Annotated in this window: 54 protein-coding genes and 1 pseudogene (1 of these 55 only partly in view); 32 read left to right on the top strand and 23 right to left on the bottom strand. The window is 62.9% G+C overall.

Translation table 11 applies throughout. The annotated features are described in order from the left end of the window. Positions 1-167, top strand: the 3' portion of a protein-coding gene (gene trxB, locus NKG95_RS13515) for a thioredoxin-disulfide reductase (RefSeq protein ID WP_023719101.1). The gene continues 808 nt to the left of window position 1, outside the view; the window shows 167 of its 975 coding nt (coding positions 809-975); the start codon falls outside the window, past its left edge; its stop codon occupies positions 165-167. 97 nt (positions 168-264) lie between these two features. After that, a complete protein-coding gene (locus NKG95_RS13510) occupies positions 265-1,161 on the top strand; it encodes a LysR family transcriptional regulator (protein WP_023719100.1) in 897 nt (298 codons plus the stop codon). Between the two features lie 138 nt (positions 1,162-1,299). Here the strand turns inward: NKG95_RS13510 and NKG95_RS13505 are convergent, their stop codons facing one another. The 3 genes from NKG95_RS13505 to NKG95_RS13495 all read right to left on the bottom strand — a co-directional run bounded on the left by NKG95_RS13505 (position 1,300) and on the right by NKG95_RS13495 (position 5,790). Next, positions 1,300-1,797: a methyltransferase family protein gene (locus NKG95_RS13505; RefSeq protein ID WP_352815484.1), complete on the bottom strand. Its 498-nt coding sequence runs from the start codon at positions 1,795-1,797 to the stop codon at positions 1,300-1,302. 909 nt (positions 1,798-2,706) lie between these two features. Next, a complete protein-coding gene (locus tag NKG95_RS13500) occupies positions 2,707-4,758 on the bottom strand; it encodes an elongation factor G (protein ID WP_353041077.1) in 2,052 nt (683 codons plus the stop codon). A gap of 165 nt (positions 4,759-4,923) precedes the next feature. Beyond that, a complete protein-coding gene (locus NKG95_RS13495) occupies positions 4,924-5,790 on the bottom strand; it encodes an alpha/beta fold hydrolase (RefSeq protein WP_353041075.1) in 867 nt (288 codons plus the stop codon). A gap of 144 nt (positions 5,791-5,934) precedes the next feature. Between NKG95_RS13495 and NKG95_RS13490 the strand changes: the two genes are divergently transcribed. Together NKG95_RS13490 and NKG95_RS13485 are read left to right on the top strand one after the other, a co-directional pair. Further along, positions 5,935-6,528 (top strand): methyltransferase family protein, encoded by a 594-nt coding sequence (locus tag NKG95_RS13490; RefSeq protein ID WP_245278596.1) that lies wholly within the window; start codon positions 5,935-5,937, stop codon positions 6,526-6,528. A 44-nt stretch (positions 6,529-6,572) separates the two neighbouring features. Continuing rightward, positions 6,573-6,968, top strand: a complete 396-nt coding sequence (locus NKG95_RS13485; RefSeq protein WP_023719378.1) for a (R)-mandelonitrile lyase — start codon at positions 6,573-6,575, stop codon at positions 6,966-6,968. Between the two features lie 6 nt (positions 6,969-6,974). Here NKG95_RS13485 and NKG95_RS13480 read toward each other — a convergent pair whose 3' ends face one another. Beyond that, positions 6,975-8,177 (bottom strand): pyridoxal phosphate-dependent aminotransferase, encoded by a 1,203-nt coding sequence (locus NKG95_RS13480; RefSeq protein WP_023719377.1) that lies wholly within the window; start codon positions 8,175-8,177, stop codon positions 6,975-6,977. A gap of 215 nt (positions 8,178-8,392) precedes the next feature. Between NKG95_RS13480 and NKG95_RS13475 the strand changes: the two genes are divergently transcribed. The 3 genes from NKG95_RS13475 (at position 8,393) to NKG95_RS13465 (ending at position 11,034) form a co-directional block, all read left to right on the top strand. Continuing rightward, positions 8,393-9,286, top strand: a complete 894-nt coding sequence (locus NKG95_RS13475) for an EAL domain-containing protein (protein WP_023719375.1) — start codon at positions 8,393-8,395, stop codon at positions 9,284-9,286. Beyond that, positions 9,283-10,137 carry an EAL domain-containing protein gene (locus tag NKG95_RS13470; RefSeq protein WP_353041073.1) on the top strand — a complete coding sequence of 285 codons (855 nt, stop codon included), beginning with the start codon at positions 9,283-9,285 and terminating at the stop codon, positions 10,135-10,137. Before NKG95_RS13475 ends, NKG95_RS13470 begins: the two co-directional genes overlap by 4 nt. 288 nt (positions 10,138-10,425) lie before the next feature. Beyond that, positions 10,426-11,034: a glutathione S-transferase family protein gene (locus NKG95_RS13465; RefSeq protein WP_353041071.1), complete on the top strand. Its 609-nt coding sequence runs from the start codon at positions 10,426-10,428 to the stop codon at positions 11,032-11,034. 87 nt (positions 11,035-11,121) lie between these two features. On the opposite strand, the gene NKG95_RS13460 is transcribed toward NKG95_RS13465, so the two are convergent. The 3 genes from NKG95_RS13460 to NKG95_RS13450 form a co-directional block, all read right to left on the bottom strand. Beyond that, the gene (locus NKG95_RS13460) at positions 11,122-11,376 is read right to left on the bottom strand and encodes a type II toxin-antitoxin system RelE family toxin (RefSeq protein WP_023719372.1); all 255 of its coding nucleotides are present in this window, start codon (positions 11,374-11,376) and stop codon (positions 11,122-11,124) included. Beyond that, positions 11,373-11,573, bottom strand: coding sequence for a hypothetical protein (locus NKG95_RS13455; RefSeq protein WP_352495012.1), 201 nt, complete (start codon positions 11,571-11,573; stop codon positions 11,373-11,375). Before NKG95_RS13455 ends, NKG95_RS13460 begins: the two co-directional genes overlap by 4 nt. A 277-nt stretch (positions 11,574-11,850) precedes the next feature. After that, the gene (locus NKG95_RS13450) at positions 11,851-12,063 is read right to left on the bottom strand and encodes a cold-shock protein (RefSeq protein WP_023678332.1); all 213 of its coding nucleotides are present in this window, start codon (positions 12,061-12,063) and stop codon (positions 11,851-11,853) included. Between the two features lie 300 nt (positions 12,064-12,363). Here NKG95_RS13450 and NKG95_RS13445 point away from each other — a divergent pair, with 300 nt between their 5' ends. Continuing rightward, positions 12,364-12,690: a hypothetical protein gene (locus NKG95_RS13445; protein WP_023719370.1), complete on the top strand. Its 327-nt coding sequence runs from the start codon at positions 12,364-12,366 to the stop codon at positions 12,688-12,690. Between the two features lie 47 nt (positions 12,691-12,737). On the opposite strand, the gene NKG95_RS13440 is transcribed toward NKG95_RS13445, so the two are convergent. After that, positions 12,738-13,307 (bottom strand): methylated-DNA--[protein]-cysteine S-methyltransferase, encoded by a 570-nt coding sequence (locus NKG95_RS13440; protein ID WP_353041069.1) that lies wholly within the window; start codon positions 13,305-13,307, stop codon positions 12,738-12,740. A gap of 206 nt (positions 13,308-13,513) precedes the next feature. Here NKG95_RS13440 and NKG95_RS13435 point away from each other — a divergent pair, with 206 nt between their 5' ends. The 6 genes from NKG95_RS13435 (at position 13,514) to NKG95_RS13410 (ending at position 18,146) form a co-directional block, all read left to right on the top strand. Beyond that, a complete protein-coding gene (locus tag NKG95_RS13435; protein ID WP_352918395.1) occupies positions 13,514-14,290 on the top strand; it encodes a transglycosylase SLT domain-containing protein in 777 nt (258 codons plus the stop codon). Next, positions 14,283-14,771, top strand: a complete 489-nt coding sequence (locus tag NKG95_RS13430; RefSeq protein WP_353041067.1) for a GNAT family N-acetyltransferase — start codon at positions 14,283-14,285, stop codon at positions 14,769-14,771. The genes NKG95_RS13435 and NKG95_RS13430 overlap by 8 nt, the downstream gene beginning before the upstream one ends. Positions 14,772-15,124: 353 nt before the next feature. Then, the gene (locus tag NKG95_RS13425; protein ID WP_353041065.1) at positions 15,125-15,868 is read left to right on the top strand and encodes a DUF899 family protein; all 744 of its coding nucleotides are present in this window, start codon (positions 15,125-15,127) and stop codon (positions 15,866-15,868) included. Positions 15,869-15,991: 123 nt separating this feature from the next. Then, complete coding sequence (locus NKG95_RS13420) at positions 15,992-16,375, top strand: DUF6152 family protein (RefSeq protein WP_353041063.1); 384 nt, start codon at positions 15,992-15,994, stop codon at positions 16,373-16,375. Then, entirely contained in the window at positions 16,376-16,840 is a 465-nt protein-coding gene (locus tag NKG95_RS13415; RefSeq protein ID WP_352859263.1) for a DUF6644 family protein, read from the top strand. 151 nt (positions 16,841-16,991) lie between these two features. Next, positions 16,992-18,146 carry a branched-chain amino acid ABC transporter substrate-binding protein gene (locus tag NKG95_RS13410; RefSeq protein ID WP_051409674.1) on the top strand — a complete coding sequence of 385 codons (1,155 nt, stop codon included), beginning with the start codon at positions 16,992-16,994 and terminating at the stop codon, positions 18,144-18,146. A gap of 118 nt (positions 18,147-18,264) precedes the next feature. Here the strand turns inward: NKG95_RS13410 and carB are convergent, their stop codons facing one another. Beyond that, positions 18,265-21,768, bottom strand: coding sequence for a carbamoyl-phosphate synthase large subunit (carB, locus tag NKG95_RS13405; protein ID WP_353041061.1), 3,504 nt, complete (start codon positions 21,766-21,768; stop codon positions 18,265-18,267). Positions 21,769-22,008: 240 nt separating this feature from the next. Beyond that, positions 22,009-22,899, bottom strand: a complete 891-nt coding sequence (locus NKG95_RS13400) for an SH3 domain-containing protein (protein WP_353041059.1) — start codon at positions 22,897-22,899, stop codon at positions 22,009-22,011. A 258-nt stretch (positions 22,900-23,157) separates the two neighbouring features. On the opposite strand from NKG95_RS13400, the gene NKG95_RS13395 reads away from it, so the two are divergent. Then, on the top strand, positions 23,158-25,569 hold the full coding sequence (locus tag NKG95_RS13395; protein WP_353041057.1) for a DNA/RNA non-specific endonuclease: 2,412 nt from the start codon (positions 23,158-23,160) through the stop codon (positions 25,567-25,569). A gap of 116 nt (positions 25,570-25,685) precedes the next feature. Here the strand turns inward: NKG95_RS13395 and NKG95_RS13390 are convergent, their stop codons facing one another. Together NKG95_RS13390 and NKG95_RS13385 are read right to left on the bottom strand one after the other, a co-directional pair. After that, on the bottom strand, positions 25,686-26,432 hold the full coding sequence (locus NKG95_RS13390; RefSeq protein WP_352846739.1) for a metallophosphoesterase family protein: 747 nt from the start codon (positions 26,430-26,432) through the stop codon (positions 25,686-25,688). 88 nt (positions 26,433-26,520) lie between these two features. Further along, complete coding sequence (locus NKG95_RS13385; RefSeq protein ID WP_023719360.1) at positions 26,521-26,877, bottom strand: ArsR/SmtB family transcription factor; 357 nt, start codon at positions 26,875-26,877, stop codon at positions 26,521-26,523. 182 nt (positions 26,878-27,059) lie between these two features. Here NKG95_RS13385 and NKG95_RS13380 point away from each other — a divergent pair, with 182 nt between their 5' ends. After that, complete coding sequence (locus tag NKG95_RS13380) at positions 27,060-28,238, top strand: MFS transporter (protein WP_352791391.1); 1,179 nt, start codon at positions 27,060-27,062, stop codon at positions 28,236-28,238. A gap of 38 nt (positions 28,239-28,276) precedes the next feature. Here the strand turns inward: NKG95_RS13380 and NKG95_RS13375 are convergent, their stop codons facing one another. Continuing rightward, complete coding sequence (locus NKG95_RS13375; RefSeq protein ID WP_352639948.1) at positions 28,277-28,735, bottom strand: MarR family winged helix-turn-helix transcriptional regulator; 459 nt, start codon at positions 28,733-28,735, stop codon at positions 28,277-28,279. 196 nt (positions 28,736-28,931) lie between these two features. Here NKG95_RS13375 and NKG95_RS13370 point away from each other — a divergent pair, with 196 nt between their 5' ends. Then, the gene (locus NKG95_RS13370; RefSeq protein ID WP_353041055.1) at positions 28,932-29,723 is read left to right on the top strand and encodes an SDR family NAD(P)-dependent oxidoreductase; all 792 of its coding nucleotides are present in this window, start codon (positions 28,932-28,934) and stop codon (positions 29,721-29,723) included. Positions 29,724-29,734: 11 nt separating this feature from the next. Here the strand turns inward: NKG95_RS13370 and NKG95_RS13365 are convergent, their stop codons facing one another. Further along, entirely contained in the window at positions 29,735-30,334 is a 600-nt protein-coding gene (locus NKG95_RS13365; protein ID WP_352918408.1) for a LysE family translocator, read from the bottom strand. 53 nt (positions 30,335-30,387) lie between these two features. Here NKG95_RS13365 and NKG95_RS13360 point away from each other — a divergent pair, with 53 nt between their 5' ends. Then, positions 30,388-31,296 (top strand): LysR family transcriptional regulator, encoded by a 909-nt coding sequence (locus NKG95_RS13360; protein WP_353041053.1) that lies wholly within the window; start codon positions 30,388-30,390, stop codon positions 31,294-31,296. Positions 31,297-31,351: 55 nt separating this feature from the next. On the opposite strand, the gene NKG95_RS13355 is transcribed toward NKG95_RS13360, so the two are convergent. Beyond that, positions 31,352-32,005 carry a dihydrofolate reductase family protein gene (locus NKG95_RS13355; RefSeq protein ID WP_352494935.1) on the bottom strand — a complete coding sequence of 218 codons (654 nt, stop codon included), beginning with the start codon at positions 32,003-32,005 and terminating at the stop codon, positions 31,352-31,354. A 151-nt stretch (positions 32,006-32,156) separates the two neighbouring features. Then, positions 32,157-33,524, bottom strand: a complete 1,368-nt coding sequence (locus NKG95_RS13350; protein ID WP_352483177.1) for an Nramp family divalent metal transporter — start codon at positions 33,522-33,524, stop codon at positions 32,157-32,159. A 236-nt stretch (positions 33,525-33,760) separates the two neighbouring features. On the opposite strand from NKG95_RS13350, the gene mntR reads away from it, so the two are divergent. Then, positions 33,761-34,216 carry a manganese-binding transcriptional regulator MntR gene (gene mntR, locus NKG95_RS13345; protein WP_023678308.1) on the top strand — a complete coding sequence of 152 codons (456 nt, stop codon included), beginning with the start codon at positions 33,761-33,763 and terminating at the stop codon, positions 34,214-34,216. A gap of 34 nt (positions 34,217-34,250) precedes the next feature. Here the strand turns inward: mntR and NKG95_RS13340 are convergent, their stop codons facing one another. Next, on the bottom strand, positions 34,251-36,299 hold the full coding sequence (locus NKG95_RS13340; protein ID WP_353041052.1) for a hypothetical protein: 2,049 nt from the start codon (positions 36,297-36,299) through the stop codon (positions 34,251-34,253). A 206-nt stretch (positions 36,300-36,505) separates the two neighbouring features. Between NKG95_RS13340 and ypfJ the strand changes: the two genes are divergently transcribed. From ypfJ to NKG95_RS13325, 3 genes are all read left to right on the top strand, one after another. Then, positions 36,506-37,426, top strand: coding sequence for a KPN_02809 family neutral zinc metallopeptidase (gene ypfJ, locus NKG95_RS13335; protein ID WP_023719351.1), 921 nt, complete (start codon positions 36,506-36,508; stop codon positions 37,424-37,426). Between the two features lie 152 nt (positions 37,427-37,578). After that, a complete protein-coding gene (locus tag NKG95_RS13330; RefSeq protein WP_353041050.1) occupies positions 37,579-38,844 on the top strand; it encodes a TCR/Tet family MFS transporter in 1,266 nt (421 codons plus the stop codon). A gap of 313 nt (positions 38,845-39,157) precedes the next feature. After that, complete coding sequence (locus NKG95_RS13325; protein ID WP_352763224.1) at positions 39,158-40,105, top strand: alpha/beta fold hydrolase; 948 nt, start codon at positions 39,158-39,160, stop codon at positions 40,103-40,105. Here NKG95_RS13325 and NKG95_RS13320 read toward each other — a convergent pair. Both NKG95_RS13320 and carA read right to left on the bottom strand, forming a co-directional pair. Further along, on the bottom strand, positions 40,033-40,629 hold the full coding sequence (locus tag NKG95_RS13320; RefSeq protein WP_353041048.1) for a helix-turn-helix domain-containing protein: 597 nt from the start codon (positions 40,627-40,629) through the stop codon (positions 40,033-40,035). The two genes, NKG95_RS13325 and NKG95_RS13320, sit on opposite strands and share 73 nt — an antisense overlap. A gap of 182 nt (positions 40,630-40,811) precedes the next feature. Further along, positions 40,812-42,026: a glutamine-hydrolyzing carbamoyl-phosphate synthase small subunit gene (gene carA, locus NKG95_RS13315; RefSeq protein ID WP_353041046.1), complete on the bottom strand. Its 1,215-nt coding sequence runs from the start codon at positions 42,024-42,026 to the stop codon at positions 40,812-40,814. A gap of 321 nt (positions 42,027-42,347) precedes the next feature. Here carA and NKG95_RS13310 point away from each other — a divergent pair, with 321 nt between their 5' ends. The 3 genes and pseudogenes from NKG95_RS13310 to NKG95_RS13300 all read left to right on the top strand — a co-directional run bounded on the left by NKG95_RS13310 (position 42,348) and on the right by NKG95_RS13300 (position 44,743). Then, on the top strand, positions 42,348-42,797 hold the full coding sequence (locus tag NKG95_RS13310; protein WP_353021609.1) for a GatB/YqeY domain-containing protein: 450 nt from the start codon (positions 42,348-42,350) through the stop codon (positions 42,795-42,797). A 97-nt stretch (positions 42,798-42,894) separates the two neighbouring features. Continuing rightward, complete coding sequence (locus NKG95_RS13305; protein ID WP_352592386.1) at positions 42,895-43,977, top strand: arginase family protein; 1,083 nt, start codon at positions 42,895-42,897, stop codon at positions 43,975-43,977. A 209-nt stretch (positions 43,978-44,186) separates the two neighbouring features. Further along, positions 44,187-44,743 (top strand): annotated as a pseudogene (locus NKG95_RS13300) (GNAT family N-acetyltransferase). Positions 44,744-44,745: 2 nt separating this feature from the next. On the opposite strand, the gene NKG95_RS13295 reads toward NKG95_RS13300, so the two are convergent. The 3 genes from NKG95_RS13295 to NKG95_RS13285 form a co-directional block, all read right to left on the bottom strand. Further along, the gene (locus NKG95_RS13295) at positions 44,746-45,927 is read right to left on the bottom strand and encodes an MFS transporter (protein ID WP_353041044.1); all 1,182 of its coding nucleotides are present in this window, start codon (positions 45,925-45,927) and stop codon (positions 44,746-44,748) included. A gap of 128 nt (positions 45,928-46,055) precedes the next feature. Then, positions 46,056-46,265 (bottom strand): DUF2061 domain-containing protein, encoded by a 210-nt coding sequence (locus NKG95_RS13290; protein WP_023678301.1) that lies wholly within the window; start codon positions 46,263-46,265, stop codon positions 46,056-46,058. A 123-nt stretch (positions 46,266-46,388) separates the two neighbouring features. Then, positions 46,389-48,053 carry a Na/Pi cotransporter family protein gene (locus NKG95_RS13285; RefSeq protein WP_352859231.1) on the bottom strand — a complete coding sequence of 555 codons (1,665 nt, stop codon included), beginning with the start codon at positions 48,051-48,053 and terminating at the stop codon, positions 46,389-46,391. Between the two features lie 378 nt (positions 48,054-48,431). Here NKG95_RS13285 and NKG95_RS13280 point away from each other — a divergent pair, with 378 nt between their 5' ends. From NKG95_RS13280 to NKG95_RS13260, 5 genes are all read left to right on the top strand, one after another. After that, on the top strand, positions 48,432-48,821 hold the full coding sequence (locus NKG95_RS13280; RefSeq protein ID WP_353041043.1) for an RcnB family protein: 390 nt from the start codon (positions 48,432-48,434) through the stop codon (positions 48,819-48,821). A 158-nt stretch (positions 48,822-48,979) separates the two neighbouring features. Next, entirely contained in the window at positions 48,980-50,956 is a 1,977-nt protein-coding gene (gene dnaG / locus NKG95_RS13275) for a DNA primase (RefSeq protein ID WP_353041042.1), read from the top strand. A 372-nt stretch (positions 50,957-51,328) separates the two neighbouring features. Further along, entirely contained in the window at positions 51,329-53,350 is a 2,022-nt protein-coding gene (rpoD, locus tag NKG95_RS13270; protein ID WP_023719339.1) for an RNA polymerase sigma factor RpoD, read from the top strand. A gap of 205 nt (positions 53,351-53,555) precedes the next feature. After that, positions 53,556-53,849: a GYD domain-containing protein gene (locus NKG95_RS13265; protein ID WP_023719338.1), complete on the top strand. Its 294-nt coding sequence runs from the start codon at positions 53,556-53,558 to the stop codon at positions 53,847-53,849. A 236-nt stretch (positions 53,850-54,085) separates the two neighbouring features. Further along, positions 54,086-54,466: a thiol-disulfide oxidoreductase DCC family protein gene (locus NKG95_RS13260; RefSeq protein ID WP_031194130.1), complete on the top strand. Its 381-nt coding sequence runs from the start codon at positions 54,086-54,088 to the stop codon at positions 54,464-54,466. A gap of 62 nt (positions 54,467-54,528) precedes the next feature. Here NKG95_RS13260 and NKG95_RS13255 read toward each other — a convergent pair whose 3' ends face one another. Next, the gene (locus NKG95_RS13255; RefSeq protein WP_023719336.1) at positions 54,529-54,786 is read right to left on the bottom strand and encodes a DUF2798 domain-containing protein; all 258 of its coding nucleotides are present in this window, start codon (positions 54,784-54,786) and stop codon (positions 54,529-54,531) included. Positions 54,787-55,056: 270 nt separating this feature from the next. Between NKG95_RS13255 and NKG95_RS13250 the strand changes: the two genes are divergently transcribed. Both NKG95_RS13250 and NKG95_RS13245 read left to right on the top strand, forming a co-directional pair. After that, on the top strand, positions 55,057-55,740 hold the full coding sequence (locus NKG95_RS13250) for a PadR family transcriptional regulator (protein WP_023719335.1): 684 nt from the start codon (positions 55,057-55,059) through the stop codon (positions 55,738-55,740). 113 nt (positions 55,741-55,853) lie between these two features. Next, a complete protein-coding gene (locus tag NKG95_RS13245) occupies positions 55,854-56,144 on the top strand; it encodes an HlyU family transcriptional regulator (protein WP_023719334.1) in 291 nt (96 codons plus the stop codon). Positions 56,145-56,286: the final 142 nt, after the last annotated feature.

Raw genomic sequence — 56,286 nt, 5'->3', positions numbered from 1 at the left:
CACCGGATTCGACCCGCACCGACATGCCGGGCGTGTTCGCCGCCGGCGACGTGACCGACGATATCTACCGCCAGGCGGTGACGGCGGCCGGGCTTGGCTGCATGGCCGCGCTCGAGGCGGAAAAATATCTGGCGGGGATCGAGGTTCACCGCGAAGCGGCGGAGTGATTGTTGAATAAGCGGCTGAGAAAAGCCGCGCAAAAGCCTGATTTTTCATTCAGACGCCAAAACAGGCGGACGCCAGAAAACAGGACGAGGGGAAATCATGGCGTTGGATTGGGACAAGCTACGCGTGTTTCACGCCGCAGCAGAAGCGGGGTCGTTCACCCATGCCGCGGAAACACTGCATTTGTCGCAATCGGCGATCTCGCGGCAGGTCAGCGCGCTCGAGCATGACGTCGGCGTGCCGCTGTTCAATCGCCACGCCCGCGGCCTGGTTCTGACCGAACAGGGCGAGATGCTGTTCCGCACGGCGCACGACGTGCTGATGAAGCTCGAAACCATCAAGTCGCGGCTGACCGAGACCAAGGACCGGCCCTCCGGCGTGCTCAGGGTGACGACCACGGTCGGCCTCGGCGCCGGCTGGCTGACCGAGCGCGTGCAGGAATTCATCGAGCTCTATCCCGAGGTCAGCCTGCAGCTTATCCTCGCCAATGAGGAGCTCGACCTCACAATGCGCCAGGCCGATTGCGCCATCCGGCTGCGCCAGCCGCAGCAGCCCGACCTCATCCAGCGCCGCCTGTTCACCGTGCATTTCCATCTCTACGCGGCGCCCTCCTATGTGAACAAATACGGCAAGCCGAATTCGATCGCCGAGCTGAAGGCCCATCGCATCGTCACCTTCGGCGTGCCGGTGCCGGCGCATTTGTCGGAACTGAACTGGCTGGAAACGGTCGGCGATTTCGAAGGCGGGCAAAGGGTGCCGACGCTGCAGATCAATGACATCCTGTCGATCAAACGGGCGGTGCAGGGCGGCGCCGGCATCGCCATGCTGCCGGATTACGTGGTCAGCAAGGATTCCGGGCTGGTGCAGTTGCTGCCCGAGACCGAGGTGCCGTCCTTCGACACCTATTTCGCCTATCCCGACGCGATGAAGAACCAGGCGAAGCTGCATGTCTTCCGCGATTTCATCATCGCCAAGGCGCGCAGCTGGTCGTTTTAGTTTCTAGTGCAGCTCGTCGACTTTTCCGAGCAGCGCCGGCGATTGGCGAAAGCTTCGGTGAAAGCGTCATTCTCCCCGTATAGTGACGGGGAGAAGGGGGCCGTATCGCCGGTTTCGCTAATTGTCGGCGTCCAGAAATTACCCGCGCCAAGGCGTCAGGCGGGGCAGCCAACCGGGCACGGCGCAGCGGTAGGCTTCGTATTCGGCGCCGTAGCGGCGGGCAAGCGTCGGTTCCTCATATAGTTTCACGAAGGAGATCATGGCGGCCGCGGCGATGACTAGATAGGCGGCGACCGCCCAGCTCGAAAACAGCAGTGCCTGGCCGAGGATGATCGACAGCACAGCGACATACATCGGGTTGCGCACATGGCGGTAGATGCCGCCGACCACCAGCCTTTCGGTCGGCGCGACCGGGGCTGGCGTACCCAGGCCCTCCAGGGCAAAACGGGCAAAGGCGTGCAGCAGTATGGCTGTGCCGGCGATAACCAGCAGCCAGCCCACAAGAACGAAACCGGGCAGTCTCGACCAGGGCAGGCGATAGCGGTCGGTCAGCAGCCAAGGCAGCAGTCCGGCGACCACGCCGGGCGCTACAGCAAGGAAGATGACGCTGCCGGCGATCGCCGAAGCGGGCCGCATGGAGGTCTCCTTACCTAGAGCCTGTTCCATCCCGATGAAATCGGGATGGGCTCTATCTTCCTGTTCGACCGGGATCATGCTCTAAGGCGCGCCCTTGAACGGTTTCCTGCAACGCTCCTCAGGTCTTGTTCTTATTCATGCATCACAAACCGCTGCACCCTCGGGTCAAGTCCGAGGCGGGATTTTAGGCAACATGCACCAGCAAGGTCTGGCTGCCGAAAAAACAAACGCGTGCTGCACGATTCCACGTCATCCTGTGTTTTTCGACTTTCGGAGCAAGAATCGCTGCTGATTCGCGGCTGCAGATCGATTTTTGCCTTGCCGCACGCCGCATTTCAGCGATTCAACTGGTCCTATTGCGCTTCGGGACGGATTAGACCACAGCCGGCGCCTTTTTGCATGTGTGTGTTGCAAAATAGATGCTTGTTTCTTGGGCATGAAGAGCACATATATAGATCATCTCCTGAGCGCGTTCTCCTCCCATTAGCGCTCTCGAGTGTTCCCCTCTGGAGGTTAGCCTTAACAGGCACTTCCAATCAAACTCAGCCGGGTCTTCATTGATCCGGCTTTTTTGTTGCCCGAAACCAACACATCGCCAGAAAATTGGCCGGAACGGTCGCGTAACAGTGACATGTAACCTCGGGTAACATGCCGCGGGCGCGCCAAATCGATTAAGCAGAACATAGGACGCGGTGTGGCTCGTCCGGGGGATGGGGGCATCACTCGGACGACCGGGCTCAGGCAGCTACCGCGTCCGAACCTTCTTCCGCCGCCACGCATCGGCGGCAAGCATGCGGCGGACCTGCCGTTTCGCCTCCCACTAACACGGTCCGCAACCAAACGGCGCCCGTATGATCCGGGCGCCGTTTCCTTGTGTGCTTCCTTGTGTTCTGGCCGCAAGCTGCCGTTTCAGGCGGCCTTGCCGTTGGCGTTCAGCGCTTCGTCGGCCAGCCGGCCGGTGAGTTCGGCCATGTGGTCGAAGACGGCCCGGTAGCTGGCGACACCCGCAGTGGCCGAGCGCAGCTCGATGATGAGGTCGCCGATCTCGGCCTGCGGCATGGTCGCCTCGACAACGTCCCATCCCGGCCAATCAGGCCGCGCGTCGTAGCCGAGGATCTGGCCGCGCCGCTGCGGGATCAGCGCGATGATCTTGGACGTCGCATCCGACGGCGTGACGATCTCGACCTTCATCACCGGTTCGAGCAGCACCGGCGAGCACGCGGCCATGCCTTCCTTCATCGCCAGCTTCGCCGCCATCTGGAAGGCCATATCGGAGGAATCGACCGCATGGTAGGAGCCGTCGGAAAGGTTGACGGCAACATCGACGACCGGGAAGCCGAGCGGCCCGGATTTCAGGTAATCGCGCACGCCGGTCTCGACCGACTGGATGTAGGTCTTCGGCACGACGCCGCCGGTGATCGTATCGGTGAACTGGAAGCCTGACCCGCGCGGCAGCGGTTTGATCTCGATCACCACGTCGCCGAACTGGCCGTGGCCACCCGATTGCTTCTTGTGGCGGCCGCGCTGCTGCGTCGCTTTGCGGATCGTCTCGCGGTAGGGCACGGCCGGCACATGGCCTTCGACCGGGATCTGGTTCTTGCCTTCCAGCCGCTCGCGCACGACGCGCAGATGCATCTCGCCATGGCCGGACAGCACGGTTTCGGCCGAATCCTGGTTGTGATGCAGGTTGAGCGAGGGATCTTCCTCGGCCAGGCGCTGGATGGCCGCCGACATCTTGACCTCGTCCTTGCGCTCTTTCGGCCGCAGCGCGAAGGCGAAGACCGGTTGCGGCGGCGCCAGCGTGACCAGCGGCTTGATGCCGCCCTTGGTCGAGCTCAGCGTCTGGCCGGTCCTGACGGCGTCGAGCTTGCCGAGCGCGACCGTGTCGCCGGCCTTGGCCGAAGTCAGCTTGATCTGGTCCTTGCCGAGCATCTTGTAGATGCCGGAGACCTTTGCCGTTTCGCCATTGGAAAGGAACAGCTCGGCGGCGTCGGCGACCTGGCCGGACAGGATGCGCGACACCGATAGCTTGCCGCCATGCGCGGTGTGGACGGTCTTCATCACCTGGACCATGGTGGCGTTGCCATCGGGCGCGCCGAGACGCTGGCGCGTCGCCTCGATGTCGGGTGCGTCGTGACGGATTGTCTTCAACAGGCGCAGCACGCCATTGCCCTTCTCGGCGGTGCCGATCAGCACCGGCGTCACTATGCCGTCGCGCAGGTCGGCGGCAAGATCGTCGAAGATGGCATCCTTTGGCGGTTCGATCTCGTCCAGCAATTGCTCCATCAGCCGGTCGTCATGGTCGGCGAGCGTCTCCAGCATGGAAAAGCGCGCCTCGAGCTCGCGCGCCTTGTCGTCGCTCGGGATCTGCGCGACCTCGCTCTCGGCATATTCGCGGTAGATGTAGGCTCGCTCCAGAGCAAGATCGATCGAGCCGATGACGACGCCGTCCTTGCGCAGCGGGATCTGGCGCAGCAGCAGAGGCACCGAGCTTGCAGGCTGGAGCATCTTCAGCGTGTCGCGCACGCCTGCTATCGCCTTGTCGACCTTGTTCAGGAACAGGATGCGCGGCACGCCGAGATCATCGAGCTTGCGCATGATCAGCTGCAGGGCAGGAATCTTCTTCTCGTCGGCTTCGGCGACGACCACGGCGACGTCGCAGGCGGCCAGCACCGGCTCGGCTTCGAAGGAGAATTCGATGGAACCGGGACAATCGACGAAGGTGAACGGCTCGCCCATGAATTCGGTGGTAGCGAAGGTCGCCTCGACGCTCATCGCATGGGCACGCGCCTCGGGCGAATGATCGGAAACGGTATTTCCCGACGAAACGGGATTTTGGCGGGGAATGGCGCCTGTACGGGCGAGTATGGCTTCGAGAAGTGTCGTCTTACCGCTTGCGAAGGGACCGACTATGGCAATGCATTTCGGTCCCGTGCGTCGTCCTCCGGCGCGAGTACCCATGGCTGACCTCCACTCAGGCGTTTCCCTGTGAGCGGCGGCCGGCCTGTCGGCCGTCGCGGGCGAGGCTTTTTTCAATTTGCCACCTACCCAAAGGGCATCGTCCCACGGGCAGGCCGGGAGGGCAAGGGATTTGAAGTTGAAGGGATTTGAAGTTGACGTTCGGGTTCAGCCGGTGCCGGCTAGGCGCGACGCCAGCGGGGTTGCGTCCACGCGCTGCACTGCCACCGTCTCGGCAAAGCGCGCGAGCAGCGGATTGAACAGGTCCGCACGTTCCCAGAAAGGCGCATGCCCGGCGCCGGGGACGATTTGGCAATGCTCCCACAGCGAGCCGTAGGCGAGCGTCTCAAAATAGCCGAGCCGGACGAACGGATCGTTCTCGCCATTGACGATGGCGACCGGAAATGCGGCTTGCTCGACCACCTGTCGCTGGTCGGCGCCCTTGCCGGTGAGCATGCCGCGCGTCACCGCGGCGCGCAGCCGGCCGTCGGTGCGCAGGATGGTTTTGCGGAAGGACGGGTCGGCGGTGTCGCCGAAGCAGAGCGTTTCGAAGCGCTCGGCATCGCGTTCGGAATACGTCTTTTTGGACGCCAGCAGCATGTCCCAATGCGCATGGAAGCCGCGCAGCATGCCGAAAGGGCCCTTGGATACCGGCGGCGCGCCGGTTAGCATCAGCCCGCCGACGGCGCGGTGGAAACTCGCGAGCTCGATTGCCACGTGCCCGCCAAGCGACCAGCCGAAGACGACGGCGCGGCCGATCCCCAAGGCATCGACGAGTTGAGCCGCCGACTGGGCAAGGCCGGCGATGGTGTAGTCCGTCGCCGGATCGCGGGCGTCAGACGATTCGCCATGGCCGGGCAGGTCGAAAGCAATCAATCGATGGGCAGCGGCCAACGGGCTGTCGAACTGGCGGGCGAATACGGCGCGCGAACTGCCCGAGCCGTGGATCAGGACAAGCGGGATGCCTGGTCCCGACGACTGGCTGAGGCGCAAATCCGCTTGCGGCGTGCGGATCGTGCGGTGGGAAACGGCCATAGCTGGTTGGACCTTCGGATTGTCTCGAGGTCAACATCGCATGCCGAGGTCACCATGTTGTTTAGAACGGTGGTTAAGAAATGATTTCTCGGTTTCTGCCGAGTATGATGCAGCGAATCCACCACAGCTAACCCCGGGACCCTGATGATGGAATCCACACTCGACCTTCTCCTCTCGATCAGCAGCATCGCCACGCTCGGCCAATATGCCTGGTCGATGCGCGCGCATTTCCAGTCATCGAGCATGTCTCAAGGCGCCATGATCATTTCGGCCGTCGTGGTCGGCACGGCGCTGTTCTTTCTTGCACTGCTGTGGATCGAGCGGCAGCCGGTTGCAGCGAAGATCGTCGGGCTCGCCATCGAACTGGCAAGCTCGGCGCTTTTCTGGTGGGCGATCTCGGTCTCACGCAAGGCGCGGCTGCGTTTCGCGTTCGATCCTGACAATCCCGACAGCCTGGTGACCGAAGGCCCTTATCTCCATGTCCGCCATCCGTTCTACACGTCCTACATCATCTTCTGGATCGGATGGGGCATCGCGACCTGGTCGGTGTGGGCGGTGGTGCCGGTCGCCGGCATCGTTACGATCTATGTGATCGCGGCCTTGGACGAAGAGCGAAAATTTTCGCGGACAAGGCTGGCCGATGCCTACAACGCCTACCGCACGCGCACCGGCCTGTTCTGGCCTCGCCTTGCCCGTAGCCGGGCAGGACATGCAGCCGGCATCGGACGAAAGTGGTAGGGTCTAAGTCCGCACACCGAGGAATCAAATCGAGGATTGCGACGATGAAGATCATTGCCTGCGGCAGCGTGCCGACGATCGTTGCGCCGGAGACATATTTCACCGGCCGGGTTTTGCAGACGCCGATCATCGAGAAAGAGGCGCCGGCGCGGCTCAGGGCCACGCTGGTCAGCTTCGAGCCCGGCGCCCGCACCCACTGGCACACGCATCCGCTCGGCCAGACGCTCTATGTCACGTCCGGTGCCGGCCTCGCGCAAAGCTGGGGCGGGCCGATCCAGGAGATCAGGGCCGGCGACGTCGTCTCCTTTGCGGCCGGCGAAAAGCACTGGCACGGCGCCGCGGCCAAATCGGCGATGACCCACATCGCCATGCAGGAGGCGCTCGACGGCTTGCATGTCGACTGGCTGGAGAAGGTCAGCGACGAGCAGTATGGCGGCTGAAACGTCTCAGGCCAGCGAGGCAGTAAAGCGCTGGATGCGCGTGCAGGCCTCTTCGAGCAGTGTCTCCGATGTGGCGTAGGAGATGCGGAAGTTCGGGCCGAGGCCAAAGGCCGAGCCGAAAACAACCGCCACGCCCTCGGCCTCGAGCAGTTCCGAGCAGAAGGTTTCGTCGCTGTCGATCACCTTGCCGCTCTTGGTCTTCTTGCCGATCAGCTGGGCACAGGAGGGATAGACGTAGAAAGCACCCTCCGGCGACGGGCAGGTGATGCCGCGCGCCTGGTTGAGCATCGAGACGACGAGATCGCGCCGGCCCTGGAAGATCGCCTTGTTCTTCGGGATGAAATCCTGCGGCCCGTTCAGCGCTTCGACCGCCGCCCATTGGGCGATGGTGCAGGCGCCGGAGGTCTGCTGGCCCTGGATCATGTCCATCGCCTTGATCAGCGGCACCGGGCCTGCCGCATAGCCGATGCGCCAGCCGGTCATGGCATAGGCCTTCGACACGCCGTTCATGGTCAGCGTGCGCTCATAAAGCTTAGGCTCGACCTCGGCGATCGTCTTGAAGACGAAGTCGCCATAGGTCAGATGCTCGTACATGTCGTCGGTCAGCACCCAGACATGCGGGTGCTTCAACAGCACGTCGGCCAGGCTCTTGAGCTCCGCTTCGGTATAGGCGGCGCCCGAGGGGTTGGACGGCGAGTTCATCAACAGCCATTTGGTGCGCGGCGTGATCGCCTTCTCCAGCACGGCCGCCGTCAGCTTGAAGCCGTTGTCGATCGAGGTCTCGACAAAGGCCGAGGTGCCGCCGCAGATCGCTACCATTTCGGGATAGCTCACCCAATAGGGCCGCGGGATGATCACCTCGTCGCCGGGGTTCAGTGTCGCCATGAAGGCGTTGAACAGGATCTGCTTGCCGCCGGTGCCGACGATGGTCTGCTCCGTTCGGTAGTCGAGATTGTTCTCACGCTTGAACTTTTTCGCGATTGCTTCGCGCAGCGGCACGATGCCGGAGACCGGCGGATATTTCGTCTCGCCGCGGCGGATCGCCTCGATTGCGGCGTTCTTGATGTTGTCGGGGGTGTCGAAGTCCGGTTCGCCGGCGCCCAGCCCGATCACGTCCCGGCCGGCGTTTTTCAGCTCGCGCGCTTTCTGCGTCACCGCGATGGTCGCGGAAGGCTTTACGCGGGAAAGGGCGTCGGCAAGAAAGGCCATGAGAGATATCTCCAGAAAGCACCGGCGCGGCGAAGGCGCCGCGGCGCCTCTCATGTCGCATCATCTGGTCAAGCGCAAGCCCCGGCGCAAGCCCAGCGCAGGCATTGTCGAATGAGCCAACGCGCAATGCTGGCAACAATAAATTCATCAACGATCGGTAAAAGCTTGAACGGCAGGACCGTGGCCGGTCTGCCAGTCTCGTACAGCGAGGAACCGTGACGCGCAGCATCGAGCTTGCCCATATCATCCGCCATGATGACGGCACCGCCAGCGGTGTCTGGGGGCTCTATACGCTGCAAAGCGCTTTCCAGCCGATCTTCGCCTTCAACAAGGGCAAGCTTTCCGTCGTCGCCTTCGAAGGGCTGATCCGGCCGTTCCGCGACGGCGAGCCGCAGCAGCCGATGAGTTTCTTCAACAGCTGTCCGGCGGTCGACCGCCTGCATATCGAGGCGCTGACACGGACGCTGCACCTTCTGAACGCCGGCGCCTGCCTGCCGCGAGACGCCTCCATCTTCATCAATTTCGATCCGTCGGTGTTCACCGATCGCGGCATCGCCGACAAGGCGCTGCGCGACATGCGGCTGGTGCTGCACGAGGCCGACATCGATCCGCGCCGCGTCGTCTGCGAGGTCACCGAGCAGAAATCGGCGTCGCAGGAAACGCTCTACAATTTCGTCGAGGCGCTCAGGGGCAACGGTTTGCGCATTGCCGTCGACGATTACGGCGCCGACGAATCCGACATCAATCGCATCAAGGAACTCAGGCCGGACATCGTCAAGTTCGATGCCGACTGGATCATGACGCTGATGGAATCCGGTGCCGGCTTCGCCTTGCTGACCGCCATGGTGACCAGCTTCGAAGAGCAAGGCATCCGTACGGTGTTCGAGGGCATCGAGACGGGCTGGCAGCTCGAGCTTGCCGAAAAGTCGGGCGCCTCGATGGTGCAGGGCTACGTGCTGGCACGCCCTGAGCTCGCGCCGACCAGCTTCCGCGTCTTCGACACGAGCGGGCAGGCGGCCGCGGTGTCGGCCGATGCGGAGAAGGTGCCTGCGGCGGTTCCGCCATCGCGACGGCCGATGCGGCCCTTTGGCCGCAGGGTGGCATCGTGACCGGGCAAGCCGATATGCGGCGCAAGGTCGGCGAAGCGATCTTTGCCGACGAGGTCGGCATCGAATATGGCGTCTACGGCGCATTCCGGCTGAGGAGCGCCTACCAGCCGGTCTTCGCGCCGCGCGGCAGATTTCTCGCCGCCGTCGCGGTCGAGGGACTGATCGAGCCGCATCGTGCAGGCAGGCCGGTGGCGCCGCAAATGTTCTTCGAAGGCCTGCCGGCAGCGGATCGGCTATTTGTCGAAACCATATGTCGGGTGCTGCATTTGCGCAACTTCCGCAACATCGGCGTCGACGGGCTCGACCTGTTCTTCAACTACAATCCGCTGATCAACGATGACCCCGCACGGGCGCTGGCCGAAATCAGGCTGATGACCAGGCATCTGGCGGATTTCGGCCTGCATCCCGGCATGCTGGTCTGCGAGATCACCGAGCAGGCTGCCGGCGACAAGGTGCTTGTCAGCCTGGCGCGCGAGATGCGGCGCGACGGCGTCCGTATCGCCATCGACGATTTCGGCACCGGGCATTCGACGGAAGAAAGGGTCGCGCTGGTGCAGCCCGACATCGTCAAGATCGACGGCACCTGGTTCGCCGAATTCTGCCGCCATGCCGCCGCCGAGCGGTTTTTCCGGCCGTTGGTTTCGACGCTGCACGACCGTGGCGCCAAGGTGCTGGTCGAAGGCATCGAGAACGCCACGCATCTGCGCGTCGCGCTGGATGGCGGCGTCGACCTGCTGCAGGGCTTTTATCTTGCCCGGCCGGCGCTGGCCGGTACGATGTTCGATGAGGAGCCGCTGTCGAGCGACAGACTGCTTGGCAGGGATAGCAACGTCATCCCTTTGTTCGGCTAGGATATGTCGAGATTCAAGTGATGCCGGCCTGCGAACGGCGGTTTCCTGCGCTTCCGGTGCTCACGTACCCAAAGTACGCTCCGCTCCGGTTCTCGGAACCCACCAGTCTGGTCGCTTCGCGCCCGTCTTCGACTCCGGCTCGGCCTGACTTGAATCTCGATATATCCTGAAATGCATCAGCGGCGCTGATGGTTACGCCAAAACAAATCACTGGATGAAGCCGCCGCTGCCGCGATAGAGGCTGGATCAAGCCCGGAGACGGGTGGTTGCGAGCAAGGGGGAGCACCGATGATACTCTATGGAATGATCGACAGCGGCAATTGCTACAAGCCGCGCCTGTTGATGGCCAAGCTCGGCATCGCTTTCACCAATGTCGAGGTCAGCTCGCATGCCGGCGACACGCGCAAGCCCGACTATGTCGCGAAAAACCCGAACGCCATGGTGCCGCTGCTCGAACTCGACGACGGCCGCCGGCTGGCCGAATCCAATGCCATCCTGCTCTACCTCGCCGAAGGCACGCGGTTCCTGCCGGCGGACAGATACGAACGCGCGCTGGCCTATCAGTGGCTGTTCTTCGAGCAATACAGCCACGAGCCTTATATCGCCGTGCGCAGAGCGCTGCTGACCTTCCCTGAAAGAGCCAAGGACGCGACGCCCGAGCGGCTGGCGCTGACGCTGGAGCACGGCAACAAGGCGCTCGGCGTCATGGACAAGCACCTGGCCGGGAGCAGCTTCTTCGCCGGCAATGCGCTCAGCGTCGCCGACATTGCGCTCTATGCCTATACGCATACGGCCGAGACGGGCGGCTTTCAGCTCGACGCCTATCCGGCGGTCGCTGCCTGGCTGCAACGGGTCGAGGCCGACCCGGGGCATGTGCCGCTGGAGTGGTTGCCTTAGTTCTGTGCTCACGCTTGTCGCCGCTTCGCGGCTCGCTCCGGACGTCGCGCTTGTGGCTTTCGGCCCGTGGCGTGAATGGTCGCGCGGCTATTTCAGCAGGCGATCATATTCGGAATGGGTGCCTATCCAGAACCAGACCACGTCATCGTGGTCGCGAACAGCTACGGCGCGGTAATTGACATCAACCCGCGCCGACCAACAGCGCCCGACCTGTTTGAAAAGCAACGACGGGTGGAACGGCCCAGAATTCAGTTTGGCGAAACGTCTGTTCGCCTTTGCTTTGATCAACGAGGGCAGTTTTGCGTAAGCCTCCCAAAACGAGGGAGTGGCAAAATGCTTCACAGAGGCCGAGTCCGGCCGGCGCGATGATCAGCCAAGGCCTGCTCGGCAAGCCTGTCCAGCCTGCCGGCCTTGGCATCGCCTTCAAACTGCTGGTCCCACATGTCGGCCTGCAGCGCCTCGAACCATGCGGCGAACGCCTTGAGCTCTTCGGGGCTTAGTTCGGCGACGGATTTCTCAATCTGTTCAAGCTTGCTCATGGGTCGATGGTACCATGACCGGGGTAAAAACACCACAAAGTGGTCCCACAGGACCAAGGCGGTGGTTCATCGGAATCCAGACAGCAAAAAGGCGGGACAAAATCCCGCCTTCCCATGCTTGGTAGCCTGATCGGGAGCGTTTTGGCCGGGCCGGCAGCAATCTGCTGCTTCGACTTGTCGGGGTCTTTCGCTCCGGCGCGCTTCTCGCGCGACCGCCAGTACATCCGTGACTTGCCGCGCGCCCCGGGCTATCGCCGGGGGGGCACCATTCGCAAAATCAGGCTGCCTTGCTCAGAGATCCAGCGGACGACTTGCCAGTGCGGCGGTCCTGCTCGATCTCGAAGTTGATCTTCTGGCCTTCGACCAAGGTCGACAGTCCAGCACGCTCGACTGCGGAGATGTGAACGAAAACGTCCGCACCGCCGCTGTCAGGCTGGATGAAGCCGAAACCCTTGGTGGAATTAAACCACTTGACCGTACCTGTTGCCATTTCGATAGTCCTTTACGTTTGCTTTAGTTTGACTGGACCGAAACCCAGCCGGTTTGTATCGAGATTTTGGAGATAGAACGTCAGCAAACGCGAATATCGCGAGGCCCGGATCGATCGGCCGAAATATCAATGGACGGCATATAATATGCTTTCGCGCGAAAAACAAGACGGGGCGGAAAATGGCGCGGCGGCAACGCTGCCCAACGGCCGCCCCAATCGCGTGAGAGCGTCGTCGTTGCGCGCCTGACGCGGGAGGACCGCGCCGGCTTCGGGCGCGACCGGGTTTTGGGGGAGAGGGCCATGAAAATCGTTCTGCTTGCCGCTTGCCTGACGCTGGTGGCCGCCGAGGCGCAGGCGGTCTCGCGCTACGACCCGACCCGCATGAGCTGCGGCAAGGTGCAGGCGACGATCGCGCGCGAGGGTGCGGTTATCCTGCGCTACAGATCGGCGCGCGTGCCGGGGCTGGCGCTCTACGACCGCTATGTGCGGAGCCAGCAATTTTGCGACATCGGCGAGGTCAGGGCGCGGGCCTCGGTGCCGAGTGCCGACACGAATTCCTGCACCGTCTACAAATGCAAGCGGGTGGAGATCGATCGGCGCTTCCGCCGGCGCCTGCTTCCGGATTAGGGGCGGTTGGCGTGCAGGGTGTCGGCCTCACCTGAATATCGACATACCTAAAACCCGAACGACACCTGCGCGGGCGGCGGCGGGCCAACCCGCACGCCTTCCATGGCCAACATCTTTTCCTTGGTGGCCGAGCCGCCGGGCGCGGAAAATCCGCCGATCTTGCCACCGGCGGCAAGGATGCGATGGCAAGGGATGACCAGCGGCACCGGGTTGGCGCCGAGCGCCGCGCCCGTCTCACGCGCGAGCCCGGCATGGCCAGCGCGTTTGGCCAGTTCGCCATAGGTGGTGGTTTCGCCGAAGGCGAGCTTTCGCGCCGCGCCATAAATCGCCAGGCGGAACTCGTCGACGCCGCTGAGATCGACCGGCACGCCGGAGAAATCGATATCCTCGCCGGCGGCATAGGCCTTGATCGAGGCGATCAGCTCCGTAACCCATTGCGGCTCGGGCTTGGCTGCCTGGTCGGCGGCGGCATGGCGCAGCAGCCGGCGCTCCACCGCGTCGCGATTGCGCTGCGGCAGGCAGAGCCGGGTCAGCCCTGCATCGCTCCAGGCTATGCCCATGAAGCCGAGCACGGTTTCGAAGACCGCGTGGCCGGCGGTGGCATGAGATGCATTCATGGCGTGCTCCTTCCGGAATCCTTCGAAGTACAAATCCAGAACAATATCGCATTTCCCGGCCCGGCTCGCCACCCGAAAACCACCGTCTCCCGCGGATTGCCGGGGGAAAGATGCTGGTGTAAGGACTTCTTAACACCCGACGAACCGGACCCGAGCGCCGCTTGCCAGCAAAATTCCTCTTTCCCGTCCTTGCGGCGGTGTTGGCCGTGGCCGCTCTCAGCGGTTGCACCTCGACTTCGCCGGTGACCTCGGCGCCCGCCTTCACGGAAAACTCTGCCAACACCGATGCCGGCTTCACGCTGGCGCTGCCCGACACGGTTTCGGTCCTGCCGGAACCGTCCGGCCTCACCCAGACGGCAGCGCTGCCGGTCGAGCCGGCCGCCGCCTTTGCCGGGCCGCCGCCGCTGGCGGCTTCTGCGCCAGCCGTCATGACGGCCGATGCCCAGCCAGCCATCGCAACGGCCGCTGTCGCCATGCCGGTCACCGAACAGACCGCCGCCATGCCCGGCGTTCAGCCGGTTTCGTACACCGTGCCGCAGAACCCGGCCGCTCTGGCCGCGACCGACCTGGCAGAGGGCCAGTCGAACGCCGGCGGCCGCAGCGAGATCGAGCGGCTGATCGAGAAATATTCCGCGCTTTACCAGGTGCCGGTCGATCTGGTGCGCAGCGTCGTCAACCGCGAGAGCACCTTCAACCCGAAAGCCTACAATCGCGGCCATTGGGGGCTGATGCAGATCAAGCACGCGACGGCGCGCGGCATGGGCTATAACGGGCCGGCGAGCGGCCTGTTCGACGCCGAGACCAATCTGAAATATGCGGTGAAATATCTGCGCGGCGCCTGGCTGGTCTCAGGCGGCAACCCCAAGCGCGCCGACCGGCTCTACCAGAGCGGCTATTATTACGACGCCAAACGCAGGGGGATGCTGGGCGAAACCGGCCTCGGCAGCGACCGCCTGCGCCGCCGCATGCAGCCCGATGCCTGAGCCGCGTCCGCCGGCGCCAAACGAAATAAGACTGCGCAAGGTCCTCGACGACACGCTTCTGGCGCCGCGCTGGCCAGAAGGTTTTTTCATGCGCGGCTTCGAAGCCGCCGATGCGCTTGCTCTGCATGCGCTGTTGACCGCGGTGTTCGACGACGGCGCCGACGGGCCGTTCGACGAATGGTGGCCGCGCATTTCGGGCGACGCCGAATTCGATCCCGCTTTGTGTTTCCTGGTCATCGACCGCAAGGGCCGGCTGGCGGGCGCGGCACTCTGCTGGACGCGGGCTTTCGTCAAGGACCTTGCCGTCCATCCCGAGGCGCGCGGCAAGGGCATTGCCGAGGCGCTAATGCGGCACGCCTTCGCGGTGTTTCAGGCAAGGGGCGCCGCGCATGTCGATCTCAAGACCAACACTGTCGAGAACGCGGCCGCGGTGCGGCTTTATCAGCGGCTGGGAATGGTCGAGGTGGATTGGGCGGGGTGAGCATAGGTTTGCCTCAGCGAAGCTGATCGCCATTTGGCGAAGTCGGCGCTGCCCCTCATCCGGCTGCCGCCACCTTCTCCCCGTATAGTGACGGGTAGAAGGGGCTGGCCGCAACGCCGGCACGCCCTCTGCCACCCCGGAGATTGGCGAAACCGTCGGCGAAGGCACCTTTCTCCCCGTCACTATACGGGGAGAAATGCCCGGCAGGGCAATGAGGGGCGGCGCCAGCGCCCGGAATGGGCAAGAGTGAGCGGCAACGGCGCAGCAAAAAATGTCGGAACCGTCTTTGGCGATGCGTCCTTGGGAGGCAAGGCGCCTCCCGCCACGCGCCGCCCCGGCAGATGGAGATGACGATGATCAGCTTTCCCAATGAATCCCAGGAATATCGCGCCGCCCGCGACAAGCTGCTGCAGAAGGAAATCGAGCTGCGCCGTGCCATGGAGGACGTCGCCGTCGCGCGGCGCACGCTGCCGCCCGGCGGGCTGGTGCCGCAGGATTATGTCTTCGACGGGCTTGGCGCCGACGGCAAGCCGGCCCGTATAAAACTGTCGGAGCTGTTTGCGCCCGGCAAGGACACGCTGATCGTCTATTCGATGATGTTTCCGCGCCATCCGCAGGAGACGCGCGACGTGGCGACCAGCGGCGGCACGGCGAAGCTGCCGAGACAGGACCAGCCGTGCCCATCCTGCACGGCGCTGCTCGACCAGTTCGACGGCGCCATTGGCCATCTCGAGGCTGCCGGCTACAATTTCGCTGTCGTGGCCAAGACCGCGCTTGAAAACCTGCTGACGCTTGGCCGTGACCGCGGCTGGACGAACATGCGGCTGGTCTCCTCGGCCGGCAACAGCTTCAAGCGCGACTATCACGCCGAGGCCGAGGACGGCGCGCAGCTTCCGGTGCTTTCGGTGTTCCACCGCGACGGCGACGGCATCCGCCACTTCTGGAGTTCCGAGCTCGGCTTCGCGCCGCCCGAACCCGGCCAGGACCCGCGCGCCATCGGCACCTGCGAGATCCTGTGGAACCTGATGGATTTCACGCCGGAGGGCAGGGCGGACTGGCACGAGCAGCTGCAGTATGGGGAGAGGTGCTGCCACTGAGTGGCAAGGATATCTCCGATTGGCGTATCGGGAATCGAAATCCTCCCGATACCAAGGGCCTTATGTGATTTGACGTTGCCGCGCCATGACCGACTCTCGAATGCCGAACCGAGGAGACGAGCGATGCAGTCACCTTTAAACGGGGGCGTCACGCTGGCAGCGGCGGTGATTCTTGCCGCCGGCAGCGCAGCCTATGCCCATCACGGCTGGTCGTGGACCCAGGACGAGTTTTTCGAACTCAAAGGCAAGATCACGGCCATCTATATCGGCAACCCGCACGCCACGCTGGACGTCGACGCGGAGGGAGCGGTCTGGCGGGTGGAGATGGCTCCGCCCTCCCGCACGATCGCTGCCGGCTTCACGGAAGGTGTTGCCAAGGTCGGCGACGAGGTGACGGCGATCGGCCATCGCTCGCGCGACGAGAGCGAAAAGCGCATGAAGGCAGTCCGCATCATCGTCGGCGGCAAGACCTATGATGTCTATCCCGACCGCTTGCCGCCGGCCTGAATGGACGGGTTTTTCGCCGGCATCGAGCAACTCGCGCTTGTGCGGGGACTGAAGGCCTCTTTCGTCGCCTACCCAATCGTCAATGCGCTGCACATCATGTCGATCGGCGCGCTGCTGACCAGCGTCTGGCTCATGGACCTCAGGATCCTGGGCGCCTTCCGCTCGCTGCCGCAGCCGGCGTTCGTGGCGCTGCTGCGCCGCACCGCATTGGGCGCGTTCGGCGGTGCGCTGGTCACGGGGTCGCTGCTGTTTTCAGTCAGGGCGAGCGAATATGTGGCGATGCCGGTTTTCCTCGCCAAGATGGCGCTCATCCTGCTTGCCGGCGCCAATTTCCTCGTCTTCATGCGCCGCGCAAAAGGCGGTGACGAGCCGGCTGGTGGGGCCACGACCGTGCTGGCTGTGCTTTCGCTGATGCTGTGGACGTCCGTGCTGTTTGCGGGGCGGTTTATTGGGTTTCTCGGCTAGTCCAACTGATCGGGGTGGGACAAGCAGGCGGCTGAGCTGTTTTTATTTACGCGCTGGGATCATATGGTGCCTAGAGAAAAGCGGCAGTTTCTGCTTGTGTTTCAAGTGAATTCCTCCTCAGATCTCGCCCGGGGATACGGAGGGTGAGTCATTGAGCAAATTGCCGAAGAGATTTGTCCTTTTGCGCTTGCTTGGATTGGCGGTGTTTGCCTTGCTGGCGACAATTGCACCCCGCCTTGCCGTCGCGGAATCATCCGACATCCCTATGGCGGTGGTCGGGCCGATGACCGGAGATTGGGCCGTCTATGGCGAGGAGATGCGGCGTGGTGCCCAACTGGCAGCGGACGATATCAACGGTGAGGGCGGCATCGGTGGGCGGAAGATAACACTCACATTTCTTGATGACGAGGGCAGGCCGGACGCGGCAATTTCCGTCGCTAGGAAGCTGGCAAAAGGCGGTGTTCGCTTCGTCATTGGCCACTACAATTCCGGCGCTTCAATCCCGGCTTCGATCATCTACGCGAAGAACAACACGTTGATGGTGAGTCCGGCATCGACGAATCCTGCACTCACCGACGCCAAGCTATGGAACACCATCCGTACGGCGGGACGAGACGATGTGCAGGGCACATTTGCTGGCGAGTATATGGCAGGACACTTTTCCGCAAGAAATCTGGCGATTGTGAGCGACGGCACACCCTATGGCGATGGCTTAGCCGCAAAAGCGAGAAAGGCATTGTTGGCCAAGCGCCGACCCGAAAAGCTGTTCAGTAGGATTGAGCCTGGACAAGCCAACTTCTCCAGACTCGTCGCCAAGATCGAGGCCGCAAAGATCGGAGCGGTCTTTTTCGCGGGGCTCGCCGATGATTTCGGGCGGCTTATTCGGGAAACCAGCGAGGCCGGATTGAAAGTCCAGTTCATTTCCGGGGACGGGGCTATGGTCAAAGATCTGTCGGCAATAGCGGGGCCGGCAGTTGAAGGCACCCTGATCATGTTTTCATTCGAGGACCGTGATAACCCAGCCGCACAGGACGTCGTCAGGCGCTTTCGATCGCAAGGTTTCGAGCCGGAAGCCTATACGTTGAAGACTTACGCGGCTGTTCAAGTGATCGCCAATGGTATCAAAATGGCTGGAGTCCAGGCACCAAGGGCTGTTGCCGCTTCCATAAGATCAGGCCAGCCGATCCCTACCGTGGTTGGCGATCTGACGTTCGATGCAAAAGGCGATCGGCGTGAGCGTGACGTGAGGATGTATGTTTGGAGGAAGCAAGCCGACCGCCGTTTCATGCTGGATGCGGCGGATTAATCGTTTGTCGGTATCAGCGCTGAGCGGATAGTGGCAGGTTCACAAGCGCCGGCGGGACAGCGCCCCCCTCTGGCCTGCCGGCCATCTCCCCCACAAGGAGGGAGATTGGCTAATCGCCCTAGGCAAAATACTCCTGCAGCGGTCTCACCTCGAGGCTTCCCGCCCGCAGCGCCGCAATCGCCTCCGCCACCGCAGCTGCACCCGACAGCGTCGTGTAGTACGGCACTTTCTGCATCAGCGTTGCGCGGCGCAGCGATTTCGAATCCGATACCGCCTTCTGGCCGTCCGTGGTGTTGAAGACGATCTGCACCTGGCGGTTGCGGATGGCGTCCTCGATGTGCGGGCGGCCTTCCAGAACCTTGTTGATTTTCTCGGCGGCGACGCCGTTTTCGGCGAGGAAGCGGGCGGTGCCAGAGGTGGCGAGCACCTTGAAGCCCTGGCCGGCGAGCCGCTTGACCGCCGGCAGGATGCCTTTCTTGTCCTCGTCGCGCACCGAGACGAACAGCGTGCCGGAGCGCGGCAGGTCGACGCCGGCGCCTAGCTGGCTCTTGGCGAAGGCCAAAGCGAAGTCGCGGTCGAGGCCCATGACCTCGCCGGTCGAGCGCATTTCCGGGCCGAGCAGGATGTCGACGCCGGGGAAGCGGGCGAAGGGGAACACCGCTTCCTTGACGGCGATATGGCCGGGATTGCGCGGGTCGGGCATGGCGCCGTAATGCGCGAAGGCGTCTTCCAGGCTCTCGCCGGCCATGATGCGGGCAGCAATTTTCGCAATGGGCCGTCCGATGGTCTTGGCGACGAAAGGCACGGTGCGCGAGGCGCGCGGGTTGACCTCCAGCACATAGACGGTGCCGTCCTTGATCGCATATTGCACGTTCATCAGTCCGCCGACATTGAGCGCGCGGGCAAGGGCCGCCGTCTGGCGCTCGAGTTCGTCGACGAGCTCCGAAGGCAGCGAATGCACCGGCAGCGAGCAGGCCGAGTCGCCCGAATGGATGCCGGCCTCCTCGATGTGCTCCAATATGCCGGAGACGTAGGTCGACCTGCCGTCGCAGAGGCAATCGACATCGACCTCGATGGCGCCCGACAGATAGGTGTCGAACAGCAGCGGGTTCTTGCCGAGCAGCGTGTTGATCTGGCCGGTCTTGTCGTTGGGGTATTTCTGCTTGATGTCCTCCGGAACCAGGCCGGGCACGGTGTCGAGCAGATAGGATTGCAGCATGCTCTCGTCGTGGATGATCTGCATGGCGCGGCCGCCGAGCACATAGGACGGGCGCACCACCAGCGGGAAGCCAAGCTCGCCAGCGACGAGGCGGGCCTGCTCGACCGAATAGGCGATGCCATTCTTCGGCTGGCTGAGGCCGAGCTTGTGCAAGAGCTTCTGGAAGCGGTCGCGGTCCTCGGCCAGATCGATCATGTCGGGCGAGGTGCCGAGGATCGGGATGCCAGCCTTCTCCAGCGCATCGGCGAGCTTGAGCGGCGTCTGGCCGCCGAACTGGACGATGACGCCGACGAGTTCGCCCGAGGCCTGTTCGGCGCGCAGAATCTCCAAGACGTCCTCCGGCGTCAGCGGCTCGAAATAGAGCCGGTCGGAAGTGTCGTAGTCGGTCGACACGGTCTCGGGATTGCAGTTGACCATGATCGCCTCGAAGCCGGCGTCGCGCAGCGCAAAGGCGGCATGGCAGCAGCAATAGTCGAACTCGATGCCCTGGCCGATGCGGTTGGGGCCGCCGCCGAGAATGACGACCTTTTTGCGCGACGAGACCTGCGCCTCGTTGGCGAGCGCGCCGGCAAAGGGCACTTCGTAGGTCGAGTACATGTAGGCGGTGGGCGAGGCAAACTCGGCGGCGCAAGTGTCGATGCGCTTGTAAACCGGATGAACGTCGAGCTTGTCGCGAATCTTCTGGATTTCTTCGACGTCTTTCCTGACCAGCGACGCGAGGCGGGCGTCGGAGAAACCCATCGCCTTCAGCATGCGCAGATTGGCGGCGTCCTGCGGGATGCCGTGCTCGCGGATGCGAGCTTCCATGTCGAGGATGCCGGCGATCTGTTCGAGGAACCACGGGTCGATCTTGCACATTGCGTGCACGTCTTCCAGCGAGGTGCCCATGCGGATCGCCTGCGCCACCATGCGCAGCCGGTCGGGCGTTGGCGTGCCCAGAGCGGCGCGGATAGCGTTGCGGTCATCGACATGGCTGGCCGGCGCGTTCCCGTGGCCGATGCCCGGGATCTCGATCTCGTCCAGACCGGTCAGCCCGGTTTCCAGCCCGCGCAAAGCCTTTTGCAGCGATTCCTGGAAAGTGCGGCCGATGGCCATGACCTCGCCGACCGACTTCATCGAGGTGGTCAGCACCGGCTCGGCGCCGGGGAATTTCTCGAAGGCAAAGCGCGGAATCTTGGTCACGACATAGTCGATGCTCGGCTCGAACGAGGCCGGCGTGGCGCCGCCGGTGATGTCGTTCTCGAGCTCATCCAGCGTGTAGCCGACGGCGAGCTTGGCGGCGATCTTGGCGATCGGAAAACCGGTCGCCTTGGAGGCAAGTGCGGACGAGCGCGAGACGCGCGGGTTCATCTCGATGACTACCAGGCGGCCGTCGGCCGGGTTGACGGCGAACTGGACGTTGGAGCCGCCGGTCTCGACGCCGATCTCGCGCAGCACCGCGATCGAGGCGTTGCGCATCATCTGGTATTCCTTATCGGTCAGCGTCAGCGCCGGGGCGACGGTGATCGAGTCTCCCGTATGCACGCCCATCGGGTCGATATTCTCGATCGAGCAGATGATGATGCAATTGTCGGCCTTGTCGCGGACGACCTCCATCTCATACTCCTTCCAGCCGAGCACGCTCTCCTCGATCAGCACTTCGGTGGTCGGCGAGGCGTCGAGGCCGGACTGGACGATCTCGTAGAATTCGGCGCGGTTGTAGGCGATGCCGCCGCCGGTGCCGCCCATGGTGAAGGACGGGCGAATGATGGCGGGCAGGCCGACATGGTCGAGCGCTTGTGCTGCAATCGCCATGCCGTGGCTGATGTAGCGCTGCTTGCGGTCGCCTTCGCCGAGGTTCCAGCTGGTCTCCAGCGCGTCGAGCGCGGCGTCGAGGTTTTCGGGCTTCTCGGCCTTCAGCGCGGCGCGCTCGGCCTCGTGCGTCTTGCGGTCGGCGTTCTTGACGTCGGTGGCGTTGGCCAGCATCGACTTCGGCGTTTCCAGGCCGATCTTGTTCATCGCCTCGCGAAACAAAGCGCGGTCCTCGGCCTTGTCGATGGCCGTGGCGTCGGCGCCGATCATCTCGACATTATAGCGGTCGAGCACGCCCATGCGGCGCAGCGACAGAGCGGTGTTGAGCGCGGTCTGGCCGCCCATGGTCGGCAGCAGCGCGTCCGGCCGCTCCTTGGCGATGATCTTGGCCACAACTTCCGGCGTGATCGGCTCGATATAGGTGGCGTCGGCCAGCTCCGGATCGGTCATGATGGTGGCCGGATTGGAGTTGACCAGGATGACGCGAAAACCCTCTTCCTTCAGCGCCTTGCAGGCCTGGGTGCCGGAATAGTCGAACTCGCAGGCCTGGCCGATGACGATGGGGCCGGCCCCGATGATCAGGATCGACTTGATGTCGGTGCGTCTTGGCATGTCGAGGGTCCGTTCGGCGGGCGGCTTGCACAAAAAGCCGGACGGGATGACCCGGCCGGTTGTGCTCGCGATTCTGGTATCAGGCTAGGAGGGCCTTATAGGGGAGAGTTTTGCCGGATGTAACCCCCTAAAATGCGAGTAGGGGAGTAGGGGAGTAGGGCAGTAGGGCAGTAGGGCAGTAGGGCAGTAGGGCAGTAGGGGAGTAGGCAGAGGTTCGAGCGCCCTTTTAAACATACTGCCCTACTGCCCTACTGCCTTATTCCCTAACCCAGCCAACTGATCCGTGATCTCGAACCGCTCGGAAGCACCGATGCGGATCATGTTCAGGCTGCCTTCGCGGGTGAAGCGGAATTCGCCGGGCCCGTTTGAGCCGGCCGGCTTGCCGGCCTTGAAGCTGATGATGCGCGTGCCGCCATCGGGCCATGTCACGGTCACGTCGGTCTTGTCGCCGGTGCGCACGACCGCCGCCTTGCAGTTGGTCATCGGCTGGCCGAGATAGCGCGCGCAAGGGATGGCGTTGCCAGCACCAGGGACCGGTGTCCCCGGCGGCTGAAGCCGCGCAACGGTCTGTGCGTCGGGCGGAGGCGCCGCGTTGGCCGCGCCGAAATTTTGGACGGGACCCATTGCCGCGGGCGCCGATCCATCAACCTGTCCGGTCGAGGGGTTTCCAGCGGCCAGGGCCAGGCGGTAAGCATCCTCGATCGCCACCCTGCCGATTGCGTCAGCGGAGTTCAGCTCCGTTTCGGGAGCGGTCGCGCCGAGGCGCGTTGTCAGATCGGGCAGCGGTTGAGAGGCAGGGCTCTCCGTATTGGCCGCCGCCTGGGGTGTCACTTGCTGGGGATTGATAGGGTCGAGGTAGCGCGCGGGCGCCCATCCGCTCAGCTTGGGGTCGTCAATGTCTTCAACCTTGCACCACCGATGGCCGCTGACGTCGCCGCAGCCGAGATTTTTGACGCTCGAACCAATCGGCAGCCGCGCCTCGATCTTGCCCATGGCCGATGCCGTGGCGCGCACGTTCAGGAGATCACCCGGAGCGAGACCCGTTACAATCGAGATGATGGGCTCCGGCTCCTGGCCCTTCGCCGGCAACCCCGCCAGCATCAGCGGAGCGGCAATCACCGCAAGCAGCATCGTCGGGAGTGTTACTGTGCGCCTAATCATCTGCCATGGGCGGTAGGTTGCATTGCGAAGGCGTGGCCAGGCACGGAAGCGCCATCGCACGCCAGCCGGTTTTTATAGGCGACGAGGCGGCGCTGTGTAAGCCCGAAAATGAGTAAGGTGCCGCGTGTTGAATCGCGGAGCAAGCCACTTCCGTGAGCTGAAAGCCGGCAAAATATTGCACATTTCATGTAAATATGCACTCTCTCAAGTAAGGTTGAGGAGGGCAATATGGTCGACCTTGAAATATTTGCACAGGTGGAAAACATAGTTCGCCAGCGTGTCAAGAAAACGCGCGCCGAGATTGAGGCTTCACTTGGTCACATCGCTAACGGCAATCCGCTGGCCGCCGAACAGACCCTCTCCAGGCGGCTCGACAGGTTGCAGGTAAAGGCGTCGCTCAGCCGCACCGAAGCGGAGATGATATCGGCTGCAATAGACATGAGGTCTGCCGGGGAGAGAAAGGCCGCCGCCAAACAGCCAGGACCGGAGGCAATTCTCGGCCCAACGCTCGACTTCATCGGGATCGCATTCCTGGAGCGTGGGCGTCGTGCTGCCGATGCGGTCGGCCGCGTTGCCTTTCTCAACGGCAATCCACAAGGATCGGGTTTCCTGGTCGGGCCAAGGCTGTTCCTCACAAACAACCATGTGATTTCGTCGCCGGCGGATTCCCGGCGCTTCCAGGTCCAGTTCGATTATGAGCAGGACGGTGCGAATGCCGTGCGTACGCCGACGACGTTCCTGTTCGATCCTGAATCCTGTTTCGTGACCGATAGCATAGAGGGTCTGGACTATACGCTGATCGGGGTCGGTGAGCGGCGTTCCGGCCCAAAGGAACTGGGGGAGTTCGGTTTTATCTCGCTGTCGGACGCGCGCGACAAGCATATGCTTGGCGAAATCGCCAACATCGTTCAGCACCCCGATGGCCGCTTCAAGGAACTGGTGCTGCGTGAAAACCGGCTGGTGGCCCGCGACGAAACGGTTCAAGTGCTGCACTATGTTGCCGATACCGAACAGGGTTCCTCCGGTTCACCGGTTTTCAACAACGAATGGGAGCCTATTGCCCTGCACCATTGGGCCGGCCCGTTCCACGAGGTGACGGGCATAGGTGGCTATGCGCTTGCGCGCGAGATCAACGAAGGCATACGGATCAGCGCCATCGTTGACGATCTCGGCGCTAGAAAGTCCAGGCTGCCGGGCTCCTCGGCATCGGCGGTTTCGCAAGCTCTGGCGATTTGGGCCGGCACGCCGCGCATGATGGACGAAACAGTTCGGCTGAACGCCGACATTCGCGAAGATGTGCCGGACAAGCCGGTGCAGCGGCCGGAACCCGATGACAATCCACCGGCGACGAGACACAACGCCGATGGCTCGGTCACCTGGACTTTTCCCGTCGAGATAAATGTCCGGGCGCCCTTGATCGACCGCGACGGAGGCGATGCAAGACGAAACGACGGCAAAGGCCCGGCAAGCGAACCCGCGAAGGTGGCCATCGCCGAGGCCGCGGGTTGGAAAACGGAGGATTTCGACGATCGTGGAGGGTATGAACCCGGCTTCATACCAGGCTTTGTCCTGCCAATGCCGACGGTTGCCAATTCACCCTACCGGTTGGCCAAGAACCTTCTTGCCAAACCTGGCGAGGATCCACACGAATTGCGCTATCATCATTTTTCGATCTTGATGAACGCCGATCGCAGGCTTGCCTTCGTCACCGCCTGCAATATCGATGGATCCCGCACCAAGGCGGTCAATCGTGACGACAAGACCGTCATCGACAACCCGTCGCTTGTCGAGTTGGGAGTGGAGTCGATTTCCGGTTCGGAAGCCAGCGACGCTTTCCGGCCCGACCGTCGCATCGACCCTGGCGAGCAGATGACCCAGGAATTCTATTCGAGCCAGAATGTGCCTGGATTTCCCGTCCCAAAATCCAAGGAACGAATAGCTCGAATGTTCCAGAAGGGCCATATTACGCTTCGCGGCGACCCTGCATGGGGGGTGGATCAGGAGGCCGTCGCGGCAGAGCGGGACACGTTCTTCTATCCCAATGCTGCGCCGCAAGTCGGCTTCTTCAATCAGGGAAGCTCGCTTGACCATCCCGGCTCCAAGGGGAAACTGAGATGGCGCGCGGTGGAAACCTATGTGCTGCGCAACGCCTATACGACGCGAGGCCGTGTCACGGTGTTTGCCGGGCCAGTGTTCCGCGAGGACGATCCTCCCTACCGCTTCAACAGCCATGTTCCGCTGAAGTTCTGGAAGATCGCGCTGTGGTCCGATCAAGCTGACCTGCGCGCCATCGCGCTGCTGGCGGATCAAAAGCCGGTTTTGGAAGTGATGCCCGAGGCGTTCGGTGGGCGTGCCGAGGCATTCGACGACCCGCTTGAAATTGCCAGGGTATCGGAGTTCCTTTCGACGGTGGCCGAGATTGAAGAACTGACTGGCCTGAACTTTGGCCAGCAGGTGCGCGACGCCGACATTCGGGCCGGATCCGAATCGGCCCCCGCACAGACTTTCAACCCAACGCAACTGGCGCCCAAGACCTCACGGCCAAAGGCTTCATCGCCCAAGACTTCAGTGACCAAGATTTCGGCGGCCAGCACCGGACGTCCTGCCAGGCGATCGAAGCGATCCGCGTCCGACAAGTGAAGATTGGACCGGTCGCGGCTTCTGAGGCTGCTTGCCTGCCGCTCGAAGGCGGTCATCCGTCCAGCCTGGCATGGGCAAGCTCAGCCTGTTCCTCGTTCGGCCCGGTATGAACGCGGTCAACCCGGCATGAAGCCGGTGCGTAGCGCGTGAGCCCATTCCGGCCGTCCCGCCTGCTCGGCCTGACGCGCTGCCGCCTCATGGTCGTAATCGACGGCGATGGCCTCGAAGCGATCGGGATGCAGGTCGACGATGCCATAGCGGGCGTGCGGCGAGCCTTGTTGGGAGACATGCGCCGGCGGCGTGTCGTCGTGATAGGCCGGGCAGCCGATGCTGCCTGGATTGAAAATGACCGGACCGCCGGGAATGCGGACCAGCTCGCTGCGGTGGCTGTGACCGCAAAGCATGATGCGGCAGGCGGGATCGATCGCGCCGAGTCGCCGTTCGATGGCGGCCAGTGGGGCGCGTACCAGCCGGCCGTCGACTATCGCGTCAGCCAGGTATTTTTCATCGTGGTCGGGCCGGGCATGGAAGGCGAGCACGCCAGGCGCCACCTCCAGCGTGACGGGCAGCGCGAACAGCGCCTCGCGCTGGGCTGCCGCCAGCCGTTCATGCGCGTAGCGGTCGGAAGGCCACATGGTCTCGTCGGCGGTGTCGTAGGCAACGCGGCGGTCGTGGTTGCCGCGCACCGTCGGCAGGTCGAGCGCCTCGAGCCGCTCCATGGTCTCGCGCGGCCAGAGCGGGCCGGAAACGCAATCGCCGAGATTGACAATGAGGTCGGCGCCGCCGCGTCGCCGCAGATCATCAAGCACGGCGTCGAGCGCCAGGACATTGCCGTGGATGTCGGCGAGGACGGCAATGCGCATGGCAGGCTCCGTTAATTGGAATGGCTGGAGGGCAATTATCTTCCTCACCTCGCGAAGCGGGCGAGAGCGGAATGCAGCTTCGGGTCGTTCAGGCGCGGACCTCGATCTCGTGGCCGCCGACCGCCGGCAACGATGCGTCGTCGCCGGCCGCGGCAATGACGCTGTCGAGCAGACCCGGGAAGCGGCGGTCGAGATCGTCACGGCGCAGCGTGATCAGCCGGCTGGTGCCAACCGCCTCGGTGCGGGTAACGCCGGCCTCACGCAGCTTGGCCAAATGGTAGCTCAGATTGGTCTTCGAGCAGAGGTCGAGGAACCGGCTGCAATTCAGCGGCACGCCCTCCTTGCTCGCGAGATAGCGCACGATGGCCAGTCGCGTCGGGTCGCCGAGCACGGCAAGCACGTTCGGCAGGCTGATCTGGTCGGCGGTGGGATGGGGCAAGGTCATGACCAGGAATTAAGCACATTCGGGGCCGATTTCAACGCATCTGATCCTTCGCGGTTCTGGTGGTATTCGGGCCTGTCCTGACACAGGGCTGTCAGTAGGGTTCGATTAGTCTGCACAAGCTCATTGACATCATGCCCTGTTATGTCCAATTGTTCAATAACCTTTGAACTAAGGAAATTGCCATGGATAAGCGCCTCATCTGGCTTGCGCTCGGATCATTCACGATTTCGACCGAAGGTTTCGTCATCTCCAGCCTTTTGCCCGACATTGCAAAGGATGCCGCCATCTCCGTTCCGCTCGCCGGCACGCTGATCACGGCGTTTGCGCTCGCCTATGCGATCGGCACGCCGATCCTGGCAACGCTGACTGGCGAATGGGACCGGCGCCGCGTCATCCTGTGGACGCTGGTGTTCTTCGTGTTGGGCAACGTCGCCGCGGCGCTGAGTTCCTCCTTCGAATTGCTGTTGATCGCGCGCATCGTCATGGCGCTGTCGTCAGGCCTGTTCGCGGCGACCGCGCAGGGAACGGCCGTTGCGCTTGTCGACGATCATCACCGCGCCCGCGCCATTGCCGTGGTCGTCGGCGGCACCACGGTTGCGGTGGCGGTCGGCGCGCCGCTTGGCGCGCTTGTTGCGACGGTTGCCGGCTGGCGCGGCACCTTCTTTGCCATTGCCGGCCTTGGCGCGCTCGCCGGCGCGATCCTGTGGTACCGGCTGCCGCGCGGCATCGTCGGCACCAGGCTGCCGCTCCGGATGCGATTGGCAGCGGCACTTCGCCCCGGCGTCATGCCCATCCTGGTGACGACGATCCTGGCACTGATCGGCGCCTTCACTGTCTTTGCCTTTGTCGCGCCGCTCGCCATCGAAGGCGGCGGCCTGAGCCCGATCGCGCTACCCGGAATGCTGCTCGCCTTCGGCGTTGGCGCGGTCATCGGCAATATCGGCGGTGGGCAGGCCGCCGACCGTTTCGGCGCGACGCGCACCGTCTGCTGGTCACTGGCGCTGAGTGCCGCCATGCTGGTCACGTTTTCGCTGATCCCGACATTCCTGCCGCGCGAGATCGCCGGGCCGGCACTGATGGCCATGATGGTGCCGTGGGGCATCGTCGGCTGGGCATTCCCGCCGGCGCAAGCCAGCCGCATCATCAAGCTGGCGCCCGATGCCGCGCCCATCGTGCTGTCGCTGAACGCTTCGGCACTCTATCTCGGCGTCGCACTGGGTGCCGTGGTCGGCGCCGCGGTGCTGCGCTATGGCGCACCGGCCGACCTCGGCGTGGTCGCGGCGGCATTCCCGATCATTGGTTTGGGCGTGGTGCTGGCGGGCTACCTGGCGGCGCGACCGGTGGCGATGCCGGCCGAATAAGGCTTGTTAGCAAAGCTTGGCTGCCGGCCGCCGACAATTCAAGTCGCGGCCGGCGGTGCGTCAAAATCCAGCGCGGCGATTTCGTCCAGTGCCACTCGCAGGCTTGCCGCCTGCTCTTTTCCAAACATCTCCTCGAAGCGCTGCTGGGCGACTTGCCACAGCTTCAGGGCTTCTTCGAGCTTGGTCCGGCCCTGCGGCGTCAGCCTGACGCGCCTGATGCGGCGGTCGGCAGGGTCGGCGAAGGCCTCGACATAACCGTCCCGGATCAGCGGCTTCAGCGTATGACCGAGGGCCGACAGATCCATGACGAGGGCCGCGGCAATCGCACCCATCGTCGGTTCATTGCCGACGTGGATTTGATAGAGCAGGCCCTGCTGCGTGGCCTTAATGCCCGAGGGTGCGAGCACATCGTCATAGAACTGGCCGAGTTTCCGCGTCGCGCGGCGCAGCATGGCGTTGTTGCAAAACACCAGGCCGGGCAGGGTGGTTCGGGACATTGGCGGATTTCCGATGAGGGGACCGGAAGGGACCCTCGATGCGAACCAGAAATAGTCCTCGCTCCGCGGATTGACAAGATGGTGGCATATGCCTACGTACGGATAGTGGCATATGCCTTTAATTAGCCTGCCGGTCGAAGCAAGGGTGTTGCCCCGCGGCACCGGCATTTGGAATCGAACCAGAAGGAACAAGACAATGAGCGAACAGAACAAAGGCACGGCGGTCGTCACCGGTGCCTCGTCGGGCATCGGCGCGATCTATGCCGACCGGCTCGCCGGCCAAGGGTATGATCTGGTGCTGGTGGCGCGGCGCGCCGACCGGCTGGAGGAATTGGCGGAGAGGCTCCGCTACGCGTATGGCATCAAGGTCAGCGTCATCAGCGCCGACCTGGCCGACGACGCCGATCTGCGACGGGTCGAACAGGCGATATCAACCGACGACAGCGTGACGCTGCTGGTCAACAATGCCGGCCTTGGCGGCGCGCAGGTGATGGCAACGGCCGACGCCGATGTCGCCGAGCGCATGATCAAGGTCAATGTGGTGGCGCTGACCCGGCTGACGCGCGCGGTGCTGCCGGGACTATTGGCGCGCAACCGCGGCGCCATCGTCAACATCGCCTCGGTGCTGGCCTTCGACACCTCGTTCGGCGGCATCTATAGCGGCACCAAGGCCTATGTCGTCAACTTCACCGAGGCCCTGCAGCGGGAAGTCGCCGACAGCAGTGTAGCCGTACAGGTCGTGCTGCCGGGGGCTACGCGGACCGAGTTCTGGGAAGTCGCCGGAAGCGATATTGCCAATGTGCCCCAAGAGATTGTCATGACTGCGGACGATCTGGTCGATGCCGCGCTTGCCGGCCTGGCCAAGGGTGAAGCGTTCACGGCACCGGGTCTTGCCGACGTTGCCGGGGTGGATGCCTTTCTTGGCGTCCGACAAGGCTTCTTCGGTAGCCTGCTGGCCGGCAAGCCGGCGGCACGCTACGCTGCCTGAAATAACTGGTCTTACGCTGTCCGCCACATCGGAATGATCGAGGCGGCCAGCAGCAAGCCAAGCACGGCGTTGAGGATGCGCCACTGCCGCTCGGTTCGCAGCAACCGGGCGAGCAGCGTGCCCGCCACGCACCACGCCGCCAGCGATAGCGCCGCGGCAAGGCCGAAGACCGTGCCGAGCAGCAAGGCGAGCTGCAGTGGCCCGCTGGCGAGCGCGGCAAAAGATGCCGCCGCTCCCAGCCCCATGGCCCAGCCCTTTGGGTTCATCCATTGCAGGCCGGCGCCGCCCAAAAAGCTGTTCGGCTTTGCCATGGTCACGTCCAGATTGGGCGGGCCGCTGCGGCCGATCTTGAGGGCAAGCCATACCAGATAGAGGGTGCCGGCTATTTTCATTGCCAGTTGCAAAGAAGGGGCGGCGGCCAGCAGACCGGCGAGCCCGGCAGCACCTGCCGCAGCCACCGTGGCCAGGCCGGCCGCACTTCCGGCCATCAGCGGTATAGAGCGGCGAAAGCCGAATTGCGCGCCGGACGCCGTCGACAAAGTCGTGGCCATGCCGGGTGTTGAGGTTGAGACCAGTGCAAACAGGACGAGGGGAAGGACGGTTTCAAACATGCTGCTTCCTTTGAAGCCTGCACGGTAGGCTGTTTGGCTCATCAGTAAATGCAATGTTTGCTATGACGTGCATTAGCAAATATAATGGCCAGATGCTCCGCAACCTCGATACTGCTCTGGTTCGAACCTTCGTCACCGTTGCCGACAAGGCAAGCATGACGGCGGCGGCCAACGCGCTGCATTTGACGCAAGGTGCCGTCAGCCAGCAGATCAAGCGTTTGGAAGAGGTTCTCGGCTGCAGCCTGTTCGAGCGCGACCGGCGTGGATTGCGGTTGACCCGATCCGGCGAGCGATTATTCGGCAAGGGCAAGCGCCTGCTTTCCCTCAATGACGAGATCCTGGCGGAGATAGCGGGCGATGCGGTTGCCGGTCAGGTGCGGCTTGGCGTGCCGTATGACCTTGTCGGCACCTTGCTTGCGCCGGTGCTCAAGGCCTATGCCGAGGCGTATCCGCAGGTCGAGATTTCGCTGATCTGTGCTTCGTCGCCGGAGTTGGCTGCGGCCTTGGCGGCCGGCACGATAGAGCTCGCGGTGATCGAGGAGCCGATCGGTCGGTCGGCCGGCGAATGCCTTGTTGTCGACCGGCTGGTTTGGGTCGGCGCCAAAGGCGGCGGGGCTCGCAGCAAGCGCCCCTTGCCGGTTTCGATGGTGGCCGAGACCTGCGCGTTCCGCCCGGTGGTGCTGGAGGCGCTTAACGAGCACGGCCTGGAATGGCGCACCGTATTCGAAAACGGCAGCATCGACGCGACGACGGCGACGGTGCGTTCGGACTTGGCCGTCACCACCTGGTTGGCGTCGACCGTGCCTGCCGACCTCGATATTTTGGCCAACGATCCGGAACTGCCGTCGCTGCCGAATTTTTCGATCAATCTGCATTTGCCGAAGCACGGCCTTGCGCCGGCTGCACTGGCGTTCGCGGGCCACCTCCGCGATGGGTTGGCACGGCGACGGGAGGCGGCTTAGAAAACAGCAAAAAGGACGGCCAGTGTTCAGCCGTCCTTGATCGCCTCGGCAGCCTCTATTTCCAGTTCTTGCGCCGCTCGATCTCGGCTTCGGACGGCTGCTCCGTGGCAAAGGACCCGGTCTTGATCTCGCCGGAGCGTTCATAGCTCGCCATGATGACACCGGTGGTCGATGCCTGCGAGCGGGTCAGCTTGAAGGCGGCAGGTATTGTGCCGCTGCCGAACAGTTTTTTGCCCTTGCCCAGCACCAGCGGGAAAATCAGCAGGCTGATCTCGTCGATCAGGTCATTGGCGAGCAAGGTCTGGATCAGCTCGCTCGATCCCTGAATGAGCAGGTCCGGGCCGTCCTCCTGCTTCATCCGGCGCAATGTCGCCACGACGTCGCTGCCGAGCGGCTGGCTGTTTTGCCAGGACAGCGTATCTGGCCTGTGCGTCGCCACATATTTGGTGACGGCGTTGAAGCTGTCGGCGATCGGGTCATTCTTCTGATAAGGCCAGTGGGCGGCGAAGATGTCGTAGGTTTTGCGGCCGAGAAGCAGCGCGAACGGTTTTGAAAACGTCTCGCCCATGGCGGCGCCCATCACATCGTCCCAGTAGTGGAACGTCCAGCCGCCGAACTTGAAGCCGCCGACCGGGTCCTCGTGCGGGCCGCCGGGCGCTTGCATGACGCCGTCGAGGCTGACGAATGTTGCGGCGATGATCTTCCTCATTGGAGCTCCCTTTCCCTGATCCGTGCCGTCATGGCCGGACTTCGAGCCAAGGACGGGCGAACGGACATTTGTCCGACAGCGGCCGGCAAATTTCCAGGGCTGGAAGGGCGGATGACTGCCGACCTTAGTTGCGTCAGTTTGGAGCAGACGCTCAGCCCAGACCGACGACCGTATCGTAGAGCAGCTTGAAGTTGAGCACCAGGATGAGGGCGGCAACCACCCAGGCCAGCACGGCGACGGCGCGGGAAATGGCGAAATTGCCCATTTTGCGCTTGTCCGAGACGAACTGCACCAGCGGGACGACCGCGAAGGGAAGCTGCATCGACAGGATCACCTGGCTGAAGACCAGCAACTGGCCGGTGCCCTTCTCGCCATAGAGGGCGGTGACGACCACCACCGGGATGATGGCGATGCCGCGCGTCAGCAGGCGGCGCGCCCATTGCGGGATGCGCAGCCGCAAGAAGCCTTCCATCACGATCTGGCCGGCCAGCGTCGCCGTCACCGTCGAGTTCAGGCCGGAGGCAAGCAGCGCCACGGCAAACAGAATGGAAGCAATGCCGAGGCCGAGTAGCGGCGACAGAAGCTCGAAGGCCTGGCCGATCTCGGCGACGTCATGATGACCGGTGCCGTGGAACGCCACCGCCGACACGATCAGGATGGAAGCATTGACGAACAGCGCCAGTATCAGCGCGATGGTCGAGTCGGTCGTCGCCCATTTGATGGCGTCGCGCTTGCCGCGATCGGTGCGCTCGTAGGCGCGGGTCTGCACGATCGAGGAGTGCAAATAGAGATTGTGCGGCATCACCGTGGCGCCGATGATGCCGATGGCAATGTAAAGCATCGCCGGATTGGTGACGATCTCGGACGACGGCACGAACATGGCGTGCAGGATGGAGCCGACCGGCGGCGCGGCGGCAAAGATCTGAATGGCGAAGCAGCCGAAGATGATAATCAAAAGCGCTATGATGAAGGCCTCGAGGAAACGGAAGCCCTTGTTCATCAGCAACAACAGCAGGAAGGCATCGAGCGCGGTGATGATGGCGCCGCCGATCAGCGGAATCCCGAACAGCAGTTGCAAGGCGATCGCCGTGCCAATGACCTCGGCCAGGTCGCACGCTATGATGGCCAGTTCGCAAGCGACCCACAGCATGAAATTGACCGGCCGCGGGTAATAGGCGCGGCACGCCTGCGCAAGGTCACGGCCGGTGGCGATGCCGAGCCGGGCGGCGAGCGCCTGCAGCAGGATCGCCATCAGGTTCGACAACATGATAATGAATAGCAGCGTGTAACCGAACTGGGCACCGCCGGCGAGGTCGGTCGCCCAATTGCCCGGATCCATGTAGCCGACCGAAACCATGTAGCCCGGCCCCACGAAGGCGAACAGCCGGCGAAGCCAGATCCCCGAGTGCGGCACCGCGATCGTTGCGTTGACTTCGCGAAGGCTGGGCTGCTCGTCGTCTTCCGGGCGGGCAAATCGCCACATGGATCGGGGGGCTGAGGTGGCTTCGGCTTCCGACATGAAATGGCTTTCCACTGGAACGATCGATGTTGTCTCCTTATCTATGCCACGGCTGAACATTATGCAATATGCTATATTTCATTGTTCATGCTTTTTCGTGTGCCCACTTGACGGTGCGACCGGAACGGCAGTGAACGCCGGTTGCGCCGGCCACCGAATGGAAATAAACGGCCAGAACCAATAGGGTTCCGTGTTATGACTGCAATGCCGATTCAAACTGCCGGGAGGAGCGCGTATTGGCGCTGAAGAAAAGACCGGTTCCTCGCGAAAAGCCGCTGCCTGACGCAGAAATCCACTCGGAAGGGTTCCGGCAGACGCGTGAAGCGCGCCGCAGCGCGCTGGTCGAGGATTATGTCGAGCTCATCGCCGACCTGATCGAGGACGGCAACGAGGCGCGCCAGGTCGACATCGCGGCACGGCTCGGCGTCGCCCAGCCGACGGTGGCGAAAATGCTGACGCGGCTGTGCGCAGACGGGCTGGTCTCCCGGAAACCCTATCGCGGCGTGTTCCTGACCGATGCCGGGCGGAAGGTTGCGGAAGAGAGCCGCATTCGCCACCAGACGGTCGAGGCTTTCCTGCGCTCGCTCGGCGTCAGCGCCGAGACGGCGCGCATCGACGCCGAAGGCATCGAGCACCATGTCAGCGCCGAGACGCTCGAAGCCTTTCGCAAGGCAATAATCGCCGCCCGCTGATTGATCGAAGCGATATGCAGTGCGACTGACCTGCTCACTCGTTCGTATCCTGCACCCAGTTGCGCGGGTGACCATCGACGCGAAACTGGAAGATGAAATAGGGTGGGATGCAAGTGCCCTTGCCGGGCTTTGCTTCCGGCAGATCGTCAAAACCGGCGGTGCAGATATAGTCCTCGCGGCAGGGATGGGCCTTGTCGCAAGCACGCAGGCCAGCGGTCTTGGTGAATTCCCTGGTGCAGAATTCGTGGTCCTTGCCGGAGCCTATGCAGTCGTTGAAGCCGGTCTTGGCGAGGCGGCCGCAGCTTGCCTCGTCGGGCAGCTTTTCGCAGGTCGCCTTGCGCAGCATGCCGCCGGGAAAGCCGCCAGTCTTCTGCTCGGGATTATCGTAACGCTGGCGCGCCGCGCCATAGCCGGCGAGCTTTATCGGCGGTTTTCTATCCCTGGCCGGGTCGATGGCGCAGGCCTTCGCGGTTGCCGGTGACAGACGGCAATATTGGTCGTTGCCCCATTTCGACATCCTGATCTCGCCGAACTCCACCGGATCGCCAACCGCGGTGCCGGCCTCGCTGACGCAGGTACCAAAGCCCGGATGGATGGCGCTCTCGTGGACCCCGGCGCAACGCAGGCCTTCGTCGCAGGTCCAGTCTACGAAACTTGGGTCGGTGCCGCGATAGCAGGTCGAGCCCCATCCATTGTAGAGATCGGTGCCTTTCAGCGCTTCGGCGTATTTTGCCTCCTGACGGCCGGCAAAGCCGCGGCTGAAATCCGGGCGTCTACCAGCGGCGAACGACTCGACAATGGCGCGGCGGCGCGGCAGGTCGGCAAAAAACACAGCCGAGCCCGGCACGAACACCGCGTTGCGGCGCGGTTCGCTGGCCGGGTCGGCGCCGGTGTAATGGAACCCGGCGATGCCGTGCGTCTGGTGACAGCCGGTGCATGTCATCTCGTTGAGGCGCAGATTGAAGCCGGCCACCGATTTGACGGTGCGAAGCGTATTGCCCTTGGCGACATAGACCTTGAGCGCTTTGTCGATAGCATCGTCATCGAGCAGCCCAAAAGCCAAATTGTTTTGCGACCGGCTCATACCGCCGGGTGCCACCGAAACCGCGGTGGTCGCGAGGAATTTTTCGTCGATCACCAGGCGGCCACGGTCGAGATCATAGATGTTGCGGTCGGTGAGCAGCCATCTTTCGAAGGTTTGCCTGTCGGCCAGCACCAGCTTGCGGTCGATCTGGTTCTCCATTTTCGCTTCCTGGAAAATGGCTTTGGCCGGGTCCCACTTGAATATCTTCAACAGATACTCAGCGTGGCCGCCGAAATCGCGCCGGCTCGAAGCCGATAGGCGCACGACCTGCATGTTGAGCTCGAGCCGCATGATCTGCGAAGAATTCAACATCGCGCTGGAAAGCGGGCCTTCTTCCGAGCGCAGCCAGACCGCCAGTTGATCCGGCTCCAGATTCTTCTGCCCGGCGACAAGCCAGCGCTTCGCCACGTCCGCGCAGGAACCGTTAGCCGAGCGCGGACGGTCCTTCGAGGCGCGAGTCTGTGCCGAAGCCGGTATGGCGTTGAAGACCAGGCTCAGGGTCAGCGGCAGGCGCGACGAGATGCGTTGCCCAGGCTTCTCCTCGACCGAATAGTGGAAGCGGTAGATCAGCCTGATCTCGCCGCATTCGGTGTGGCCGAGATAGCCGCGATCCATGCGATTGACGATGCCGGTCAGGTCCAGCGTCGAACCGTCGTCGTCGATGTAGTTCGGATTGAACTTCTGGGTGATGTCTTTCGAGTTTGCCAGAGCGGCTACATAGGAGTCGGGGCTGTTCCTTGGTTCGTCTACGATCTGCTGTTTGACGGCGTTGCGGACCGGGCTCAGCGCGCGCACCGAAAACAGCCCGCGATTGTCGACGTCGCGTGTCAGTCCGAGCGCTGGCCCAAGCAGACGGCTGATCGATAGCCCGCCGCGCTCGAGCGCCTGCAAGGTCTCGGGATCGGTGATTGCGACACTGGAATCGAGAGTGACGGCGCTGGCCGGCGCGGGGCCTAGGCAAGACAATGCCGCAAACAGCAACAGAACCCGCCCGATCATCCGCAAGCGCCCCCTCGCTTCCACAGCCACGGTGGATGCTACAGACCTTGCGACGTCTAAGCCAGAGCAGACCCGCGTCAGCCGGCATTGCTTGTTAGCGCGAAAAATACTGTGACTTGGCGTAACCATTGGGATAATTGTTTGCTGGGTTGGAACCGGCCTGGACATCGGCGGGTTGATTGCAAACATGCATCACGGGGGTTGCCATGCTCTGGAAGGGCCGTCGTCAGAGTGACAATGTCGAGGACGAGCGCGGCCAGAGCGGCGGGCTTGGCGGCGGGCCGGGGCAGTTTCGCATCCCGATCGGAGGTCGCGCCGGCGGCGGCGGCATGTCGGGCATTATCATCGTAGGATTGATTTTCCTGGCAGGGTGGTATTTCGGCTTCGACCCGAGTCAGATCCTCGATAACAGCGGCTTGCAGCCCGGCGGCGGCGGCCAGATCACCGACAATAGCGGCGAGCAAGGCGGCGGTACCGGTGCGCCGGCCTCCGACGAGATGAAGCAGTTCGTGTCGACCGTGCTGGCCGAGACCGAGGATACCTGGACTGGTATTTTCCAGTCCGAGGGCCTGACCTATCAAGATCCAAAACTGGTCCTGTTCAGCGGCCAGATTCGCTCCGCCTGCGGTTCGGCCTCGTCAGCGGCCGGACCATTCTACTGTCCCAACGATCGCAAGGTCTATCTCGATACCACCTTCTTCCAGCAACTCGATCAGCAGTTCGGTGCCTCGGGCGATTTCGCACAGGCCTATGTTATTGCGCATGAGGTCGGCCATCACGTGCAGAACCTCGTCGGCATCCTGCCCAAATTCAACCAGATGCGGCAGAATATGAGCGAGGCCGACGCCAACCACATGTCGGTGCAGGTCGAGCTGCAGGCCGACTGCTTTGCCGGCATCTGGGCACATTTCACCGGCCAGAAGGGCATTTTGGAACAGGGCGACATGGCGGAGGCATTGAACGCCGCAAAGCAGATCGGCGACGACACGCTGCAGAAGAAGATGCAGGGCTACGTCGTGCCGGAAAGCTTCAACCACGGCACGTCGCAGCAGCGGCAGGCCTGGCTGGCGCGAGGCTTCCAGAACGGCAAGCTTTCGGACTGCGACACGTTCAACAATCCGATCTGAGCCGACGGTTTTCTCGCGAATCCGAGAGACTGGATAGCAGTCAGGGGATGTCAGGATGAAAACACCCTGCCCGTTCCCTCATTGTTCCCAGCGATGTGTTCGCCTATAAGGTGCGTTCGCCTTCGCCCCGGGCGGCCCGAGGAGATATCATCATGATAGACCCCAAAACCGCCAGGCGGGGCCTTGCGCTTGTTTTCACCACCCTGCTGCTCGACATCATCGGCTTCGGCATCATCATGCCGGTGCTGCCGGCCTATCTCAGGGAATTGACCGGCGTCGGCATCAGTGAGGCGGCTATCGAGGGCGGCTGGCTGTTCTTCGCCTATGCGGCGATGCAGTTCATTTTCGCACCTGTGATGGGCGGGTTGAGCGACCGGTTCGGGCGGCGGCCGATTCTGCTCGCCTCGGTGCTGACGTTTTCCATCGACAATCTGATCTGCGCTATCGCCTGGTCCTATCCGATGCTGTTCATCGGCCGGGTGCTGGCCGGCATTTCCGGCGCCAGCTATTCCACGACATCGGCATTCATTGCCGATATCTCGACCGACCAAAATCGTGCGAAGAATTTCGGGCTGCTCGGCATTGCTTTCGGCGTCGGCTTCGTCATCGGGCCGGTCCTGGGCGGGTTGCTCGGCACGTTCGGGCCGCGCGTTCCGTTCTATTTCGCTGCCGGGCTTGCCTTCGTAAACTTTTTGATCGCGCTGTTTCTGTTGCCGGAAACGCTCGATAGCAAGCATCGTCGCCGCTTCGAGTGGAAACGCGCGAACCCGGTCGGCACGCTCGTCCAGATGCGCAACTACGAAGGCATCGGCTGGATCGGGCTTGTCTTCTTTCTGATGACGCTGGGGCACATGATGTATCCTGCGGTCTGGTCGTTCGTCTCCAGTTATCGCTATGGCTGGAGCGAACAACAGATCGGCTTCTCGCTCGGCGCCTTCGGCCTGTGCGGGGCTATCGTCATGGCGACGGTCCTGCCGCGCGTGATCCCCAAGCTCGGTGAGTGGAAGACGGCGGTAATCGGTCTGGCATTTACCGCACTCAGCGCCTTCGGCTACGCCTTCGCGTCGCAAGGCTGGATGATCTATGCAGTGATCGTCGTCGGCTGCCTCGAGGCGTTGGCCGATCCGCCGCTCAGGAGCCTTGCCGCCGCCAAGGTGCCGCCTTCGGCACAAGGCGAACTCCAGGGCGCGATGACCTCGATCTTCTCGATCACCTCGATCATCACGCCGCTGCTTTATACGGCGATCTTTTCCTGGTTCACGGGGCCGAACGCGCCCGTGACCTTCGGCGGCGCACCCTACCTGCTCGGCGCGATTTTCCTGACGCTGGCGCTCATCGTCTTCGTCACGAAAGTAGCCAAGCCGGCGGCGCTCAGAAACGTCACGTCCGGCGTTGCTGAAGACGGAGCACAGATATGAGCCATGACGGCCGCATAGCCCTGACCAAGGACGGGCTGTGGAGACCGATCCGGCCAACGAAATGCCCGTCACACTGGTTCTTCGGGAGCCTTCTTCTCTTTGCGCGACTTAAACAGACCGGTTGACCGGTTTTAATGGCTTCATTGAAAAAAGGCGATAGGAATGAGGGCAACAATGCAACTCCGGTAATCGCGCGGTCCGGCCTCGAGGCATTCGCGCCGCATTTTGTAACTCTGACCATTCGAACTCCCGCCCTAGTTTACGTCAGAAGCAACAAACGCGGGACCTGGATCGAAGACGAGAGGAGAGCAACATGTTGAACCGGATACTTCATCGCGCGGCGCTCATGGCTGTGGCTGTCTGCGCGGTGCTCGTTGTAGTGGCGGCTCATGCAGCGCCTGCTGGACGGGCAGGTCAGGTGCCGCCCGGGTTCACCTCGGCCAAAGCCGCGGTGAACGGCAGCAGCATGCACTACCTGCGTGGCGGGCACGGACCAGCCCTTATCCTGGTGCATGGATTTCCGGAAGATTGGAACGAATACCAGGCCGTCATGCCGAGACTGGCGCAACGCTTCACCGTCGTTGCCGTCGACCTGCCCGGCATAGGCCGCTCGGAGCCTGCCAGGGGCGGCTATGAAGCCGCCAATCTTGCGGCGCAGATCCATGGGCTTGCCGACGCTCTGCATCTGGAAAAACCCTATGTGGTGGGTCACGACCTCGGCGGCATCGTCACCTATGCCTATGTCAGGCGCTTTCCCGACACGCTGCGCGGTGCGATGATCCTCGATGTTCCGATGCCCGGCATCGACGGCTGGGACAAGGCGATGTCGGGCACGTGGCATATCGGTTTCATCCAGGCGCCCGGCGGCCTCGCCGAAAAGGTGGTTCCCGGTCGGCAGGCCGCCGTGCTTGGCTGGTTCCTCGACTTCGGCAAGTTCACCAGGCAGGAACGCAAATACTATTTTCGCATCTATCGAGCGCCTCAACTGCATGCCGCGTTCGAGATCTACCGCGCCTTCCCCAGCGATGCCGAATGGAACGCCGCCCAGACGGCGCCGAGCACCGTTCCGCTCGTCATCGCCTTCGGCCAGAAGTCCCCCTTTGTTGCGCTGCTGCCGACCTTCCTCGCCGGCTACCGCGCCAAGGGCATGAGCCATGTCGAGCGCGCCGAGATCCCCGATGCGAGCCACTATGTGCTGGCCGACAATCCTGATGCGGTTGCCGAGCTGATCGAGAAGCGGGCCGGCGCCGGCGCGCCATGACCGGGATCAGCTAAAACCAAGGGAGAAGAAGCCGCAAACCAGTGTAGCATCACCTGGTGCTCAATCCATTCGCTTGGAATGTCGAGCGCCTTGACCAGCATTGCACCTCTCTGCGCCGATAGTTTGCGGTGATTGGACCCCAGGTCCGACAGAAAACCCTGGCTGACGCCGATCATGGCCGCCAAATCGGCTTGCGTCAGCCGCCACCAGTTGCGCAGCGCCTTGAGCCGGCTGGAGCCCCGCAAGATGTCCATGGTCACGTCCGCGGGCAGTGCCCTTTCCGCTCGGAGATCGGCCTTACGCTCGTCGTAGATCGCCGCATCGGCAGCGTCTTCCAGAGCTTCTTCGGCGGCACGCAAAAGGATCTCGTAATCCGCCTTGGGATAACGACCAGTTCCTCGCCGGTTGGGGTCTTGATAATTTGCGGGGCGTTCATGGTGTTCTGTCCTACTATGGCCGACGGTAGGTTGTCGTTTCGCGTGTGCCGACATAGATCGCAAGGATCGTGGCGCGGTCTTCGTCAAATATGACTCGGTAGCGACCCGATCCGAAGTCTGTAACCTTTCCTGCCGACAAGACGCTTGGTATCTCCGCGACCGCCGACTGCGTAAGAAATCGGACCTTCCGAGACCTGCTCGCGGACGTCCGGCGGCAAGTTGTCCAGATCACGCGCCGCCGAAATATTATAGCTGATGCATCCGCTTGGTCAGCGCTCGGCCAGTGCCGGCTCGCCACGCTTTTCGCGGATCAGGTTGACGAAACGGCGGAACAGATAGTGCGAATCCTGCGGGCCGGGCGAGGCTTCGGGATGATGCTGGACCGAGAAGACCGGCTTGCCGGTGAGCGCGATGCCGCAATTCGAACCGTCGAATAGCGAGACATGGGTTTCCTCGACGCCGCTCGGCAATGAGTCGGCGTCGACGGCAAAGCCGTGGTTCATCGAGACGATCTCGACCTTGCCGGTGGTGTGGTCCTTGACCGGATGATTGGCGCCGTGGTGGCCCTGATGCATTTTTGCGGTCTTGCCGCCCAGCGCCAGCGCCAGCATCTGGTGGCCGAGGCAGATGCCGAACAGCGGGATATCGGTCTTCAACAGATCCTGGATGACCGGAACGGCGTAGTCGCCGGTGGCTTCCGGATCGCCGGGGCCGTTGGATAGAAAGATGCCATCGGGCCGCATCGCCAGGATCTCCTCGGCTCCGGTCTTGGCCGGCACCACGGTAACCCTGGCGCCGAGGCCGGCAAGCAGGCGCAATATGTTGCGCTTGACGCCATAATCGATGGCAACGACGTGCATCGACGGGTCGGCCTGTTCGCCAAAGCCCTCGTTCCAGGCCCAGGGTGTCTCGCGCCAGACCGAGGATTGGCCGGAGGTGACCTCCTTGGCCAGATCAAGCCCGATAAGCCCCGACCATGCGGCGGCGCGGCGCTTGAGGTCTTCGATGTCGAAGATACCGTCTGGGGCGTGCGCGATAACGGCATTGGGCATGCCCTTTTCGCGGATCAGCGCGGTCAGCGCGCGCGTGTCGATGCCCGAAAGTGCAACGATGCCGCGCTTCTTCAGCCACTGGTCGAGACCGGTTCCGGCGCGGTAATTCGACGGGTTGGTGACATCGGCCTTGAACACGGCGCCGACGGCGCCGGCGCGGGCCAGCGGATTGAGATCCTCGATGTCTTCGTCATTGGTGCCGATATTGCCGATATGCGGGAAGGTGAAGGTGACGATCTGGCCGGCATAGGACGGGTCGGTGAGGATCTCCTGATAGCCGGTCAGCGCAGTGTTGAAACAGACCTCGGCGACGGCGGAGCCGGAAGCGCCCAGACCACGGCCCTCGATGACGGTGCCGTCGGCCAGCACCAGCAGAGCGGTCGGCTTGTCGGTGGCCCAAGGGGGGGTCGATGCGGCGGTCATCGTTGCCATGGCGGCACTCCTAAAGGCTGCGCCCCTCAATCGGCGCAACAAAAAGCGCGAAGCGGCAATCTCACAGCCTCGGCGCGCTAACTTTTTCACTTGTGCATGTCGTTGCCCCAAAACCGCTACGCACTTTTGGGCGACGTGCACTAGAATTCAATTCATGCAAGGCACAGTACATAGGGGAAGGCGCCAAGGCGGTCAATGATGCCGCGCCGTACGTGCCTGGATTTATTTCGTCGAACAATATCAGGGATTTGCCGGACATAGTCGAATTTGCCTTGGGCTTTCGGCACGGCTATTGTCCACCGCATTCGAAGGAGAAGCACCATGCGAGGCAAAATCGCCGAATCCCTGAAGAGCGCGATGAAGGCGCAGGACAAGCGCCGGTTGCCGACATTGCGGCTGATCCAGGCGGCCATTCATGATCGCGACATCGCCAATCGCGGGGCCGGCAAGGAGCCGACCAGCGAAGATGAGATCCTGCAGATCCTGGCCAAGATGGTGAAGCAGCGTGAGGAATCGGCCAAAGCGTTCGATGACGGCAAGCGGCCGGAACTTGCCGCGCAGGAGCGCGACGAGATGGCCATCATCCGCGACTTCCTGCCGACGCAACTGGGCCAGGCCGAGACGGAAAGCGCCGTCCGTTCCGCCATCGCCGAGACAGGTGCTAGCGGCGTCAAGGACATGGGCAAGGTGATGGCGGCGCTCAAGGAGAAATACGCCGGCCAGATGGATTTCTCCAAGGCGAGCGGCATCGTCAAGAGCCTGCTTCAGTAGGGATTTTTCCCGCCTTAGCGGTGCTCATGAGACTCGAAGAGACCATCGCGAGGAGCCAGGCTAGGAGCGGGCGGAGCGGACGGCAGTTCGCACCGACATGTTCATCGCCACGGCCGCGCGAATGAACCTGTATGTTCGACGTCTGGCGTCTCACGACGGCATCGATGCGGCGAGCTTTTTGCTTGTTAGGCCTCGTGCCGATGCCGGGCGGCAACCTCTCAAGTCGAGGAGGAACCTTCCTCCCTCCGGACACGTTTGCGAGAAGATCATGCGAAAATGGAGCTTCGATTTGGCGGCGCGTTTGTTGAATATTGTCGGTGCGGCCACGAGTGCCGGCGCCTATTCGCCGGGTCAGGAACAGGCCCCCGCGGCCTTTCGGCGAAATGGGCTCGCAGAAGCGATCACGAACCGAGGCAGATCCATCAGGGATCGTGGCGATGTTGCATCGTTCCGATGGCGACCGGACCCTTCGCGGTCGCAGGCTATGAACCTGGAAGCCGTGCGCGACGCCTGTGAGTTGGTCGCAAGCCACGTAGCGACGGCGATCGCAGCGCAGGAAGACGTGCTTGTTTTAGGTGGCGATTGTACTGTGGAACTGGGGACGGTCGCCGGGGCGAATGCGGCCGGCGCGCGGATCGGACTCGTTTACATTGACTTCGACGCCGATCTCAACACACCTGACACGAGCGACGGCGCCTTGGACTGGACCGGCGTCGCCCATCTGCTCAATATCCATGGATGCGAGCCTTCGCTCGCGAGGCTCGGCCCGACCCGCCCGATGCTCGTGCCTCAGCAACTCCTCTATTTCGGCATCGAGAACATCACCCCGCCCGAAGCGGCCGTGATCGGAAATCACGCGATCAAGATCATATCGCGTGAGGAAGCTTTGAGTGACATCGAGGCGGCGTCGGCGCGCGCGGCCGAATGGGCGGCGCGCTTTGACTGCGTGCTTATCCACTTCGATGTCGATGTGCTCTCCTTTATCGATTTTCCGATTGCGGAGAATGTGCGCCGTTGCGACGGTCTCAAACTGGAGCAAGTCGCCTTTGTGCTAAAGCAACTGACAGCCCTGCCGCAATGGCGCGGCCTGACCATCACAGAAGTTAATCCGGCCCATGCGCCAGACGAGTCCGCAGCATTCGCACGCTTGAATGAGATGCTTGCAGACGCCCTTGGATAGTTCGAGATCCATCTCACGGTCGTTCGCGGGCAATTGGCCGGCTTGCCTCATCCAAGCGGAGCCAGCCTTATGCGCCCGGTCGCAATCATTGCGCGACATGGGCGCAATGCGGAAAACTTGGGAATTACGGTCGATGGCGGGGCAGTTTTGTCGTAGTCGCTACAGCCGCAAGCCCGCCTTTGAGGGCCGACAGCCAAAAGCTCGCGCTCATGATCGAACTCGTCAAACCGGCGTTTGAACACCTGCCGTCCTACAAGGCGGCCCTCGAGCGCGGCTGGTCGCCGGACAATGTGCGGCTGCTCGACGCGACGCGCGAGCAGCTTGCGGCTATCGAAAAGGATCCAGCGACTTTCCTTGCCGATCTCGACGATCCTGATGGCAAGGGACCGCCGATCGTCTTGCCGGACGGTTCGACGGTGCCGCGCTGCCTGGATTTCGGCGCTGGATCTGGGACGGGGAAGTCTCAGGCTCGATCGGCTTGCGCTGGCAGCCCGGAACCGCGGCGCTGCCATCGCACGTGCTCGGCCACATCGGCTATGCGGTGGTGCCGTGGAAACGGGGATGCGGCTATGCGACGGAGGCGCTGCGGCTCATGCTGGAGGAGGCGAGGGCGGTTGGCCTGCCCTTCGTCGAAATCACCTGCAAGCCTCACAATGTGCCCTCGCAGAAGGTCGTTCTGGCCAATGGCGGCGGGCTCGTCGGGCGTTTCTTCGAGGATGCTTCCTATGGCGGCGCGGAAAGCCTGCGTTACCGGATCGATCTGTAGCCCTATTCGGCGGCAGCCGGCAGCGGCGGCGCCGCCCGGCTCCGCCATTCCCAGACATGCGAGGCAAGCGCAACCGCGACCGCGACCAGCATGGCGATCGCGCCAACCACCGGCAGGCTGCGATAGCCATAGCCGGCATTGAGCATCGCCGCGCCGAGCGATGCGGCGAGCGCGATGCCGACATTGAAGCCCGACGGAATGAGCGACGAGGCGAGATTGGAGGCGTCCGCGGTCCAGGTCAGGATGCGAGTCTGGATCGGCGTGCCGATGGCGAAGTTGAGGCCGCCCCAGACGAAGATCGCCATCACCATCGGCAGTGGGTAAGAACTGACGGCGTAGATCAAGGCGAGCACTACCGCCTGCAGGAAAAGCATGACGATGAGCGACGGCATCAGCTTCCAGTCGGCGAGGCGCCCGCCGACGAAGACGCCGATCGTCGCGCCGACACCGTTGAGCAGGAGCACCCAAGGTATCCATTTCTCGTCGAGGCCGGTGAGCTCGAGCAGCGTCGGCGTGATGTAGGTGAACAGGCCGAACTGGCCGATCATCAGCATCAACATCATGATGAGCGAGGTCCAGACCTGCTGGCGTGCGAGCACGCGTACCTCGCTGCCAAGGCTGACGGACGGGCTCGACGATCCTGTCTTGCGCGGCAGCAGGGCGCCGATGGCGGCGAAGGCCACCACGCCGAGAGCGCACATCACCCAGAATGTCGCACGCCATCCCCAGATGTTGCCGATTGCCGTGCCGGCCGGAACGCCGATGACATTCGATACGGTGAGGCCGGACAGGATCAGCGCCACCGCCATGCCGCGCTGGTCTTCGCGCACGAGGCCGACGGCCACCACCATGGCAACGCCGAAATAGGCGCCGTGTGCCACGGCCACCGCAATCCGCAACAGCAGCATCGAGGCGAAGTCGGGCGCCAGCGCGCAGGCCGCCTGGCCGATGGTAAAGGCTGCAGTCAGTCCAAGCAGCAGGGCCTTGCGGGAGAACCTTTTGGTGGCGAGCGCCAGCAGCGGGCCGCCGACTGCAATGCCGCCGGCATAGCCGGAAACGAGATAGCCGGCGGTCGGGATCGCGACGCCAAGGCCATCCGCCACCTGCGGCAGCACGCCGGCGATGACGAATTCGGTGGTGCCGAAGGCGAAGGCGGCAATGAACAGGGCAATGAGGGGAAGCATGGCGGGAAGGCGATCCTCGGATAAGGTGACCTCAAACCACGGATAAGGGCACTGGGCAATTCAGAAATTGGCGACGCCGCTTTAGATTTTCTTTGTCACCGGTCAGGTGCCGGCCGCGGCGGCAAGAGCTACGCGGCCGCCTTCCTTCCGTAAGGAATTTTCAGCCACGCCCGCTCATGAAGGTAGTAGAGCAGCGACTTGGTGACGACCTCGGTCAGGCCGATGGCCGCGGCGAGCTTGATGCTTCCCGTCACGACGAGCGAAATGATCATCGTGTCGATGGTACCGGTGACACGCCAGGAAAGCGCCTTGGCGAAGCTGCGAGAATGGGTGTCCATCGACTTTCCTTCCGGTAGATCTGGCGATCTTTAGCCGACAGACAGGAGGTGGCGCAAAGGTAATTTTGCGCATTGGCTCACAGCATAGGCGAGCTTCTGAAGCTACCGGCCTGTGGACGCAATCTATCCGGCCTTCAGCCGCGAACCGGTTAGCAGGCCGCGTTCCTCAAGCACGGGATAGGCCATCGAGGCGAGCAGCGAGTTGATCTGCTTGAGGTCGCGAATGGTGTCGAGATGGATGGAGCTGGTCTCGACGCTCTTGGCGGTGCCGTCGCGCAGCCGCACGAAATGGCTCTGGCTGGTTTCCTTCTCGCGGTCGCGCAGCCGGTCCTTTTCCAGCACCAACTGGCGAGCGGTCTCCGGATCGCGGGACACCAGGACGTTGAAGGCTAGCCTGGCATTGGCAAGCACCAAGGCGTGGAAGGCGCAAAGCTCGCGCCAGCCTTCCGGCGTGAACTCCAGTCCGCGCTCGAATTTCTTCTTCACGTGGACCAGCATGTTGCGCACGATGATGTCGCCGACCTGCTCCAGCTTGACGCAGGCGCCGATCAACTCCTGGCAACGCAGGGCCTCGTCCTCGCTCAGCGGGTTCTTGGTGACCTTGGCGAGATAGAGCTTGATCGCCGCGTGCTTCCTGTCGACACGGTCGTCGAGCGCGGCCAGCGCGCTGATCTTGTCGGCGTCGGCGCTCTCGTAGAGTTCGATGATCCGTTTCAGCATGATCTCGACCGTTTCGCAGACCCGCACCACCTCGCGGGTGGCATTGGCGAGTGCTTGGCTCGGCACGTCGAGCGCACTTTCGTTGAGCGCCGAAAGCTCGATGACGTCGAGCGCGTTGGCGGGCTGGGGCCTGGTGCCCAGCGCCACGATCTTTTCCGAGGCACGATAGACCAGGCGCGCCAGCGGCAGGCCGGCGATCAGGATCAGGATGTTGAAGACGATGTGGGCATTGACGATCTGCTCGGGCACGGTGCTGCCCAAGAAGGCGACTGGCGGCTTGAACGATAGAAACAGGATCAGCATGATCAGCGAACCCATGCCGCGCATCAGGAGATTGCCGATCGGCACGATGCGAACACCGGGTTCTGCGTTGCGGGTTAGAAGCGGCGCGATGATCGAAGAGCCGAGATTGACGCCGAGCACCAGCACGATGCCGAGTTCGGGCGGGATGAAACCGCGGCCGGCGAGCGTCACCATAAGCAGCACCGCGGCGATCGAGGAATGGAACAGCCAGGTGACCAACGCCGCCAGAAGGTAGGCGGTGACCGGATCGCCCGAGAAGTAATCGACGATGAGCGGCATCAGCGTGCTCTGGCGCAGCGGCTCCGACGCCTGGCCGATCATCTCCAGCGACAGAAGCAGCAGGCCGATGCCGACCAGGATGCGGCCGAACTGGCGCCAGTCGCGCCGCTCGGTGGCCATGAACATGACGGTGCCGGCGACCAGGCAGACCGGTACCAGCAGCGACAGATCGAAGGTAAGCAGCTTGACCACCAGCGCCGAGCCGATCTCGGCACCGCGCACCGCAAGCTGGCCCGACATGCCGCTGACAATGCCGGAGCCGGCGAATGAGCCGACCAGCAAGGTAACGGCGGTCGAGCTTTGCAGCGCGACCGCCAGGCCGCAGCCGGCCAGAACCGCCATGAAGGGATTGCGCATGGTGGCGCGCAGTTTGTGGCGCAGCACATCGCCATAGGCGCGCTCGACGCCGGTCTTCACCAAACGGGTGGCAAACAGCATCAGTGCGACCGCACCGGCAAGGTGCAGCAAAACGACGGAGCCACTCATGCCAGGCCCCGCAACGCGACAGGTGCCAGCGACGCGGGCGCCGTGACGTCAAGGGGGCAAAAGTGGGCGCGAATCGTGGACATTGCAGAGGTTGATATTACTCCGATTTATTTTAGCCGAATAATAAATTTTGCCCGGTTCGGACGCCTGTTGGCACGCGACGGGGCGTGTCGGAAATGGATGGCTGACAAAATGGTTGCATTGGCTGCCAGGCTGCGGACGGTCACGCAGCCCAGCCCGAATGATCGCTTTAAAGATAGCACTGAATTAGGCGTTCTAAATGTAAGAAATCATTACGAAAACGTAATCTCTCTGTTCAGTTTCGGTTCATCCTTCCGGCTCTATTCCGTAGCCATCGACAACCAAGGAGTACCCGCTATGAAACGCATCGTTCTTTCCGCCATTGCCTTCTCGATGCTGGCTGCAACGGCCTTGCAGGGCCAGGCTGCACCGCTGAACCCACCAAACGCACCGCAGTCGAACTACAACCAGGTCGACTGGCAAAAGCCCGGCAGGCATGTCGACGTGAACAAGCATGTCGAGGTGAACAAGCGCGTCGTAGTGACGAAGAAGATCGTCGTGAAGCGCAGCCATTGGCGCAACGGCCAGAGATATTCGAGCTGGAAGCGTCACCAGCCGATCCGCGACTATCGCCACTATGGCCTGCGCCGTCCCGGTCCCGGACAGGAGTGGATCCGGGTCGGCAACGACTATCTGTTGGTCAGCGTTCTCTCCGGCCTGATCTTCGGCGCCATCGCCGCGCAGTAGGTGCGGAACGGCTGACCGGCGCTGCGCCGGATTAGATCGAGAAGGCGGCCCGCAGGCCGCCTTCTCTTTTTGGCCTGTGAAAACCGGGTATGGTTCCGCATTAGGAGTCGTCGGGCTTGGCCCGTGTGATTATATGGAGGCCAAACGAGCTGTCCCTCATGCGCTTTCCGCCTGCTTTCCTCGACGAGATCCGCGACCGCGTGCCGATTTCTTCGGTGATCGGCCAGCGCGTCGCGTGGGACAGGAAGAAAACCAATGCGCCGCGCGGCGATTATTGGGCGTGCTGTCCGTTCCATGGCGAGAAGAGCCCGTCCTTCCATTGCGAGGACAAGAAGGGCCGCTATCACTGTTTCGGCTGCTCGGTTTCGGGCGACCATTTCAAGTTCTTGACCGAACTCGACGGGATGAGCTTTCCCGAGGCCGTCGAGAAGATCGCCGACATGGCCGGCGTGCCGATGCCGGTTCGCGACGCCGATGAGGAACGGCGCGAAAAGGAACGCGCCAGCCTGACCGATGTCATGGAGATGGCGACGGTGTTCTTCCAGGAACGGCTGCAGGGACCGGAAGGCGCAAAGGCCCGCGCCTATCTGCGCGACCGGGGACTGACACCGGCGACGCAGCAGTCTTTCCGCCTCGGCTATGCCCCCGACAGCCGCAATGCGCTGAAGGAGCATCTTGCCGCCAAGGGCGTCCCCAAGGTCGACATCGAGGCGTGCGGGCTGGTGCGCCATGGCGACGACGTCCCGGTTTCCTACGATTGGTTCCGCGACCGCATCATGTTCCCGATCCCGGATTCCAGGGGCAAGATAATCGCCTTCGGCGGGCGGGCGCTGGCGCCGGATGCGCTGGCCAAATATATGAACTCGCCCGATACGGAGCTCTTCCACAAGGGCAACGTGCTCTACAATTTCGCTCGTGCGCGGCAAGTGCTGGGAAAGGGGGCGCTGGGAAAGGGGGCGCTGGCCAAGGGCGGCACGGTCATTGCCGTCGAAGGCTACATGGATGTGATCGCGCTGGCGCAGGCCGGCTTCGAAAACGTGGTGGCGCCGCTCGGCACCGCATTGACTGAAAACCAGCTCGAACTTCTATGGCGCATGGCCGGCGAGCCAGTGCTGTGCTTCGACGGCGACCAGGCCGGGTTGAAGGCAGCGTGGCGCGCCGCCGACATGGCGCTGCCGGCGGTCCAGGCGGGCCGCTCCGTGCGCTTCGCCCTGTTGCCGGAGGGCAAGGATCCCGACGATCTGGTCAAGGGTGACGGACCGGATGCGTTCCGCGCCGTGCTTTCCGAGGCGCGGCCGCTGGCCGACCTCTTGTGGATGCGCGAGACGGCCGGCGGCATCTTCGACACGCCGGAACGGCGGGCCGAGCTCGAAAAGAGGCTGCGCGAACTGACCAGCCGTATCCGCGACGAGAGCCTTCGCTATCACTACCAACAGGAAATGCGCGAGCGGGTGCAGAGCTTCTTCGGTGCCCAGCGCGGACGCCAAGGGCGTCAGGACGGACGGCCCGGCGAACGTTTCCAAGGCAAGGGTTCAGCACCCGGCGGACAGTTTGCGCGCGGCGGCAATGCCGGTGGGCGCACCGCGATCACCGAAAGCCTCGGTCGCTCGGCGTTGGTCAAGCGCGGCGGCGAGGGCATGTCGGTACGCGAGGCGACGATCATTGCGGCCCTCGTCAACCATCCCGTGCTGATCGACGAGAATTTCGCCCATGTCGAGTTCCTCGATCTCGCCAACTCCGATCTGAAGCGGCTGCATGCGGCGATCCTCGACGCCATGGCGCATGATATGGCGAATGACCGCGGCGCGGTGATCGCGACGATCGAGCGGGCCGGCTGCGGCGAGATATGGCAGCGCGCGATCGCGCTGATCAAACGTGCGCGGCAATGGCCGGCGCTGGAAACGGCGGCACTCGACGATGCCCGCGATGCGTTCAGCCAAGCTCTCCACTTGCAGCGTAGCGCGCGCACCTTACATAAGGAGCTGAAGCAGGCGGAAGCAGCGCTCGCCAGCGACCCCACGGACGAAAACTACCGGCACCTGGTCGAAATCCAGGCGCAATTTCGTGATGTGCAGGCAACGGAAGCGCTGATCGAAGGGTTTGGCGTATCGTCGGGCAGGGCTGGGCGCGTTTAGATCGAAGCCTCCAGAAGACTGAATGTAAGGACGTGCTTGCGCGTCGAATCAAGCGTGCGGCGCTCTAAGTCGGGTAATTGATTCGCTTTTTTCATGCGAATCATGCGAGAGGCGCTTGACCTTCCGGCAGAATGGCGGAATCAGGTCGATTCGAAACGTTAACCCGCCCCGGCATCGACGGGAATGCAGCGATGTAAGGTACTGATCACTGGACAGGCAGTCAGCTTGCCACAGATATCAGGGTTAATCTGGACTTAACGAGAGATGCAGTTACTGGCCCGGTAAAGCGCGTTCTGGAAAGAGCGCATCCAATTTGACCGGACCGGCAGCTTACGCGGCTTGATACTCAGCCGCTTGGAGAAGATAAAGACTATGGCGACAAAAGAAAAGGAAGAAGTCGAGACCGAACGCGAGGCCGCGACCGATGGCCCTCTGCTCGACCTTTCCGACGATGCTGTCAAGAAGATGATCAAGGCCGCCAAGAAGCGCGGCTATGTCACCATGGACGAGCTGAATTCGGTGCTGCCCTCGGAGGAAGTGACCTCCGAGCAGATCGAGGACACGATGGCCATGCTTTCCGACATGGGCATCAACGTGGTCGAGGACGACGAGCAGGGCGAGGAGCCCGAAGCCGCCGATACCGCCGCTGACGCCGAGGAGGATGCCAACGAGCTGGCTGAGCAGACCGGCACCGCCGTCGCCGCCACCACGACCAAAAAAGAGCCGACCGACCGCACCGACGATCCGGTCCGCATGTATCTGCGCGAGATGGGCTCGGTGGAGCTTCTGTCGCGCGAGGGCGAAATCGCGATCGCCAAGCGCATCGAGGCCGGCCGCGAGACGATGATCGCGGGCCTCTGCGAAAGTCCGCTGACCTTCCAGGCCATCATCATCTGGCGCGACGAGCTCAACGAATCGAAGATCCTGCTGCGCGAGATCATCGACCTCGAGGCGACCTATGCCGGGCCGGAGGCCAAGCAGGCGCCGGTGGTCGAGCGTATCGAGGAAGCCAAGACCGAGGAAAAGCCGCGCCGTTCGCGCGAGGACGAGGACGACATCACCAATGTCGGCGGCGACACCCGTGGCCTGGTGGACGACGACGAGGAGGACGATGACGAGGCGAGCCTGTCGCTGGCGGCGATGGAAGCGGAACTGCGCCCGCAGGTGATGGAGACGCTCGACGTCATTGCCGACACCTATAAGAAGCTGCGCAAGCTGCAGGACCAGCAGGTCGAGAACCGGCTGGCCGCCGCCGGCACGCTGTCGCCAAGCCAGGACCGTCGGCTCAAGGAGCTGAAGGACCAGCTGATCAAGGCGGTGAAGTCGTTGTCCTTGAACACGGCGCGCATCGAGGCGCTAGTCGAGCAGCTCTACGACATCAACAAGCGCCTGGTGCAGAACGAGGGCAAGCTGTTGCGGCTGGCCGAAAGCTATGGCGTGCGCCGCGAGGAGTTCCTCAAGGAATATCAGGGCTCGGAGCTCGATCCGAACTGGACGCGTTCGATCGGCAATCTGACCTCGCGCGGCTGGAAGGAGTTCACCAAGAACGAGAAGGACGCCATCCGCGATCTGCGCGCCGAAATCCAGAACCTCGCCACCGAGACGGCGATTTCGATCCAGGAATTCCGCAAGATCGTCAACCAGGTGCAGAAGGGCGAGCGCGAAGCCGCGATCGCCAAGAAGGAAATGGTCGAGGCCAATCTGCGTCTCGTCATCTCCATCGCCAAGAAATACACCAATCGCGGCCTGCAGTTCCTCGACCTGATCCAGGAAGGCAATATCGGCCTGATGAAGGCGGTCGACAAATTCGAATACCGCCGCGGCTACAAGTTCTCGACCTACGCGACATGGTGGATCCGGCAGGCGATCACCCGTTCGATCGCCGACCAGGCGCGCACCATCCGCATTCCGGTGCACATGATCGAAACGATCAACAAGATCGTACGCACCTCGCGTCAGATGCTGCATGAGATCGGCCGTGAGCCGACGCCGGAAGAACTGGCGGAAAAGCTCGCAATGCCGCTGGAAAAAGTGCGCAAGGTGCTGAAGATCGCCAAGGAGCCGATCTCGCTCGAAACGCCGGTCGGCGACGAGGAGGATTCGCATCTCGGCGATTTCATCGAGGACAAGATGGCGATCCTGCCGATCGACGCGGCGATCCAGGCCAATTTGCGCGAGACGACGACGCGCGTGCTGGCCTCGCTGACGCCGCGCGAAGAGCGCGTGCTCAGAATGCGCTTCGGCATCGGCATGAACACCGACCACACGCTTGAGGAGGTCGGCCAGCAGTTCTCGGTCACCCGCGAGCGCATCCGCCAGATCGAAGCCAAGGCGCTGCGCAAGCTCAAGCACCCGAGCCGGTCGCGCAAGCTCAGAAGCTTCCTCGACAGCTGAGTCTGGGTGACGGATAAGCAGTTTAAAGGGCGCCGGTGGCGTCCTTTTCCGTTTGGGCACAGGCGATCACGATTGGACGCGCCGCTCTTGCGGGTCGTGCCCTACGAGAGGATAATTCCGCGACGGATGCATTTTCTGGGCGACAAACCCGGATGCCCGCCCCGGCTGTGACGCCGTGCTCCGTGGCCCCGGAGGGAGGTGTGCCATGACAACTTACATCGTGCTGATCAACTGGACGGAGCAAGGCGCCAAAAACGTGCGCGAGTCGCCGAAGCGGCTCGATGCCGCCAAGAAGCTGTTGGGAGACATGGGCGGGTCCTTCAAGGCATTTTATCTCACCATGGGGGATTGCGACATGGTGGCGGTGGTCGAAGCCCCCGACGATGCCGTACTAGCTCGTTTCTCGCTGATGCTGGCGGCGGGCGGAAACGTCAGGACGCGGACACTCAAGGCTTTCCCGGAGGATGCCTATCGCGAGATCATTACCTCGCTCGGCTGAGTGCCGTGCCTGAAGCGCGTCGCGCTTGAACGGCCTCTTGCGACGCGCTTTACGCTCTTCTTTTTAAACAGGTCGGTATGGCAAACCGCCGCGCACCCTCGGGCCAGGCCCGAGGACATGTTTTTGGGGCGACGTGCATTAGCCGAAGCCGGGACATTCCGCGGTGTCGCGTCACGTTGCGGCGCAACGGCATTTGCTGGATAGTCGTCGCGCGTCCTCCGCTGGTGTTGCGAACCATGGCCAAGCCTCTGCTGACCGTCTGGTACAATACGCGCTGTCCGGTCTGCGATGCCGGCATCAGCCGGCAGAAGCGGCGGCTGATCGAGGCGGTCAAGGCGGGGCGGATCGAATTTCGCGACATCAATGCCGAACCGACGGCGCTGGCCCGCTACGGCATCGGGCTGGAGGATATCCGGCGCCGGCTGCATGCGACCGACGCCGGTGGCAAATTGCTGGTCGGCGCCGATGTTGCCGTTGCGGTTTGGCTGATAACGCCGGGCGAGGGCTGGTTGGCGACGCTGTTCGGCAATCCCGCCACGCTGCCGTTGACGCGCTATGCCTATGATCGCTTCGCCGATCTGCTCTATGCCTGGAACCGCCGCAAAGGCCGTTGGTGATAGTGTCCGTTCACTTCGCACTGAAAGACCCGTAAGTTGCTTCGGGCCCTTGGCGCAGCCTGCTATCGAGCCACGGGCTCGCAAAGCCAGCCAACGATGCGGCGCACCGCCGGCAGCAACAGCAGCAGCGTCGGAAAGGCCACCATCCAGGACAGGCCCCAAGCCGTCAGCCAGGTGGCCGGCAGGTCGGGCTGGAAGCCAAGGCTTTTCAGTGTCGAGATGAACGACACGATGAACGTCATCAGCAACGACAGCACCAGCGGGCCGAGGACGGCGGCATAGCGCGCAGGCAGCTTCCTGCGCGGGGTTTTCATGGTCATTTGGATTTTTCCCTGAAGCATCCGGTCCGTCGCATTGGCATCCATTCGCCGGTCTTCCGGCGTAACTGCCCGGAAACGACCGGGGTGGATGCGTTGCTTCACGTCAGACGCTTACGGAGGGGTCTTCGACCCTCACGCGCTTCCTAGCTGCCCTTGCCGGCGAAATCAATCCTGCTGGCGCATTTTCAGATACATCGTAAGATATATCTTGACTCGATCGTGGCGAGCACCTAATTCAGATATATCGTAAGACATAACTCAAGGCAGACAATGCACAAAGACAATCATTTCGGGCATCATCGTTTTGGCGAACACGCCGAGCGCGTTTTCATGCATATGGCCGGCAAGTTTGGCGGACGCGGCGGGTTCGGCCCGTTCGGGCATGGCATGAGAGGCGGCGGCGGACGCGGCGGACCAGGCGACATGTTCCGCGCCGGGCGTATGCTGGCTGACGGCGATCTCAAGCTGATCACGCTGTCGCTGCTGGCCGAGGCGCCGCGGCACGGCTACGACATCATCAAGGCGCTGGAGGAGCGCACCAGCGGCGTCTACAGCCCGAGCCCCGGCGTCGTCTATCCGACGCTGACCTTCCTGGAAGAGGCCGGCTATGCCGTTTCTGCGGCGGAAGGCAACAAGAAGGTGTTTTCGATCACCGAGGCAGGGCAGGCGCATCTCAACGAAAATCGCGAGATGATCGACCACGTGCTCGACCATCTCGAGCGCTTCGGCCGCAAGATGGCGAAGGCGCGCGAGTGGTTCGGCTGGAACGATGACGGCGACGGTGGCCGGCGCGGCCGCGGCCGCTCGGAAAAGCGCGACGAATTCCGCGCCGTGCGCCACCGGCTGCGCGCCGCGCTCGGCGAAATCGTAGATGCGCCTGAAGCAAAGCAGGCCGAGGCAATCAGCATATTGGAAGCTGCCGCAGAGGCCCTGGAAGCGCTGTCGCGCGACTGACCCCTGAGTGCCAAGCCAGCTGCGGCCCTTGCCCGCTCGGCCAAGGACCGGTACTGAAAATCATCCTGCACCACGCTATGTGGTGCAGGATGATTGCCGTTGGAGGATACCCCATGTCTTTTCTGAAGCGTCTTTTCGGCGGCGGCAACGAAGCCGCTGAGCCAAAGACAGCGGCGCCGGTAAAGCAAATCGAGCACAAGGGATTTTTGATCAGCGCCACGCCCTACAAGGCGGAGGGCCAGTACCAGACCTGCGGCGTGGTTTCGAAGGAGATCGACGGCGTGATGAAGGAGCACAAATTCATCCGCGCCGATCGCTTTGCCGGGCTTGATGACGCTGTCGACATCTCGATCAAGAAGGGCATCCAGCTGGTCGATGAGCAAGGCGAGAAGATCTTCGGGTAGATCCGTCGTAAGGCAAGCGCCATGTCAGCGCTTGCCTTTGGCTTCGGTGGTCAATGCCATCTGTGGACGCCCCTTCGGACGCAAGCGATTTTTTTGGCGGTAGGCACGATGTCGGATGCTGCCATCTGTCCGGCCTCCTGAT

It is taken from the genome of Mesorhizobium sp. M1423, from assembly GCF_040317575.1.
Classification (GTDB): domain Bacteria; phylum Pseudomonadota; class Alphaproteobacteria; order Rhizobiales; family Rhizobiaceae; genus Mesorhizobium.
Note: the sequence above shows the minus strand (reverse complement) of the source record. Positions and strands in the feature narration are given on the sequence as shown.

Coding starts and splice junctions, on each gene's coding strand:
- NKG95_RS13510 (WP_023719100.1), top strand. CDS start 265: ATGGCGTTGGATTGGGACAAGCTACGCGTGTTTCACGCCGCAGCAGAA.
- NKG95_RS13505 (WP_352815484.1), bottom strand. CDS start 1,797: ATGCGGCCCGCTTCGGCGATCGCCGGCAGCGTCATCTTCCTTGCTGTA.
- NKG95_RS13500 (WP_353041077.1), bottom strand. CDS start 4,758: ATGGGTACTCGCGCCGGAGGACGACGCACGGGACCGAAATGCATTGCC.
- NKG95_RS13495 (WP_353041075.1), bottom strand. CDS start 5,790: ATGGCCGTTTCCCACCGCACGATCCGCACGCCGCAAGCGGATTTGCGC.
- NKG95_RS13490 (WP_245278596.1), top strand. CDS start 5,935: ATGATGGAATCCACACTCGACCTTCTCCTCTCGATCAGCAGCATCGCC.
- NKG95_RS13485 (WP_023719378.1), top strand. CDS start 6,573: ATGAAGATCATTGCCTGCGGCAGCGTGCCGACGATCGTTGCGCCGGAG.
- NKG95_RS13480 (WP_023719377.1), bottom strand. CDS start 8,177: ATGGCCTTTCTTGCCGACGCCCTTTCCCGCGTAAAGCCTTCCGCGACC.
- NKG95_RS13465 (WP_353041071.1), top strand. CDS start 10,426: ATGATACTCTATGGAATGATCGACAGCGGCAATTGCTACAAGCCGCGC.
- NKG95_RS13455 (WP_352495012.1), bottom strand. CDS start 11,573: ATGAGCAAGCTTGAACAGATTGAGAAATCCGTCGCCGAACTAAGCCCC.
- NKG95_RS13450 (WP_023678332.1), bottom strand. CDS start 12,063: ATGGCAACAGGTACGGTCAAGTGGTTTAATTCCACCAAGGGTTTCGGC.
- NKG95_RS13445 (WP_023719370.1), top strand. CDS start 12,364: ATGAAAATCGTTCTGCTTGCCGCTTGCCTGACGCTGGTGGCCGCCGAG.
- NKG95_RS13440 (WP_353041069.1), bottom strand. CDS start 13,307: ATGAATGCATCTCATGCCACCGCCGGCCACGCGGTCTTCGAAACCGTG.
- NKG95_RS13430 (WP_353041067.1), top strand. CDS start 14,283: ATGCCTGAGCCGCGTCCGCCGGCGCCAAACGAAATAAGACTGCGCAAG.
- NKG95_RS13425 (WP_353041065.1), top strand. CDS start 15,125: ATGATCAGCTTTCCCAATGAATCCCAGGAATATCGCGCCGCCCGCGAC.
- NKG95_RS13420 (WP_353041063.1), top strand. CDS start 15,992: ATGCAGTCACCTTTAAACGGGGGCGTCACGCTGGCAGCGGCGGTGATT.
- NKG95_RS13415 (WP_352859263.1), top strand. CDS start 16,376: ATGGACGGGTTTTTCGCCGGCATCGAGCAACTCGCGCTTGTGCGGGGA.
- carB (WP_353041061.1), bottom strand. CDS start 21,768: ATGCCAAGACGCACCGACATCAAGTCGATCCTGATCATCGGGGCCGGC.
- NKG95_RS13400 (WP_353041059.1), bottom strand. CDS start 22,899: ATGCTGCTTGCGGTGATTGCCGCTCCGCTGATGCTGGCGGGGTTGCCG.
- NKG95_RS13395 (WP_353041057.1), top strand. CDS start 23,158: ATGGTCGACCTTGAAATATTTGCACAGGTGGAAAACATAGTTCGCCAG.
- NKG95_RS13390 (WP_352846739.1), bottom strand. CDS start 26,432: ATGCGCATTGCCGTCCTCGCCGACATCCACGGCAATGTCCTGGCGCTC.
- NKG95_RS13385 (WP_023719360.1), bottom strand. CDS start 26,877: ATGACCTTGCCCCATCCCACCGCCGACCAGATCAGCCTGCCGAACGTG.
- NKG95_RS13380 (WP_352791391.1), top strand. CDS start 27,060: ATGGATAAGCGCCTCATCTGGCTTGCGCTCGGATCATTCACGATTTCG.
- NKG95_RS13375 (WP_352639948.1), bottom strand. CDS start 28,735: ATGTCCCGAACCACCCTGCCCGGCCTGGTGTTTTGCAACAACGCCATG.
- NKG95_RS13370 (WP_353041055.1), top strand. CDS start 28,932: ATGAGCGAACAGAACAAAGGCACGGCGGTCGTCACCGGTGCCTCGTCG.
- NKG95_RS13365 (WP_352918408.1), bottom strand. CDS start 30,334: ATGTTTGAAACCGTCCTTCCCCTCGTCCTGTTTGCACTGGTCTCAACC.
- NKG95_RS13360 (WP_353041053.1), top strand. CDS start 30,388: ATGTTTGCTATGACGTGCATTAGCAAATATAATGGCCAGATGCTCCGC.
- NKG95_RS13355 (WP_352494935.1), bottom strand. CDS start 32,005: ATGAGGAAGATCATCGCCGCAACATTCGTCAGCCTCGACGGCGTCATG.
- NKG95_RS13350 (WP_352483177.1), bottom strand. CDS start 33,524: ATGTCGGAAGCCGAAGCCACCTCAGCCCCCCGATCCATGTGGCGATTT.
- NKG95_RS13340 (WP_353041052.1), bottom strand. CDS start 36,299: ATGATCGGGCGGGTTCTGTTGCTGTTTGCGGCATTGTCTTGCCTAGGC.
- ypfJ (WP_023719351.1), top strand. CDS start 36,506: ATGCTCTGGAAGGGCCGTCGTCAGAGTGACAATGTCGAGGACGAGCGC.
- NKG95_RS13330 (WP_353041050.1), top strand. CDS start 37,579: ATGATAGACCCCAAAACCGCCAGGCGGGGCCTTGCGCTTGTTTTCACC.
- NKG95_RS13325 (WP_352763224.1), top strand. CDS start 39,158: ATGTTGAACCGGATACTTCATCGCGCGGCGCTCATGGCTGTGGCTGTC.
- carA (WP_353041046.1), bottom strand. CDS start 42,026: ATGGCAACGATGACCGCCGCATCGACCCCCCCTTGGGCCACCGACAAG.
- NKG95_RS13310 (WP_353021609.1), top strand. CDS start 42,348: ATGCGAGGCAAAATCGCCGAATCCCTGAAGAGCGCGATGAAGGCGCAG.
- NKG95_RS13305 (WP_352592386.1), top strand. CDS start 42,895: ATGTTCATCGCCACGGCCGCGCGAATGAACCTGTATGTTCGACGTCTG.
- NKG95_RS13295 (WP_353041044.1), bottom strand. CDS start 45,927: ATGCTTCCCCTCATTGCCCTGTTCATTGCCGCCTTCGCCTTCGGCACC.
- NKG95_RS13290 (WP_023678301.1), bottom strand. CDS start 46,265: ATGGACACCCATTCTCGCAGCTTCGCCAAGGCGCTTTCCTGGCGTGTC.
- NKG95_RS13285 (WP_352859231.1), bottom strand. CDS start 48,053: ATGAGTGGCTCCGTCGTTTTGCTGCACCTTGCCGGTGCGGTCGCACTG.
- NKG95_RS13280 (WP_353041043.1), top strand. CDS start 48,432: ATGAAACGCATCGTTCTTTCCGCCATTGCCTTCTCGATGCTGGCTGCA.
- dnaG (WP_353041042.1), top strand. CDS start 48,980: ATGCGCTTTCCGCCTGCTTTCCTCGACGAGATCCGCGACCGCGTGCCG.
- rpoD (WP_023719339.1), top strand. CDS start 51,329: ATGGCGACAAAAGAAAAGGAAGAAGTCGAGACCGAACGCGAGGCCGCG.
- NKG95_RS13265 (WP_023719338.1), top strand. CDS start 53,556: ATGACAACTTACATCGTGCTGATCAACTGGACGGAGCAAGGCGCCAAA.
- NKG95_RS13260 (WP_031194130.1), top strand. CDS start 54,086: ATGGCCAAGCCTCTGCTGACCGTCTGGTACAATACGCGCTGTCCGGTC.
- NKG95_RS13255 (WP_023719336.1), bottom strand. CDS start 54,786: ATGACCATGAAAACCCCGCGCAGGAAGCTGCCTGCGCGCTATGCCGCC.
- NKG95_RS13250 (WP_023719335.1), top strand. CDS start 55,057: ATGCACAAAGACAATCATTTCGGGCATCATCGTTTTGGCGAACACGCC.
- NKG95_RS13245 (WP_023719334.1), top strand. CDS start 55,854: ATGTCTTTTCTGAAGCGTCTTTTCGGCGGCGGCAACGAAGCCGCTGAG.